At 67.7% G+C, this 57,671-nt stretch carries 43 protein-coding genes and 1 tRNA gene (2 of these 44 only partly in view); 22 read left to right on the forward strand and 22 right to left on the reverse strand.

Annotated features, from left to right (window positions below):
* On the forward strand, positions 1-611 hold the 3' portion of the coding sequence (locus tag EBL84_RS07380; RefSeq protein ID WP_123140226.1) for a transporter. Its footprint begins 352 nt before the window's first position; only the last 611 of its 963 coding nucleotides appear in the window; the start codon falls outside the window, past its left edge; its stop codon occupies positions 609-611.
* Between the two features lie 49 nt (positions 612-660).
* Here the strand turns inward: EBL84_RS07380 and EBL84_RS07385 are convergent, their stop codons facing one another.
* From EBL84_RS07385 to EBL84_RS07395, 3 genes are all read right to left on the reverse strand, one after another.
* Entirely contained in the window at positions 661-1,071 is a 411-nt protein-coding gene (locus EBL84_RS07385; protein ID WP_123140227.1) for a PilZ domain-containing protein, read from the reverse strand.
* Positions 1,072-1,165: 94 nt separating this feature from the next.
* Positions 1,166-2,002 (reverse strand): sirohydrochlorin chelatase, encoded by an 837-nt coding sequence (locus EBL84_RS07390; protein WP_123140228.1) that lies wholly within the window; start codon positions 2,000-2,002, stop codon positions 1,166-1,168.
* Between the two features lie 15 nt (positions 2,003-2,017).
* Entirely contained in the window at positions 2,018-2,533 is a 516-nt protein-coding gene (locus EBL84_RS07395; protein WP_123140229.1) for a YbaN family protein, read from the reverse strand.
* A gap of 155 nt (positions 2,534-2,688) precedes the next feature.
* Between EBL84_RS07395 and EBL84_RS07400 the strand changes: the two genes are divergently transcribed.
* On the forward strand, positions 2,689-3,099 hold the full coding sequence (locus EBL84_RS07400; RefSeq protein ID WP_123140230.1) for a YidH family protein: 411 nt from the start codon (positions 2,689-2,691) through the stop codon (positions 3,097-3,099).
* Here EBL84_RS07400 and EBL84_RS07405 read toward each other — a convergent pair whose 3' ends face one another.
* Positions 3,100-3,525 (reverse strand): hypothetical protein, encoded by a 426-nt coding sequence (locus tag EBL84_RS07405; protein ID WP_123140231.1) that lies wholly within the window; start codon positions 3,523-3,525, stop codon positions 3,100-3,102.
* 142 nt (positions 3,526-3,667) lie between these two features.
* Between EBL84_RS07405 and EBL84_RS07410 the strand changes: the two genes are divergently transcribed.
* The 5 genes from EBL84_RS07410 (at position 3,668) to EBL84_RS07430 (ending at position 11,411) form a co-directional block, all read left to right on the forward strand.
* Positions 3,668-4,750: an adenylate/guanylate cyclase domain-containing protein gene (locus EBL84_RS07410; RefSeq protein ID WP_123140232.1), complete on the forward strand. Its 1,083-nt coding sequence runs from the start codon at positions 3,668-3,670 to the stop codon at positions 4,748-4,750.
* Positions 4,751-4,892: 142 nt separating this feature from the next.
* Positions 4,893-5,204: a hypothetical protein gene (locus EBL84_RS07415; RefSeq protein WP_062276070.1), complete on the forward strand. Its 312-nt coding sequence runs from the start codon at positions 4,893-4,895 to the stop codon at positions 5,202-5,204.
* A 93-nt stretch (positions 5,205-5,297) separates the two neighbouring features.
* The gene (locus tag EBL84_RS07420) at positions 5,298-5,828 is read left to right on the forward strand and encodes a hypothetical protein (protein ID WP_123140299.1); all 531 of its coding nucleotides are present in this window, start codon (positions 5,298-5,300) and stop codon (positions 5,826-5,828) included.
* 115 nt (positions 5,829-5,943) lie between these two features.
* Positions 5,944-10,464: a PAS domain S-box protein gene (locus EBL84_RS07425; protein ID WP_123140233.1), complete on the forward strand. Its 4,521-nt coding sequence runs from the start codon at positions 5,944-5,946 to the stop codon at positions 10,462-10,464.
* Positions 10,461-11,411 carry a diguanylate cyclase gene (locus EBL84_RS07430; protein ID WP_190287903.1) on the forward strand — a complete coding sequence of 317 codons (951 nt, stop codon included), beginning with the start codon at positions 10,461-10,463 and terminating at the stop codon, positions 11,409-11,411. Before EBL84_RS07425 ends, EBL84_RS07430 begins: the two co-directional genes overlap by 4 nt.
* Positions 11,412-11,578: 167 nt before the next feature.
* Here EBL84_RS07430 and EBL84_RS07435 read toward each other — a convergent pair.
* From EBL84_RS07435 to EBL84_RS07455, 5 genes are all read right to left on the reverse strand, one after another.
* A tRNA-Val gene (locus EBL84_RS07435) sits at positions 11,579-11,653 on the reverse strand.
* Between the two features lie 160 nt (positions 11,654-11,813).
* Positions 11,814-12,704, reverse strand: coding sequence for an alpha/beta fold hydrolase (locus tag EBL84_RS07440; protein ID WP_123140234.1), 891 nt, complete (start codon positions 12,702-12,704; stop codon positions 11,814-11,816).
* Positions 12,701-13,312 (reverse strand): flavin reductase family protein, encoded by a 612-nt coding sequence (locus EBL84_RS07445; RefSeq protein ID WP_123140235.1) that lies wholly within the window; start codon positions 13,310-13,312, stop codon positions 12,701-12,703. Before EBL84_RS07445 ends, EBL84_RS07440 begins: the two co-directional genes overlap by 4 nt.
* 14 nt (positions 13,313-13,326) lie before the next feature.
* Entirely contained in the window at positions 13,327-13,710 is a 384-nt protein-coding gene (locus tag EBL84_RS07450) for a cupin domain-containing protein (RefSeq protein WP_123140236.1), read from the reverse strand.
* Positions 13,707-14,435 (reverse strand): transposase, encoded by a 729-nt coding sequence (locus EBL84_RS07455; RefSeq protein WP_123140237.1) that lies wholly within the window; start codon positions 14,433-14,435, stop codon positions 13,707-13,709. The genes EBL84_RS07450 and EBL84_RS07455 overlap by 4 nt, the downstream gene beginning before the upstream one ends.
* A 348-nt stretch (positions 14,436-14,783) precedes the next feature.
* Between EBL84_RS07455 and prfB the strand changes: the two genes are divergently transcribed.
* Both prfB and lysS read left to right on the forward strand, forming a co-directional pair.
* Positions 14,784-15,882 (forward strand): peptide chain release factor 2 gene (gene prfB / locus EBL84_RS07460; RefSeq protein WP_123140238.1). Its coding sequence is split into 2 segments (ribosomal slippage): positions 14,784-14,858 and positions 14,860-15,882, totalling 1,098 coding nucleotides; the frame shifts between segments, so codons are not numbered across the junction.
* A gap of 16 nt (positions 15,883-15,898) precedes the next feature.
* Positions 15,899-17,428, forward strand: coding sequence for a lysine--tRNA ligase (gene lysS / locus EBL84_RS07465; protein ID WP_123140239.1), 1,530 nt, complete (start codon positions 15,899-15,901; stop codon positions 17,426-17,428).
* A gap of 17 nt (positions 17,429-17,445) precedes the next feature.
* On the opposite strand, the gene EBL84_RS07470 is transcribed toward lysS, so the two are convergent.
* A complete protein-coding gene (locus EBL84_RS07470) occupies positions 17,446-18,489 on the reverse strand; it encodes a folate-binding protein YgfZ (protein WP_123140240.1) in 1,044 nt (347 codons plus the stop codon).
* Between the two features lie 217 nt (positions 18,490-18,706).
* On the opposite strand from EBL84_RS07470, the gene EBL84_RS07475 reads away from it, so the two are divergent.
* Complete coding sequence (locus EBL84_RS07475; RefSeq protein ID WP_123140241.1) at positions 18,707-20,539, forward strand: RNB domain-containing ribonuclease; 1,833 nt, start codon at positions 18,707-18,709, stop codon at positions 20,537-20,539.
* A gap of 130 nt (positions 20,540-20,669) precedes the next feature.
* Here EBL84_RS07475 and EBL84_RS07480 read toward each other — a convergent pair whose 3' ends face one another.
* On the reverse strand, positions 20,670-21,197 hold the full coding sequence (locus tag EBL84_RS07480; RefSeq protein WP_123140242.1) for a DUF882 domain-containing protein: 528 nt from the start codon (positions 21,195-21,197) through the stop codon (positions 20,670-20,672).
* Positions 21,198-21,941: 744 nt separating this feature from the next.
* On the opposite strand from EBL84_RS07480, the gene EBL84_RS07485 reads away from it, so the two are divergent.
* Positions 21,942-22,634, forward strand: a complete 693-nt coding sequence (locus EBL84_RS07485) for a lytic transglycosylase domain-containing protein (RefSeq protein ID WP_190287904.1) — start codon at positions 21,942-21,944, stop codon at positions 22,632-22,634.
* 24 nt (positions 22,635-22,658) lie between these two features.
* On the opposite strand, the gene EBL84_RS07490 is transcribed toward EBL84_RS07485, so the two are convergent.
* Both EBL84_RS07490 and EBL84_RS07495 read right to left on the reverse strand, forming a co-directional pair.
* Entirely contained in the window at positions 22,659-22,880 is a 222-nt protein-coding gene (locus tag EBL84_RS07490; RefSeq protein WP_062276091.1) for a hypothetical protein, read from the reverse strand.
* A gap of 108 nt (positions 22,881-22,988) precedes the next feature.
* Positions 22,989-23,843 (reverse strand): pentapeptide repeat-containing protein, encoded by an 855-nt coding sequence (locus tag EBL84_RS07495; protein ID WP_123140243.1) that lies wholly within the window; start codon positions 23,841-23,843, stop codon positions 22,989-22,991.
* A gap of 177 nt (positions 23,844-24,020) precedes the next feature.
* Here EBL84_RS07495 and EBL84_RS07500 point away from each other — a divergent pair, with 177 nt between their 5' ends.
* The 4 genes from EBL84_RS07500 (at position 24,021) to EBL84_RS07515 (ending at position 28,280) form a co-directional block, all read left to right on the forward strand.
* Positions 24,021-25,298: a bifunctional O-acetylhomoserine aminocarboxypropyltransferase/cysteine synthase gene (locus tag EBL84_RS07500; RefSeq protein ID WP_123140244.1), complete on the forward strand. Its 1,278-nt coding sequence runs from the start codon at positions 24,021-24,023 to the stop codon at positions 25,296-25,298.
* Positions 25,299-25,335: 37 nt separating this feature from the next.
* Positions 25,336-26,253: a bile acid:sodium symporter family protein gene (locus tag EBL84_RS07505; protein WP_123140245.1), complete on the forward strand. Its 918-nt coding sequence runs from the start codon at positions 25,336-25,338 to the stop codon at positions 26,251-26,253.
* Positions 26,254-26,694: 441 nt separating this feature from the next.
* Positions 26,695-27,621: a protein-methionine-sulfoxide reductase catalytic subunit MsrP gene (msrP, locus tag EBL84_RS07510; protein WP_123140246.1), complete on the forward strand. Its 927-nt coding sequence runs from the start codon at positions 26,695-26,697 to the stop codon at positions 27,619-27,621.
* Positions 27,621-28,280, forward strand: coding sequence for a sulfite oxidase heme-binding subunit YedZ (locus EBL84_RS07515; RefSeq protein WP_123140247.1), 660 nt, complete (start codon positions 27,621-27,623; stop codon positions 28,278-28,280). The genes msrP and EBL84_RS07515 overlap by 1 nt, the downstream gene beginning before the upstream one ends.
* On the opposite strand, the gene EBL84_RS07520 is transcribed toward EBL84_RS07515, so the two are convergent.
* On the reverse strand, positions 28,232-28,561 hold the full coding sequence (locus tag EBL84_RS07520; protein WP_123140248.1) for a hypothetical protein: 330 nt from the start codon (positions 28,559-28,561) through the stop codon (positions 28,232-28,234). The two genes, EBL84_RS07515 and EBL84_RS07520, sit on opposite strands and share 49 nt — an antisense overlap.
* A gap of 1,070 nt (positions 28,562-29,631) precedes the next feature.
* Here EBL84_RS07520 and EBL84_RS07525 point away from each other — a divergent pair.
* The gene (locus EBL84_RS07525) at positions 29,632-30,291 is read left to right on the forward strand and encodes a class I SAM-dependent methyltransferase (RefSeq protein WP_123140249.1); all 660 of its coding nucleotides are present in this window, start codon (positions 29,632-29,634) and stop codon (positions 30,289-30,291) included.
* A 266-nt stretch (positions 30,292-30,557) separates the two neighbouring features.
* On the opposite strand, the gene EBL84_RS07530 is transcribed toward EBL84_RS07525, so the two are convergent.
* Positions 30,558-31,079: a transposase gene (locus EBL84_RS07530; RefSeq protein WP_123140250.1), complete on the reverse strand. Its 522-nt coding sequence runs from the start codon at positions 31,077-31,079 to the stop codon at positions 30,558-30,560.
* A gap of 226 nt (positions 31,080-31,305) precedes the next feature.
* Positions 31,306-35,565 carry a CHAT domain-containing protein gene (locus EBL84_RS07535; protein ID WP_123140251.1) on the reverse strand — a complete coding sequence of 1,420 codons (4,260 nt, stop codon included), beginning with the start codon at positions 35,563-35,565 and terminating at the stop codon, positions 31,306-31,308.
* Between the two features lie 173 nt (positions 35,566-35,738).
* On the opposite strand from EBL84_RS07535, the gene EBL84_RS07540 reads away from it, so the two are divergent.
* A complete protein-coding gene (locus EBL84_RS07540) occupies positions 35,739-36,467 on the forward strand; it encodes a nuclease-related domain-containing protein (RefSeq protein ID WP_190287905.1) in 729 nt (242 codons plus the stop codon).
* A gap of 42 nt (positions 36,468-36,509) precedes the next feature.
* On the opposite strand, the gene EBL84_RS07545 is transcribed toward EBL84_RS07540, so the two are convergent.
* Entirely contained in the window at positions 36,510-39,596 is a 3,087-nt protein-coding gene (locus tag EBL84_RS07545) for an efflux RND transporter permease subunit (protein WP_062276108.1), read from the reverse strand.
* Complete coding sequence (locus EBL84_RS07550; RefSeq protein ID WP_123140253.1) at positions 39,593-40,699, reverse strand: efflux RND transporter periplasmic adaptor subunit; 1,107 nt, start codon at positions 40,697-40,699, stop codon at positions 39,593-39,595. Before EBL84_RS07550 ends, EBL84_RS07545 begins: the two co-directional genes overlap by 4 nt.
* 213 nt (positions 40,700-40,912) lie before the next feature.
* Between EBL84_RS07550 and EBL84_RS07555 the strand changes: the two genes are divergently transcribed.
* Positions 40,913-41,635 carry a class I SAM-dependent methyltransferase gene (locus EBL84_RS07555; protein ID WP_123140254.1) on the forward strand — a complete coding sequence of 241 codons (723 nt, stop codon included), beginning with the start codon at positions 40,913-40,915 and terminating at the stop codon, positions 41,633-41,635.
* Positions 41,636-41,648: 13 nt separating this feature from the next.
* Here the strand turns inward: EBL84_RS07555 and cysZ are convergent, their stop codons facing one another.
* Positions 41,649-42,869, reverse strand: a complete 1,221-nt coding sequence (gene cysZ / locus EBL84_RS07560; RefSeq protein WP_123140255.1) for a sulfate transporter CysZ — start codon at positions 42,867-42,869, stop codon at positions 41,649-41,651.
* Positions 42,870-43,061: 192 nt separating this feature from the next.
* Between cysZ and amrS the strand changes: the two genes are divergently transcribed.
* The 4 genes from amrS to EBL84_RS07580 all read left to right on the forward strand — a co-directional run bounded on the left by amrS (position 43,062) and on the right by EBL84_RS07580 (position 50,227).
* Entirely contained in the window at positions 43,062-44,135 is a 1,074-nt protein-coding gene (gene amrS / locus EBL84_RS07565; protein WP_123140256.1) for an AmmeMemoRadiSam system radical SAM enzyme, read from the forward strand.
* A gap of 92 nt (positions 44,136-44,227) precedes the next feature.
* A complete protein-coding gene (locus EBL84_RS07570) occupies positions 44,228-48,091 on the forward strand; it encodes a PAS domain S-box protein (RefSeq protein WP_190287906.1) in 3,864 nt (1,287 codons plus the stop codon).
* Positions 48,092-48,121: 30 nt separating this feature from the next.
* On the forward strand, positions 48,122-49,036 hold the full coding sequence (locus tag EBL84_RS07575) for a response regulator (RefSeq protein WP_123140258.1): 915 nt from the start codon (positions 48,122-48,124) through the stop codon (positions 49,034-49,036).
* 12 nt (positions 49,037-49,048) lie between these two features.
* Positions 49,049-50,227 carry a response regulator gene (locus EBL84_RS07580; protein ID WP_123140259.1) on the forward strand — a complete coding sequence of 393 codons (1,179 nt, stop codon included), beginning with the start codon at positions 49,049-49,051 and terminating at the stop codon, positions 50,225-50,227.
* 10 nt (positions 50,228-50,237) lie between these two features.
* Here the strand turns inward: EBL84_RS07580 and EBL84_RS07585 are convergent, their stop codons facing one another.
* The 3 genes in view from EBL84_RS07585 to recB are tightly spaced (each overlapping or abutting the next) and all read right to left on the reverse strand, a layout consistent with a single transcriptional unit that may run on beyond the window.
* On the reverse strand, positions 50,238-52,571 hold the full coding sequence (locus EBL84_RS07585) for a Lon protease family protein (RefSeq protein WP_123140260.1): 2,334 nt from the start codon (positions 52,569-52,571) through the stop codon (positions 50,238-50,240).
* Complete coding sequence (recD, locus tag EBL84_RS07590) at positions 52,568-54,607, reverse strand: exodeoxyribonuclease V subunit alpha (RefSeq protein ID WP_123140261.1); 2,040 nt, start codon at positions 54,605-54,607, stop codon at positions 52,568-52,570. Before recD ends, EBL84_RS07585 begins: the two co-directional genes overlap by 4 nt.
* A protein-coding gene (recB, locus tag EBL84_RS07595) for an exodeoxyribonuclease V subunit beta (protein ID WP_123140262.1) crosses the window boundary here: on the reverse strand, positions 54,604-57,671 show its 3' portion. It continues 649 nt past the right edge of the window; the window shows 3,068 of its 3,717 coding nt (coding positions 650-3,717); its start codon lies beyond the right edge, outside the window — the gene reads right to left on this strand; the stop codon is at positions 54,604-54,606. Before recB ends, recD begins: the two co-directional genes overlap by 4 nt.

The raw sequence follows: 57,671 nt of genomic DNA on the forward strand, positions 1-57,671 counted from the left end.
TCGACCCCGGCGATAACTTCGCGCTCTCGACCAATGGGGGTAATCTCGGCGATATCCTGGTCGGTCCCTTCCTGCAGTGGGATCCGATCATGGGGCCGAACGGGCCGCGCTTCATGCACCGCATCGAGCTGCAGATGCTGCTCCCGACCGGCAGCTACGACGCCGACGCCCCGATCAACGCCAGCAGCAACGTCTTCTCGTTCAACCCCTACTGGGCCGCGACCCTGTTCGTCAATCCGCGCTGGACCGTCTCGTGGCGTCTGCACTATCTGTGGAACGCCGAGAACAACGATCCCTTCAAGGGGCTCGGCGCCGAGGACACCCAGGCCGGACAGGCGATCCACATCAACTTCTCCACCGCCTACGAGGTGTTGCCCAACCGGCTGCGTCTGGGCATCAACGGTTACTATCTCGAACAGATCACCCGCTCCAAGATCGACGGCGAGTCGGTCGCCGACAGCGAGGAGCGGGTATTCGCCATCGGTCCCGGGGCGCTCTATCACCTCAGCCCCCACGATCATCTGTTCTTCAACGCCTTCTGGGAGACCGGCGCCGAGAACCGCCCCGAGGGCGCGCGGATGAACCTGCGCTACGTCCATCACTTCCATTGATCGTCTCCGCGCTGGCGGCATCGATGTCGGTTGTCGGTGTCGCCGTCGCTCAACCAGAGGGGAAGTCGGCGGCATGGCGCCGGATCCATTCCTCTGCGGCCTGTTCGCTGCTGAGTTCGCGTCCCTGGGTGATACGTACCCGGCGCCGGTAGTGCTCGATCCGACAGACCTGTTCGACCATCCTGAGCTGGTAGCTGGTCTCGTCGGTGGCGAAATGCACCCCCACCTCGAACAGACCGCGACGCGGTCTGCACCACACCACCACCCCCTCGGCGCGGAAGGGCGGCTGGGCGACCGGGATCTCGACCTGGATGGATTCGCCGACCGGTAGCCGTCTGCAGGAGAGGAAACAGAGTCCGCCCTGACCGATATTGCACAGCCGGTTGCGCCGCCGGCGGTTGCGGTTGGGCAGTCGGTAGTGGATGGGGATGTCCGAGGGGTGACGGAGAAAGCGGCGCATCTTGGCTCTGCGGCTGCACGAACAGAGGTCGTATCGGGCAAGGATGGGGGAGACCGAGGATCGCCTCAAGCGCCCTGCGAGTCGCGCTGCCCGGTCAGAGTCGGTGATGCGTCGCCCGTTGCCGTAGTCGCGCGGCGAGGATCTCGGGGAGCAGCGGGTGCTCCCCGACCAGCCCGGAGACATGGATGCGCAGCCCGGCATGGGCCTGTTCGGCCCGGGTACAGATCTCGGCGATGTCGCCGCCTGGGCCGGCATGGCGGCCGGGTGCGAGAAACAACATCGAGAGAAAGATCGGCGAGTCGCACTCGTTGCCCGCGAGCCGTTCGAGCTGCTGCTCGAGCAGTGGCCCGTTGAAGTCGTAGGCCGCTCCGGGGCGGCGCTCCATCACCGCCTGATCCAGCTCGACCACCTGACCAAGTCGCTCGGCCAGGCGTGCCGCCAACCAGGCGCGTACCGCGCTGACCTCGGGGTTGGGTGAGCCGTGATCGACCAGGATCACCCGTCGTGGCCGATCGCCGGTGGTCTCGGCAAGGCGTGCGAGTTGCTCGGCGAGGATCCGGGTGAGCAGGGGTTCGCCCGCCGGCAGCGGGCAGAGCTCGGGGGCGAGCCGCAGGGCGAAGTCGCCGTGGCGTGCGCGCAGTCGCGCAACGAGCGCGGGCACGGCCTCGGTGAGTGCGGCGCTGGGGCCGAAGAACAGTGGCAGGATCAGGAAATCGCGCGCGCCGGCGCTGAGACGCGCCTCGAGCAGGGGTTCGAGCAGCGTCGCGGGCCGACCGTCGAGGCGATCGGCGGGGATGCGATCGGCGTGGGCGAGCGAGACCGGCTCGATCGGCAGGCCGCAGCGGGCGCCGAGCGTCTCGGCCAGACGACGCAGGGCGTCGACCGCGTCTGCGCGGCGCGAGCCGTTGTCGAGCAGCAGGACCGACTCCATGATGGTCGAGAGGGATCAGCGCGAGACGCCGCGCGTCTCGGTGGCCGGCTCGGCCGAGGAGACCAGCTCGTCGAGTCCGACCCGAACCTGCGCTTGCTGCTGACGGGCTCGGCGGCGGTGGCGATTGTCGGGGCGGGTGGCGATCCAGGTGGCGACCAGGGCGAGGATGGTGGCCACGGTGAGCGCCGGCCACAGCCCGGGGCCGATCAGCGAGAACCAGATCAGATAGCTGCCGGCCATGCTGAGGATGGCGGCCTTCTTGCCGGTGGGGCAGATCTCGCCGTGTTCGAGGAAATCGCGGATCGACTCACCGAAGCGCGGATGATCGATCAGGAAGCGTACCCGCTCGGGACGACTGCGCAGCCACAGCCAGGCGGCGCAGATCCAGAACACCGTGGTCGGCATCAGCGGCACCAGCATGCCGACGAAACCGAGGCCGAAACAGCACCAGGCCAGGAGATTGAAGATCTGACGGCGATGCGATCCGAGGATCGCCTTCAGCTTGGCGGGGATGCGAGCGCTGACCTGCATTGGGAAACCCTGTCTGAACGAACGGTCGATGGCATGGGGACGGCGCAGGTCGAGGGGCCTGGGCGATCCGTGACTCGAGGGGCATAACTATAGTCGTTTACCACGCCCCTGTCCCGGTGACCGGGGCGGTGACACCAGCACCAGGAGGGGCGTCGATGTCCGCCTTGCAGGATCCCCGGGTACTCTTCGCCGCCGAGCGTACGCTGCTGGCCTGGACCCGAACCAGTCTGTCGCTGCAGGCCTTCGGGTTCGCCATCGATCGTCTCGGGATGGCGCTCGATCAGTTCGCGCCACTTGCCCGGCCGCCGCTGGCGCGGCCCCTCAGTCTGCTGCTCGGGGAGTGCTTCATTCTGCTCGGGGCCGGCTGCGCGCTGTACTCGGTGCGTCAGCACCGGCGGGTGTTGCGCACCCTGGCGCCGGAAGAGATTCCGGCAGGCTATCTGCTGGGCGGCGGGGTCGTGCTCAATCTGCTGCTGGTGCTGCTCGGCGGGCTGGTCGGCGGCTACCTGCTGCACGAGTACGCCTGGGGCGGGGCGGCCCCGCCCCAGCCCGCCGGCAGCGGTTGATCAGCGCGTGCCGACCTGGACCCCGTGATCGGCCAGCCACTGGGTGTCGAGCAGCCAGTCGACACGCTCGACCTGGGGCTGGGCGAGGATCAACCCTTGGGCGCGTTTCTGATGGTTGATCAATTCCTGTTGGGCAGCAATCATCTTGGGATCATCCTGCGCCTTGTTGGCGAGGTTGGGATGGATGATCTCCAGGAAGCGGATCGCCGGGATGTCGAACGAGCGCGGCGTGGAGATGGTGGCGACACCATCGCTGAAGGCGCGGACACGGAACTGGTAGGGATAGGACGAGAGCATCGAGTCCTCGACCAGGATCTCGTCGAGTTCCCAGACCGCCGGCTGCCAGGCCGACTTGAGCCACAGCCCCATCAGGCCGATGGCGATGAGGCCGAGCACGATGCTGTAGATCCGTGTAAAACGATCCATGAATGCTTGTCTCCGGTTCGGATGGGGGAGAGGCGATGCTGCGACACTGCCTGAATTCTGAGGATGAATCAGCTTCGCCGATCGAGGGATCGAACCCCATGAAGATTGTCAATTTCTGACGCGGTGGAGTTCGTCCGGTCTCATGCAACATCAAGATAAACAACTGCTGTTCGCGCGAATCCTCGCTGCGATCGAGGGAACCGGCAACGCCCCCTCGGCAGCGGTCGAGATCGAGGCGCTGCGAGCACGGTTGAGCGACCAACTCGACGACTTCCTGCTCGAGTCCCAGCCGATCGTCGCCACCGAAGCGACCGTGGTGATCGCCGATATCCGAGGCTTCACCGCACTGGTCGAGTCACAGCCGGTCGAGGTGATGGTGCGGTTGCTCAACCGCTTCTTCACCCGCATGGTCGAGCTGGTCACCCGCTACGGCGGGGTGGTCGACAAGTTCATGGGGGACTCGGTGATGGCCGTCTTCGGCGTCCCCGAGCGGCGTGACGACGACCTGCTGCGCGCGCTCGCCTGCGCCGTGGAGATGCAGCGGGCGATGGTTGCGCTCAACCGCGACCATCGCGCCTGGAACGAGCCGAGCCTCTATGCCGGGGTCGCGGTCAGCAGTGGTCGCTTGATGGCCGGGAGCTTCGGTTCGCCGCTCCACAACGAATACACCGTCATCGGTGATCCGGTGAACCTGGCCGCGCGGATCGAGAACTACAGCCTGCGCGGGCAGGTCCTGCTCAGCGAATCGGCCCAGGCCGGCGCCGGCTCGCATATCGAGATCGGTGCGGTCAACCAGGTCACCGTCAAGGGCAAGACCGGTCCGGTCACGCTCTATGAACTCAAGGCCGTCGACTGGCCGCAGCGCCTCGAGGTCCCCGAGGTCGAGCCGCGCAAGGCGCCGCGGATCTCGGTCGACTTTCCGGTGGAGTTCCGTCAGGTGGTGGCCAAGCGCATCCTCTCCGAGTCCTTCGTCGGCAAGGTGCACGACCTCAGCTATTATGGGATGAGCGCCGACCTGCCTATGGTGCTGCCGCCCTGCACCGAGATCCTGCTCTCGCTCGCCCCCGAGATCGGCTCCGGCAAGGCGATGGAGGTCTATGCGCGGGTGCTGCGCTCCAGGCGCGACAAGGGGAGTTATCGTACCAGCCTGGAGTTCACCGCCATCGATACCCCCAGTCACCGCCGGGTCAAGCGTTATGTCGATCACATGCTCTGGGGACACTGATGCGTGTCAGGTCGTTGATTTTCAGTCCGTATCGGCAATAATGCCGACACCCGTCCGGCCTGACGGGCGAGGCGCCCGATACCGGGTGTGACCGCGCCCTGCTGATGCCTCGCCGCGACCGACGCCCGAACCGACAGCGCTCATGCAAATCTCCAACGCCTCGCTGCATCCGCTCTATCCGCTGCCGCTCGATCAGCAGCGCGAGCGCGATCCCCAGGCGACCCCAGAGCAGCTGCAGCCGCGTGCCGATCAGGCCGAGCGCATCGCCCGGCCGGTGGCCGAGGTCGAACGCGCTGAGCGCCTGCAGGCGCGCAAGGAATCTCGCGACCTGCTCGTCGCCAACAGCGGGACCGACCCGCGCACCCGCCGTGCCCTCGACGCCTACGAGTCCGTCCAGCAGCACCAGGAGCGGGCCTATGTCGAAGAGGTGCTGGGCGTCGACGTCTACGCCTGATCCCGTCATTCGAGGACTCCGCCCTTCCGAGCCTTCCGAAACCCGTGCCGCTGGGGCAGACTGACGAGAAACGAGCAGCCCCGGGAGACCATGATGCGCCATGCAGCAGAGGGTGAGTCGGCAGCGACCGTGTCGAGCGCGGGTGACGACCTATGGCCGGGCGCCGACTATCAGCGCCAGGTCGAGCGGTTGCGGCACGCCGTCGGTGAGACCATCTATCTCGTCGAGTTGATCGAGGGCGTCGGCCAGCTCGGCGCCCATCTCAGCGATCGTCCCTGCGAGCTGCTCGCGGTGCTCGACTTCCCGCGTCCCGATCCGGCGCGCGGGCTGGCGCCGCACCTGGTGTTGCTCGACGATGGTCGTGGGCTGAACCTGGGGCGCGTTGCGCGGATCAGCCGCCGCCCCTTCGCGCCGGGCGCGACGGATCTGCTCTATCTGGATGCTGTCGCCGAACGCCGGGTGCTGTTCGCCGAGCGCCGGCTGTCGCCCACGTTCATCACCGAGCGCGCCCACCGGGTGCTCGGACAGACGCTCGGGTGCGCACCCGTCACCGATCGCAAGACCCTCCGCGCCTCGACCGACACCGCGCTCGAATCGCCGGGGCCGGCGCCGGCGGGCGAGTAGCGGCCGGTCTCGTGCCCGGAGCGCTTCGTCGGCAATCGACGGGCCGGGGGGTTTAAAGGCGCCGCCGCGCGCCGATTATATCCATGCAGTGATACTTTCCGCGGAGGCAGGGAGCATGAGCTGGAGGGCATTGCAGGCAGCTCAGCTGGTCTGGCTGATGGTTGCGGCCCTGGCCTCCCTGGTCGGTGTCGGTTTCGCCGCCTGGGCGGCGACCCAGCAGGTGACGGCGCGGCTCTTCATCGAGAGCGAGCAGGCGGCGCTGCACGACACGGAGACCCTGCAACGGATGTTGGGCGAGGTCGGTCGTGACCTGCGCTATCTGACCCAGGGTCGGGCGCTGAACGCCTGTGCCGATGAACTGGGGGCGAGCCAGTCGGCGCTGCAGCGCGACTGGGGGGCCTTCATGACGGCCAAGCCGCAGTACGACCAGGTGCGCTGGATCGACGAGACCGGCATGGAGCGCGTGCGTATCGATCAGTCGCCGAAGGGGCCGCGCGCGACCGCGCCGATCGCGTTGCAGGACAAGTCGGCGCGCTATTACTTCACCGCGACCATGGCGTTGGCGCTCGGTGAGATCTATGTCTCGCCGCTCGATCTCAATGTCGAGTACGGCGGGGTCGAGCAACCCTTCAAGCCGGTGCTGCGCCTGGCCGCGCGCGTGGCCGATCGCAGCGGACGCGACTGCGGCATCATCGTCATCAACTATCTGGGCGTGCGTCTGCTCGATGCGCTGGGTGGCGTGCGTCAGACCAGCACCTGGCTGCTCAATCACGAGGGCTACTGGCTGCGGGCGACACGCCCCGAGGATGCCTGGGGGTTCATGCGCGGGCGTCCCGAGCTGAACCTCGCGGTACGTCACCCCGCCGCCTGGTCACGGATCTCCGGCGCGATGCGTGGCCAGTTCGAGGACGATGACGGTCTGTGGAGCTTCGACACCCTGGTGCCAGCGCAGGTGGTGGCGCGTGATCCGGCGCGGTTCGAGGATGCCGCCGCCGGCGCGTGGAAGGTGGTCGATCATGTGCCGCGCGGGGTCTATCGCGCCGAGCTCATCGCCGTCTGGTTGCGCTATGCCACCATCCTCACCGGGCTGCTCACCGTCATCCTCGGCGCGGGTTGGGCGCTGCAGCGCAGCCAGCGCCGGGTCGAGCGGATGCGCGAGGCGGCGCTGCGTCTCGAGGCGCAGCGAGGCCTGTTCAGCTTCATCGACCAGGGGCTCGCGGGGATGATGGTGATGTCCCCGCAGGGAGAGTTGCAGCAGGTCAACGCGCGTTTCTGCGAGATCGTCGGTCGCGATCGTGATGACCTGATCGGCCGGCGCTGGTCGGATCTCGCCACCTCCGAGGATCCGCAGGCCGATGCGCGGATGTTCGAGACCGTCCTGCAGCAGGGGCGTTCGTGCATGCTCGACAAGCGCTGCCATCGTGCCGATGGCGAGGGCATCTGGGTGACGGTGGCCGTTGCGCCGGTACGTGATGGTGGCGGGGTGGTGACCGACATCGTCGCCCTGGTGCTCGACATCACCGAGCAGAAGCAGGCCAAGGAGCGGTTGCGCCACAGCGAGGAGCGGTTGCGACTGGCCGTCGATGCCGCCGAGGCCGGGGTCTGGACCTGGGACATCGGTGATGACGTCCTCTTCTTCAGTGATCGCTGCAAGGCGCAGTTCGGCCTCTCGGCCGATACCGAGGTCAGCTATCGACGCTTCTTCGAGGCGCTGCACCCGGCCGATCGTGAACGGGTCGACGCCCTGGTGCAGCGCTCGGTGCACACCGGAGAGGACTATGTCACCGAGTACCGGACGCTGTGGCCGGATGGCTCCGAGCACTGGATCAGTGCTCGCGGTCGACTCTATCCCATCGCCGGGCGCGAGCGCGGCCAACTCGGTGGCATCACCCTGGACGTCACCCGACGCCGCCGCATCGAGGCACGGCTGCAGGCGATGACGGCGCGTCTCGAGGCGCTGCTCGAGGCACTGCCGGTCGGGGTCGGCTTCACCAATACGCTCGACTGTCGTCGCGTCAGCGGCAATGCCGCGCTGCGACGTCTGTTCGGGCTCGGCGACGATGACAACCTCTCAGCTTCTTCGATAGATCCTGACGCCTTTGGTTCAAAGGTCCGCTACTGTCTTGATGGCCGCCAGCTGACAACCGATGAGCTGCCGCTGCAGCGTGCGGTACGCGAGGCGCGATCGATCCCCGCCTCGGAGCTGGAGGTGTCTCTCCCCGATGGTCGTCAGTGGACGGCCGAGGTTGCCGCCGCCCCGCTGTTCGACGAGGACGGTCAGTTGATCGGCGGCCTGATCGTGGTCAGTGATGTCAGCGCGCGCAAGCAGGCCGAGCGTGATCTGCAGGCACTCAATCTCGACCTGGAGCGTCGGGTGGAGGAGCGCACCGCCGAGGCGCGCGCGGCCAGTGCCGCCAAGAGTGACTTCGTGGCGAACATGAGCCACGAGGTGCGCACGCCGATGAACGCCGTGCTCGGCTTCCTCGAGATCCTGCTCGATACCCCGCTGCAGCCGGAACAGCGTGAGCTGGTGGGCAAGGTCAAGCGCTCGGCCCGGGCGCTGCTGGGGTTGCTCAACGACATCCTCGATTACTCCAAGCTCGACGCCGACAAGGTCGAGCTGGAGACGGCCCCCTTCGTGCTCGATGAGCTGTTGCGTGAGAGCGCCGAGCTGTTCGCCGTCACTGCCGCGGAGAAGGACGTGGAGCTGCTGATCGACGCGCCTCGTTCACTGAGCGGTTGCTATCGTGGCGATGCGCTGCGTCTGGGGCAGGTGCTCAACAACCTGCTCGGCAACGCCATCAAGTTCACCGATCAGGGACATGTCGTCCTCGCGGTGCGGGGCGAGGGGGAGGAGGGCGGCCGGCGGTGGCTGCGCTTCGAGGTGCGCGATACCGGTATCGGGATCAGCAGCGAGCAGGTCGTGCGGTTGTTCCAGCCCTTCAGCCAGGCCGATCTCTCGACCACGCGCCGCTTCGGCGGAACCGGGTTGGGGCTGACCATCTGTGATCGACTGGTCCGGCTGATGGGCGGTGATATCGGTGTCGACAGCCGCGAGGGCGAGGGCAGTCTCTTCTGGTTCTCGCTGCCGCTCGAGATCGCTGATGGCGAGGTTGTTTCGAATCATGTCGAGGCGCTCACGCCCGGGCGGGTGCTGGTGGTCGATAGCCACGCCGAGGCGCGCGAGATCCTCGCGCGTTATCTCGGTAGCTGGCGCCTGGCGGTCGACAGTGTCGCCGACACCGACGATGCGCTCGGACGGATCCTGCAGGCCGATCAGCGGGGCGAGCCCTTCTCGCTGGTGCTGGCCGATTGGCGAATGCTGCGTCATGACGGGCTGTGGCTGCTCGATCAGATGCATGGCGCCGCCGCGCTCGGTCATCCGCCGGCTACCGTGGTGATGGTCTCGGCCTATGAGCACCAGGCGCTGTTGCGAGCGGTTGTCGAGGCGCCGGTGAAGCCCGAGAAGGTGTTGAAGAAACCCTTTACCCAGTCATCCCTGTTCGATGCCATCATCGGGCTGCAACAACATGGGCAGGTGGGCCTGCCCGAGCCCCGTCCCTTCGAGGCCAGTCCCTATGCGGGTGCCGAGCGCATCCGTGGCGCGCGGGTGTTGTTGGTGGAGGACAATCACACCAACCAGGAGATCGCACTGGCGATGCTCGGCAAGATGGGGCTGGAGGTGAGCATGGCCGACAACGGTCGCGAGGCGCTGGCGCGCTTTGCCGAACAGCCGCCAGACCTGGTGCTGATGGACCTGCAGATGCCGGAGATGGATGGTTTCGAGGCCACTGCCGCGCTCCGTGCCACCGCGCGGGGGCGTGAGGTGCCGATCGTGGCGATGACGGCGGCGGCATTCGAGAGCGATCGCGAGCGGGTGAGTGCCGCGGGGATGAACGACTTCATCGCCAAGCCCGTCGATCCGCGGCAGCTCGTCTCGGTGTTGCTGCGCTGGTTGCTCGATGGCGCCGAGTCCGAGGGCGAGACGGCGGCGGTGGATGTCGCCGCAGGGGCCGCACCGAGCGAGGAGCTCGACCTGGCCTCGGTGCGCGAGCGACTCGACAACGACGACGCCTTGCTGCGGGTCGTCCTCGATGGTTTCCTGCGCGATGTCGCCGACTGGCCCGCGCAGTTCGCCGCCGCCCGCAGCGGCGGCGATGGGCCGGGCGCGCTGCGTCTGGCGCATACCCTCAAGGGGGCGGCGGGCAATGTCGGCGCGGTACGGGTGCAGCATGCGGCGCAGGCATTGGAGCGTGCGCTGGCCTCGACGACGGTCGACGCCGAGACCATCGACGGGCTGGAGGCCGAGTGTCTGGCCGCGCTCGACTCGGGCATCGTCGCGCTACGCACTGCGCTGGCCACCGACCTTGCCGCCGAGGGAGATATTGCCGCGAGCGAGATCGATGACGGCGGGCAGGATCTGGATGCCGCGCAGACGCTGATCGCGGAGCTGGAGTCGCTGTTGCAGGGGCACCGCATGGTGCCGGATGAGCTGTTGCGGCAACTGCGCGCGCGCCTGGGCGGACATGAGGCCGCTGAACGGCTCGATACCCTGCTGGCGCAGGTCGATGGGTTCGCCTATCCACAGGCCCTGCAGACCCTGCAGATCATGAGAGAGAGGCTGGCATCATCATGAGTGCGCCGATCGTCGATGTCCGCGACCCCTATGATGGCCTGATCGGGCCGGAGCGGCCGCGTCTGCTGGTGGTTGAGGACGACCCTACCAGTCTGCGCCTGATCGCCAGGATCCTTGGCGAGACCTACACCCTGATCATTGCCACCAACGGCAAGGATGCGCTGCGTCTGGCCGCCGACGCCCCCGAGCTCATCCTGCTCGACTACCATCTGCCCGACATCGACGGGCTGGACGTATGTCGGCAATTGCACGCCAACCCGCTCACCGCGGAGATCCCGGTGATCTATGTCACTGCCGATCAGGACCCCCGCCTCGAGGCCGAGGGGCTGCAGGCCGGGGCGGTGGATTTCGTCACCAAGCCCTACTCGGCGGCGGTGCTGCGGGCGCGGATCAACACCCATGTGCAACTCAAGCGCAAGAGCGATCTGCTCGCGCTGCTTGCCGAGCGCGATGGCCTGACCGGAGTGGCCAATCGGCGCGTCTTCGATCAGCAGTTCGAGCGCGAGTGGCGGCGCGGGCGGCGGCGCCAGACACCGCTCTCGGTGGTCATGGTCGATGCCGACCACTTCAAGTCCGTCAACGATACCTGGGGGCATCTGGTCGGGGATGAATGTCTGCGTGGTATTGCCCGCTGTGCCGCTGTGCACCTGAAACGCCCGGCCGATCTGTTGGCGCGTTATGGGGGGGAGGAGTTCGTGCTGCTGCTGCCCGAGACCGATGCCGGGAGCGCCTGTGCCCTTGCCGAGATGATCCGCGAGGAGATCCGGACCCGCTTTGCCCAGGCCTCGGCCGAGCGCGGCGAAGGCCCCTGTCTGACCGCGAGCTTCGGCTGCGCCACCATCATTCCCGATGAGCAGGCATCGCCCGAGACGCTGCTGCGGGTTGCCGATCGCAATCTCTATCTGGCCAAGACCGGCGGGCGCAATCGTGTCGAGCCTGCGCTGTGAGCGGTAGGTGCCAAGCGCCGAGATTGATCGGTATCAGGTCGTCGGGTGAGTTGATCGACGGTTGGGGAGAGGCGTGGGCGCAGGTGCACCCGGGGACCGATGCGTACGGTCGGTGTGATCGGCGGACATAAAAAAAGCCGGCTTGAAGCCGGCTTTTTTGCGGAATTTGGTGGGCGCAGGTGGGATCGAACCACCGACCCCTGCCGTGTGAAGGCAGTGCTCTCCCGCTGAGCTATGCGCCCCGAAGAGGCTGCAAATATTAATGCCGCCCCCGGGGTTCGTCAACCCCCGGTCACGATTTTTTTCTTCTTTCAGGTCTGGCCCTGCTGGTCGAGGTCGCCGGGGGTGGGATCTGTGTGCGTCGTTGCGCTGTGCTGGCGCGGATGCTCGACTGCTGTCGTGTCAGTCATGGACTGTGATCAGCCCCTTGAGGATGCCGTGGCCGTGACGGACCGGTAGCGAATAATGCCCCTCGCCGTGGAGGATGCGTGCGCGACAGTCGGGGAGGTGGCGCGCGTACCAATGGGCATGGGCGACCGGGACGGTGTTGTCGGTATCGCCGTGCCAGAGGGTGATCGCCCGGTCGATGCGATCTGGCTCGAAGCCCCAGGGACGCGGGTAGAGGTGGAGGTCGCGCCGGGCGCCGTGAGCGCCATCGCGCATCGCGTCGACGATGGTGCGATCGAGCGCGGCGGTGACCTCGGGGCGGTCGAGCACGGCGCGATCGGGGGCGGCTGCGTTGCGATAGCGCAGCCGTGCGACCACCTCGGGACGGGCGGCGAGCAGCGCCGGGATGGGGCCGGTGTAGAAGCGGTTGGTCAGGCGCGGGAGACGGCGTGCGAGCGACAGGCTGGCGCGCACGCCCGGGGCCATGGTGCGACGGACCGGCGCGAGATAGATCGGCCCGAGCGGGCAGATCAGCGTACAGCGTCCGATCCGCGCGGGCAGGGCGGCGAGGCAGGCCAGCGCATAGGGACCGCCGCCGGAGACGCCGATCAGATCGAAGCGGTCGATACCGAGCCGCTCGGTCAGCTCGGCAAGATCGGCCGGCCAGTCGTGGATCTGGCGTCCCGGCCGATCGCTGGAGAGCCCGTAGCCGGGGCGGTCGGGGGCGATCAGACGAATGCCCTCGATGCGCGCGGCCTGGTGTAGCAACCCCGCCTCCTGGCGTGAACTGGGGAATCCGTGACAGTAGCAGACCGGGTGACCGTCCGGCACACCGTATTCGGTATAACCGAGCTGACGCCCGTCGCCCAGCCTCAGGCGGCGATCATGCGGTGCGGGGATGGTCATGCCGGTGGGGTGTCTCTGTCGGTGTGGGCTCGGGCGCGCCAAGCACGGATGGCCTCGGCGTCGGTGGCGCGGTCGGCGGCATAGCGTCGATCGAGCTCGGCCAGCCGTGCATCCGGTGCGCGGCCCAGCCCGGAGACCGTCAACGCCGGCGCCGCCGTGCCGGCGTGTCCGGCATCGTGCGCGGCAAGCAGGTAGACACTGCGATCGCCGATCTCCAGACGCTGCTCGACCTCGGTGTCGAGCCAGGCGAGGGCGGCACCATAACGCGGCGTACCGCTTGGGGTGCGCGCGACCTCGAGTCCGGCGAACTTGTCGTGATGGTGCCCGCTCGCCAGAGCGAAGCGCCACACCGCCTCGAGATCGTCGGCGTGCAGCAGGTGCAGCACGGCTCGACCGCTGCGTTCGATCAACCCCCAGGTGTGATGATGACGGGCGACGGTGAGCAGGAGTCGGGGCGCCTCATGGACGATCGAGGCGCGGGTCACCGAGCTGGCGATGAAGCCACCTCGGTGCGTGCCATCGCTGGCGGTGACCAGCCACAGCGGTGGGTCGTAGAGACCGAACACCTCGGCGATGGTTGCGGCGGACTGGGGCGAGGGCGCTCGCATACGAATCTCCGGGGTCAGTCGCGCGGTGCCGGGTCGATGTCCTGATAGACCTCGGGGCGGAAGCGCGGGGTACAGATGGCGAGGAAGACCAGATCATCGGTGCCGGTGTTGGCGATGCGCTGGGGGGTGGCGGCAGGGATGCGGACCAGGTCGCCGGGTCCGACATCCCGGTCGGTGCCGTCGTCGAGCGCGATGCGTCCGCTGCCGCGGAGGATCAGATAGCGCTCGGTGGTGGCCGCGAGCCGATGCAGACGGGTGGCGGTGCCGGGTGCGACCCGGGCGCGCGCGATCGAGACCTCGGGGTCATCGGCCCGGTTCCAGGTCTCGAGAATGAAGCAGCCTTCCTCGAAGAAGTACTCCGCCCCGGGGTCGGGGCGGTGGATCTCGATGGTGCTCATTGCGTTGCGGCCGCAGCGGCCGCGCGTCGCCGATAGGCCGCCGAGCGCCGATCGCCGCCCCGGGGTCGGGGCTGCGGGCGACGGTTGAGGGCGCTGGCGATGCGTGTGCAGAAGGCGTCGTCGCCGAGTACCCAGGCCTTGTTGGTGGAGTCGCGGATGCGCCCGAGCAGTGGCTCGCCGACGGGGGTCTCGGCCAGTCGCGCATAGTGCTCGCGTCTGGCCTTCATGCTGCGTCCGAGCCGGTTGTATTCGGTGTGCGGAGTGGTCAGCGGATCGTCCTCGCCGAGCGCGTTGGCGCCGTGGCTCGACCAGCCGTAATCGGCCGGGTGATCGACCAGACCGGCGCGCACCGCGTTCGACTCGATATAGAGCGAGACGGGGAGCAGATAATCCTTGGGGTCGAGCAGGGTGGCGCGATAGCGACCCTCCCAGAGGGTGCCGGTACGTTCGTAACGGGCGTTGAAGTATTGGACGTAATAGCGCCCGACATACTGCATGAGCTTGCCGATGCCGTTTTCCTGGTGTGGGGTCAGCAACAGATGAAAGTGGTTCGGCATCAGCACATAGGCGTGGATCGAGCACTGGAACTTCTCGGTCGCCGCCTTGAGCTTCTCCCAGATGAACCAGTAGTCATCTTCCTCGAAGAGGATACGCTGACGGTTGTTGCCGCGCTGGATGACGTGCTGCGGGTAACCGGGCAGGACGAATCTTGGTAGACGTGCCATGGCTAGGGTCGGATCCGGTTGATTGCCTTACCTTGCAGTATAGCCAGCTGGCGCTGGATTGCAGGCTGATGACAGGACCGATCTCGGGGTCTGAGTGGCGCGAAGACTGCATGTTGGCGAGCGGCTCTAGATGACCCCGGAGATCGATGCCGGAGAGCGTCGCCCGGGTGCCGTTCCATGAGGGGCGGGGCGATGCGACCGCTGTGCGCCGCGGCCGCTGTCGGTGTGTGTACGTTGGTGGTCGATCGCGGCCTGCGGTGTCGGCGCTCGCCGGGCAGGCCGGTTCCGGGGTGGCGTTGGCTGGCGCTGAGGAATTATCATTAGACGTTTTACCCGCTGGAGCGCCGCATGCTCGATATCAATCCGATCGCCTCGCAGATCAATGACCTGAAGGGACGCCTGCAGTCCCTTAGGGGGTATCTTTGACTACGATGGCCGTCAAGAACGCCTGACCGAGGTCCTGCGCGAACTCGAGGACCCCGACGTCTGGAACGAGCCCGATCGCGCTCAGGCACTCGGTCGCGAGCGCGCCACCCTGGAGGCGGTGGTGGTGACCATCGATGAACTCACCTCGGGGCTGGCCGACGCCGATGACCTGCTGGCGATGGCCGTCGAGGAGGAGGACGCCGACACCGTCGCCGCGCTCGAGGCCGATCTCGCCGGTTACGAGGCCCGGGTCGCCGAACTCGAGTTCCGTCGCATGTTCTCGGGCGAGATGGATGCCAACAACGCCTTCGTCGACATCCAGGCCGGATCCGGCGGCACCGAGGCCCAGGACTGGTCGGAGATGCTGTTGCGGATGTATCTGCGCTGGGGCGAGCGTCGTGGCTTCAAGACCGAGCTGATGGAGGCATCGGCCGGCGAGGTCGCGGGCATCAAGTCTGCCACCATCAAGTTCGAGGGCGAGTATGCCTTCGGCTGGCTGCGCACCGAGACCGGCGTGCACCGCCTGGTGCGCAAGTCGCCGTTCGACTCGGGCAACCGCCGTCACACCTCGTTCGCCTCGGTGTTCGTCTCCCCCGAGATCGACGACACCGTCGACATCGAGATCAATCCGGCGGATCTGCGCATCGACGTCTATCGCGCCAGCGGCGCCGGCGGTCAGCACGTCAACCGGACCGAGTCGGCGGTGCGTATCACCCATAACCCGACCGGCATCGTCACCCAGTGCCAGAACGACCGTTCGCAGCACAAGAACAAGGATCAGGCGATGAAGCAGCTGCGCGCCAAGCTCTACGAGCTGGAGATGCAGAAGCGTCAGGCCAGTCAGCAGGCGCTGGAGGACAGCAAGTCCGACATCGGCTGGGGCAGCCAGATCCGCTCCTACGTGCTCGACCAGTCGCGGATCAAGGATCTGCGCACCGGCGTCGAGATCGGCAACACCCAGTCGGTCCTCGACGGTAACCTCGACCCCTTCATCGAGGCCAGCCTCAAGAGCGGCCTGTGACGACCCGGAGACCCAGATGACCGAACAGGCACAACAGCCCGCCGTCGACGCCGACGAGAACAAGCTGATCGCGCAGCGGCGCGAGAAGCTCGCCGCGCTGCGCGAGGCGGGGGTGGCCTTCCCCAACGACTTCCGTCGCGACGCCCTCGCCGCCGACCTGCTCGAGCGTTATGCCGAGGTCGACGGCGAGGCGCTCGAGGCGCAGCCGGTGCGCGTGCGCCTCGGTGGCCGACTGATGAGCCGCCGGGTGATGGGCAAGGCAAGCTTTGCCCACATCCAGGACATGAGCGGACGCATCCAGCTGTTCGTGCAGCGCGACCAGCTCGGTACCGACGCCTATCAGGCGTTCAAGCGCGACCTCGACCTCGGCGACATCCTCGGCGTCGAGGGCGTGCTCTTCCGCACCCGCACCGGCGAGCTGTCGGTCAAGTGCGACAGCGTGCGCCTGCTGACCAAGTCGCTGCGTCCGCTGCCGGAGAAGTTCCACGGCCTCACCGACATGGAGAGCCGTTACCGCCAGCGCTATCTCGACCTGATCATGAACGCCACCACCCGCGAGACCTTCCGGGTGCGTACCGCGATCGTGCAATTCATCCGCGAGTATCTCAACGCCCGCGGCTATCTCGAGGTCGAGACCCCGATGATGCAGGTGATCCCGGGCGGCGCCGTGGCGCGTCCCTTCATCACCCATCACAACGCGCTCGACATGGACCTGTTTCTGCGCATCGCCCCCGAGCTGTTCCTCAAGCGACTGGTGGTCGGCGGTTTCGAGAAGGTCTACGAGATCAACCGCAACTTCCGCAACGAGGGGCTCTCGACCCGGCACAACCCCGAGTTCACCATGCTCGAGTTCTATCAGGCCTATGCCGACTATCGCGACCTGATGGATCTCACCGAGGCGATGCTGCGGGCGATGGCCGAGCGCGTGCTCGGGCGTACCACCATCGACTACCAGGGCGCGAGCTACGACTTCGGCAAGCCGTTCGCGCGGATGACGGTGCGCGAGGCGATCCTCCACTTCAACCCCGAGCTCGGCGCCGCCGACATCGATGATCTCGATGCCGCGCGTCGCGTCGCCGAGGGGATGGGTCTCGCGGTCAAGCCGGGCTGGGGCCTGGGCAAGGTGCAGATCGAGCTGTTCGAGCACACTGCCGAACACCAACTGATGGACCCGACCTTCATCACCGAGTACCCGACCGAGGTCTCGCCGCTGGCGCGGCGCAACGACGCCAACCCCTTCGTTACCGACCGTTTCGAGTTCTTCGTCGGCGGGCGCGAGCTGGCCAATGGCTTCTCCGAGCTCAACGACGCCGAGGACCAGGCCGAGCGCTTCCGCAAGCAGGTCGAGGAGAAGGAGGCCGGGGATCTCGAGGCGATGTACTACGACGCCGACTATGTGCGTGCGCTCGAGCACGGCATGCCGCCGACCGCGGGCGAGGGCATCGGCATCGACCGGCTGGTGATGCTGTTCACCGACGCCCCGTCGATCCGCGACGTGCTGCTGTTCCCGCACATGCGTCCCGAGGGGCGCGGTTCGGCGGCCTGAGCTACCGAACCGCCTCCTCAGGCCGCGGGTTCGAGGGCATAGGGCAGGGGCTGAACCTTCAGCACCGGCCCGTGCTCGCCGAGCCGCGCCTCGCCATGCTCGGCGATCGCGATCTCGAGGACCACCAGCAGTTCGTAGCGCCCGGCGCCATGTGGCGCGGCGTCGACCACCCGACCGCTGGCCTGACCCGAGCTGCTCGCCGCCGCGAACAGGACGTCGCCCGGCTGCGGCGCCGGCGCCTCGGCCGGCTCGAGGGTGAGGGTGGCGCGATACATGCGGCGCTTGAGTTTGCCCAGGTGATGCATCCGGGCGACGACCTCCTGTCCGGTGTAGCACCCCTTGTTGAAGCTCACCCCGTCGATCAGTTGCAGATTGAGCATCTGCGGGATGAAGGCCTCGGCGGTCCCGGCATGGACGCTGGGCAGCCCGGCGCGGATGTCGAGCCGTCGCCAGATCGCGCCGTCGCTCGGTGTGGCGTGCGCGGCCAGCGCCTCCCACAGCCCGCGCGCACGTTCGAGCTCGGCGAGCAGCAGATAGCGTGGTGTGGCGTCGGGCAGGGCGATGACCGCAACCCCGTCGCGCTGCGCGAGTCCGTTGGCGTGCGCCGGCACCGCCAGCTCGAGCCGTTCGAGCAGCGCCGGCGCCTCGGTGCCGGCCAGGCCGAGCACGACCAACTGGTCGCCGGCGGCCTCGAGCCGCACGCGGCTACGCAGCACATAGCGCCGCAGATGGGCAAGCGTCGTCTCGATGCGCTCGGCGGGCAGCAGCAGCGCCCGGATCTCGTCGAGCGCGATCAGCCGGCCGCAGGCCAGTACGCGCCCCTTCTGGGTACAGAGCGCGGTGAGCTGGGTGTGCTCGGCGGAGAGTTCGCGTACATCGTTGGTGAGTTGCCCCTGGAGGAAGTCCGCGGCATCCTCGCCCCGGGCCAGCAGGACATCGAACTGGGTGAGCGCGAACAGTCGGCATGCCTCGCCGGTCGGGTGTTCGGGAAAGTGCGCCTGACCGAGATCGTCGAACCGGGCGCCGTGTGCGTCGAGAAAGTCTCGCCATTGCGTCATCATCAACCCCTGCCTTGGGAACCTTCGGTTGCTGATTGGGAACTTGCCAATCCTTATGCGACCGAAGCGTGCCCGAGACAACCCCGGCGGCTTGCATGCCGCCCGGGAGACGGTCGCGCCGGGCGACCGTCTTCGCCATCGTCGGCATCCACAACCCGAAGCCAGCAGGGAGCCTGCGCGCTCGTTCGTGCGGCCCCGTCCATATGGAGAGATCAGCCCCTTGTCGAGATATCAAGCGACCCCGCCCGTAGACAGTCTGGTGCTCTACAAGACCCATCCGGCCCGCGTCCTCGGCGTCGGCGACAAGATCGAGATCCAGCTCGACGGCGGCAGTACCAAGCGCGTGCGTCCCAAGGACATCGTGCTGCTGCATCCGGGGCCGTTGCGTTCGCTCGGTGAACTCGAGACGCGCCCCGAGGGCGCGGTGGAGGACGCCTGGGAGCTGCTCGAGGGCGAGCAGACCACGCTCGAGGATCTCGCCGAGCTGGCCTTCGCCGAGTTCACCCCGGTGACGGCCTGGGCGAGCTGGCTGCTGGTTGCCGAGGGGCTGCGTTTCTGCGGCACCCCCGAGTCGATCACGGTGCGCTCGCGTGCCGAGGTCGAGCGCGATCGCGCCGAGCGCGAGGCCAAGGCCGCCGCCGAGCGTGACTGGAAGGCCTTTCTCGAGCGCATGCGTGCGGCCACCCCGTCCGCGGAGGATCGCGGACGACTCGCCGAGGTCGAGCGGCTGGCGCTGGGGCAGACCGAACGCAGTCGTATCCTCGAGGCGCTCGGTTATCCGCAGACCCCGGAGCACGCCCATCGCGCGCTGGTCGAGGTCGCCTACTGGCCGGCCAACCACAATCCCTATCCGGCACGCCGCGGCGTGCCCGGGGAGGACGCCGCGCTCGCGGTGCCGGCGCTGGACGAGGACGAGCCGCGGCTCGATCTCACCCATCTCGAGGCCTTCGCCATCGACGACGAGGGCAACGAGGACCCGGACGACGCCCTGAGTCTCGATGGCGAGCGGGTCTGGGTCCACGTGGCCGATGTCGGTGCCCTGGTCGCGCCGGACGGTCCGCTCGATCTCGAGGCGCGCAGTCGGGGTGCCAACCTCTATCTGCCCGAGGGCATGGTCAAGATGCTCCCGCCCGAGACCACCACCCAGCTCGGGCTCGGGTTGCAGCCGGTCTCGCCGGCGCTCTCCTTCGCCATGCGTTGCGACGAGCAGGGCGAGCTGCACGACATCGAGGTCCATCGCAGCTGGGTCAGGGTGCAGCGCCTGACCTATACCGAGGTCGAGCGACGCCTCGATGAGGCGCCCTTTGCCGCGTTGCGCGCCACGATTGCGCGTTTTCATGCCCGTCGCCAGACCAATGGTGCCACCCGACTGGCGTTGCCCGAGGTCAGTGTGCGTGTCGAGAACGGCGAGGTGCGGATCCGCTCACTGCCGCGGCTCGAGAGTCGCGAGCTGGTCACCGATGCCATGCTGATGGCCGGCGAGGCCGCCGCGCGGCTCTGTCTCGAGCACGGCCTGGCGATCCCCTTCGCCACCCAGGCCGCACCGGATCCGGCCGAGGAGGCCAGCGACCTGGCGAGCATGTATGCGCGCCGGCGCTGCTTCAAGCCGACCCGCTTGCTGTGTGAGCCCGATCTTCACGCCGGCTTGGGGCTGGCGCTCTATACCCGCGCCACCAGCCCGCTGCGTCGTTATTCCGACCTGCTGGTCCATCAGCAGCTGCGGGCCTGGCTCGCCGGCGCGACGCCGCTCGATCGCGAGCAGGTGGTCGAGCGGGTCGCGCAGGCGGAGCTGGCCGCCGCTGCGGTGCGCCGCGGCGAGCGACTCTCCAATCAGCACTGGAAGCTGGTCTATCTGCGTGACAACCCCGGATGGCGGGGCGAGGGCGTGGTGGTCGGTCTGGAGGAGCGCAGGGCGGTGGTGCTGGTGCCCGAGCTGGCGCTGGAGGCGCGGATACGGACCCGTGAGCGGCTGGCGCTCAACGACACCCTCAAGCTGGCGCTCGCCGATGTCGATCTGCCCGAGCTGAACGTGAGTTTCCGCGTGCTCGGTTGAGCTGTCGCGGCTTCGGGTATACCCTTGCGAACTTTGTGGCTTACTGCCGGGGCGTGGAGCGCCCCCGGCGGGCGGTCTGCCGGCGGCGCCCATCCCCCTCGGGGGCGAGCGCCGTCCGGGCTTCGATGCCTCAGGCGCCCCAGCGGCGCACCGTGCCGGTGTCGAGATGGACGAAGTTCGAGCGCGGGTAGTAACCGACACCGCCACGACCGAGCGCGACGGCGGTATCGCGCAGATGGCGGATGGAGAGGTCGGGGAAGCGGACGTCGACGGCCTGTCCGGTCATGTGCAGGCTCTTCTTGGCGACGCCGCGCGAGGTGCGGCGCAGCATCGCATTGGTGCGGGGCGAGCGGTAGGCGCTGAGGATCTGGTAGGTGGCGTCGGGGTCGCCGAGACGCAGCTTGACGTCGTAGAGGATGTCGAAGAGTTGCGGGTCGATGGCGACGATGTCGTCGGTGCGGAAGTCGCGGAAGAAGTGATTGAGCTTGTTCAGCGCTGCGCGTTGGTAGCGATCCCCGATGCGATAGGTGACGGCGATCTTCTCGTCCGTGTGCATGTGGTGCAGGGATAGCACCCGCGGGCGCTCGCTCGGCGACTTGGCCAGTACGGGCGCAGCTGCGGTCGATAGGGCGAGCCCCAGGAAATGGCGTCTGTTCATGTTCCCCCCCGGTACATGATGTTCAACGGATTGTATGGCGAAGATTTTTCCCTAATGCATCCGGCGTGAACGCATGACGTGTAAATGACGGCATTGCGTTCGACAGTGGTGCAGCTGGGAGCGGGCGAGCAGCCCGAAGTGACGTCGACATCCTGTGCATGTGCCCGCTCCATGGGGTTTTCATTATATCCATGCGGCCGATTGAGTCAAATGGAGATTGCCAAATAATGATTATTTGGAAACCTGAGAATTAACATTAGGTGTTATTGGTAAGGTCTTGTTGTTGTTTTTTTCTGTTTTTGGGTTTTAATAAATGAAGTGATTTGTTAATTCAGGCGCTCAAATCTACTAGAAGTCCTGTTGCTCGTCATTTTTGAAGCTTTTTTGAGTTTCGCTTTGTTGTCTCAAGTTGCTGTTTTTGATGGTTTTGAGGAATTGCTTTAACAGCTTTTTGAGTTGATGCTGCTTCTCTCATTCTGCATGATTTATTTTTTGTTTTTCTGACAGGTTTTTCGAAGAATATTTTTTTTGCGCTTTGCTGTTTTTTATTCGCTGGAGAAGTCGTGGTTGAATGGCGGTGAAGATTGTTGTTTCATGACTGAAACGCGCAGAGATCCCTGCCATCCGGCTCGGGGACTGAACGTCAACCCAGGTGTGGCGACGATGGTCGTCGGACTCACTTCAGGGAGGCGCATGATGTCGGCGCAACGCATTGATAAATCAGCGCGCGTGAAGGTGTGGCAGATGCTGTTTGGTGCCTTCGGCGGGGGTGTTTGGCTGCTGTGCTGGGGGAGCGTGCCGATCGCGATGGCCGACGTCTACAAATATGCCGACGCACACGGCAACGTCTATTTCACCGATGTGCCGCTCAAGGGTGGACAGTACCGCTTGCAGTGGCACCGTGAGTCCGGTCAGCTCGCCGAGGAGAACCGCGCCAGGTTCTCGCAGCTGCAGATCGAGCGCTCGCCCAGGGGCGAGTCCAAGCCGCTCAGCCGCTCATTGCGGGCCCGGCGCGCGCGCTACGAGGCGTTGGTCTCGGCCAACGCGCGCCGTCACGGACTCTCGCCGGCGTTGCTGCACGCGGTGATCCGCGCCGAGTCGGCCTATGATCCGCGCGCCGTCTCATCGGCAGGCGCCCAGGGGCTGATGCAGTTGATGCCGGCCACGGCGGCGCGCTACGGCGTCGCCGACAGCTTCGATCCGGCCGACAACGTCAGCGGCGGCGCGGCCTATCTGCGCGATCTGCTGGATCTCTTCGACAACGACCTGCGTCTCGCCCTGGCCGGCTACAACGCCGGCGAGGGTGCGGTGCTCAAGCACGGGCGCAAGATCCCGCCCTATGCCGAGACCCAGGCCTATGTGCGCAAGGTATTGCAGTATCTGTGGGCCGAGCGCCCGGTGCACGTGACCATCTCGAGCGTACCGGGTGAGGACTGAGGTGGACGGCCAGCGGCGCTGTGCTCAGTCCTCGCCGATGACGCGCTCGTCGCGCGGGGTCGAGAGCAGTCGCTCGGCCTCGGCCTGTTGGGCGGCGAAGATCAGCCGGTAGTCGACGCCCGGAGGGGCCTCTGCGGCCTGGCGGCGGCTGCGCACCAGGGCGCGGGCGTCCTGGTAGTGCTCGAAGGTGTCGAGGTGTTCGAGCTTGAGCGGCTGCTGGGTGATGCTGTAGACGAAATACGGCATGCGGGCACTCCTGATACCGCCATCGGGCGGCTCGATCCCTGTGGGGTGGCGTTCGAGTGTATCGCAAAGTCGGGCGCCGGTGGATCGCCGCCGGCGCCCGTATCGGGCTCAGCGCAGGTTCTTCTTGTAGGAGGGCACCTGGGCGTTGCGCGCCTTGGAGACGTTGGCGAATTCCAGGGTGACGCTCGCCAGCTCCACCCGGGTGAAGTCGGCGCCGGTGAGATCGGCACGATGGAGGATGGCGCCGCCGAGCACCGCATCGGTGAGATCGGCGTCGGTGAGATCGGCGTAGCGGAAGTTGGCGTCCTGCGCCGAGGCATGACAGAGCCGCGCGCCGCGCAGATCGGCGCCTTCGAGATTGGCGAGATTGAGCACGGTGAAGCCGTCGCTGAAGGCGCTGCCGAGATCGGCCTCGCAGAGCCGGGCGCGGGTGAGGTTGGCGTCGTTGAGATGACTGTCGCGCAGATCGGCGCCGCTGAGATCGGCCTCGGCGAGGTTGGCCTTGATCAGGAGCGCGCGATGGGCGCGCACCCCGACCAGGTTGGCGCCCTGGAAGTCGGCGCCGCGCAGGTCGGCATGGGCGAGGGTGGCCCCGGCGAGATCGGCCTGGCGCAGCTCGACGTTGCGCAGGTCGGCGCCGCTGAGATCGGCCCCGGCCAGTCGTGCGGCGTTGAGCATCGCCGCGCGCGACGGGCGCTCGGCACCGAGCCGGGCGCGCGTCAGGTTGGCCTCGGCGAGATCGGCTGCGCGCAGCTGCGCGCCGACCAGGATCGCCTCGCGCAGGCAGGTCCCGTGCAGCCGGGCGCCGACCAGATCGCTGGCGCTGAGGTCGGCGCCGCTGAGATCGAGCCCCGAGAGATCGGCGCCGTCGAGCCGCATGTCGCGCAGGTCGGCGCCGACGAGACTGTCGCGCTCGATTTCCGCCAGCACCTCGCCACTGTCGCGGTGTCTGATTTCGATCATGCCGGGATCTCCTCCTGGTCCTTGTCGTTGTTGGGTGGGGCCGGGGTCGTTGACGCCTCCCGCGCCGACCCGGGCCGATCGACAGCCTGTCGATCACGCGGATAAGATTCTCGGTTCGGCGACCGATGGCGGCCGTCGCTCGTGGGCGATTCACGAGACCATTCAACAGGAAGCGCCATGAAACTCGAAACTCTTGCCATTCATGCCGGGTTCGAACCCGATCCCACCACCAAGTCGGTGGTGACCCCGATCTACCAGACCACCAGCTACGCCTTCGACGACACCCAGCACGGCGCCGATCTGTTCGACCTCAAGGTCCCGGGGAATATCTACACCCGGATCATGAATCCCACCACCGACGTGCTCGAGCGTCGGGTCACGGCGATGGAGGGTGGGGTCGGTGCGCTGGCCTTCGCCTCCGGCATGTCGGCGGTGACCAACGCCATCTTCACCCTGGCGCAGGCCGGCGACAACATCGTCGCCGTCTCGCGGCTCTACGGCGGCAGCTACAACCTGTTCGCCCACACCCTGCCGCGGCTCGGCATCGAGGTGCGCTTCGCCGAGCCCAACGACATCGCCGCCATGGATGCCCTGGTCGATGCCAAGACCAAGGCGGTGTTCTGCGAGTCGATCGGCAATCCCGCCGGCAACGTCGCCGACGTCCAGGCGATGGCCGACATGGCCCATGCCCACGGTGTGCCGCTGATCGTCGACAATACCGTGCCCTCGCCCTATCTGCACCGTCCCTTCGAGCACGGCGCCGATATCGTGGTCCACGCCCTGACCAAGTACATGGCCGGTCACGGTACCACCATCGCCGGGATGATCGTCGACTCCGGCAAGTTCCCCTGGGCCGAGCACGCCGAGCGCTTCCCGATGCTCAACCAGCCCGATCCGTCCTATCACGGCGTGGTCTACACCCAGGACATGGGCGAGGCGGCCTTCATCACCCGCGCCCGGGTGGTGCCGCTGCGTAACATGGGGGCGGCGCTCGCGCCCTTTAACAGCTTCCTGGTGCTGCAGGGCATCGAGACCCTGGCGGTGCGCATGGACCGTCACTGCGAGAACGCCCTGGCCGTCGCCCAGTATCTCAAGGACCACCCGCGCGTGGCCTGGGTGCGCTATGCCGGTCTGCCCGACAGCCCGGACTATCCGCTGATCCAGCGCTACATGGATGGCGGCAAGGCCAGCGCCATCCTCTCGTTCGGCATCAAGGGCGGTCGCGATGCCGGTGCGCGCTTCATCGACGCGCTCAAGCTCACCGTGCGGCTGGTCAACATCGGCGACTCCAAGACGCTCGCCTGCCACCCGGCCACCACCACCCACCGCCAGCTCTCGCCCGAAGAGATGGCGCGCGCCGGGGTCAGCGAGGACCTGATCCGACTCTCGGTCGGCATCGAGCACATCGACGACATCATCGCCGATCTCGATCAGGCCCTGGCCGCCTCGGCCTGATCCGTTCGGCCCCGCGCCCGGCGCGGGGCCCCCCGTCATGGATCGAATCACCACGCTGTTTCCGCTCTGGGCGCTGGCCGCAAGCCTGCTGGCGCTCACCTTTCCAGACCCCTTGGCCGCGCTCAAGCCCGGTATCGTGCCGCTGCTCGGGGTGGTGATGTTCGGCATGGGCGCGACCCTGAGTCCGGGCCAGTTCACCGCGGTGTTGCGTCGCCCCGGGGTCATCGGCCTGGGCGTGGTCCTGCAATACCTGCTGATGCCGTTTGCGGCCTGGGCGATCGGACTCGCCCTCGGTCTGCCGCCGCAACTCCTCGCCGGGCTGGTACTGGTCGGCGCCGCCCCCGGTGGCACCGCCTCCAACGTCATCTGTTATCTGGCGCGCGGCGATCTCGCGCTCTCGATCACCCTGACCACGGTCTCGACCCTGCTCGCGGTGGTGCTCACCCCCGTGCTCACCCTGCTCTATGTCGGCGAGCGGGTTGCGGTCCCCGCCCTCGACATGTTCTGGTCGATCCTGCGCATCGTGCTGGTGCCGGTCGCACTCGGGGTGCTGGTCAACCGGCTGCTGGGGGCGCGGCTGGCGATGTTCGAGCGGGTCTTCCCGCTGATCTCGGTGGCGGCCATCGTGTTCATCATCGCGGTGATCGTGGCGCTCAATCACGATCAGCTCGTCACCCTCGGGCCGCTGGTCGCGCTCGCCGTGGTGCTGCACAACCTCACCGGATTGAGTCTGGGGTATACGCTGGCGCGCCTGCTGGGGCAGGGCGAGGCGCGGGCGCGGACCCTGGCGATCGAGGTCGGGATGCAGAACTCGGGGCTCGCCGTGGCGCTCGCGATCAAGTCCTTCTCCGCCGCCGCGGCACTGCCCGGTGCGCTGTTCTCGATCTGGCACAACCTCTCCGGCGCGCTGCTCGCCGCCTGGTGGTCGCGGCGGCCGCCGCCGTCTGGGGCTTGAACCGCGAAGAGACAAAATCTTCAACCACGAAGACACCAAGGGCGCAAAGGGGTTTTAAGCCTCCGGCCTCCAGTCGTCAGCCGCCAGTGGGAGCTGTACTCGACGGTAGCGCGATCTTCAATAGGCACGCTGCGCCTTGCGCCAGTGGTTGAGGACAGACCGCCACTGGCGGCTGGAGGCTGATCGCTGGAAGCTCTTTCCCCCTTCGCGTCCTTTGTGTCTTTGCGGTTTGTTGATTATCAACGGCTTGTAAATGTTTGATGATCCTCGATCGAGGATGAGGGCTTGCGCGGAGGCGGTGCCTGCCCCACCTCGTGGGAATCCTTCCATCGGTTGCCGGATCGCTCGAAACCACTGCTCTATGGGTGTCTAACCCCTTGGCGGGGTGGGCGTGGCGGGGGCGTCGGCGGCGGGTGGGTGACGACCCGAGGAGTCTCCGTCATGCTGATTCGCAAGCCTGCCGATATCCCGTCCTCCGAGATCACCCCACCGGAGGTGTGGCGTGCGCGTCGTACCTTCATCCAGGGCGCCGCCCTGGGCGTGGGCGCTGCGGCGCTGGCGCCGCTCGGTGCCGTCGCTGCGGCCTATCCGCGTCCCGGCGAGGACGAACCCCTGACCCCGCGTGAGTTCGTCACCGGTTACAACAACTTCTACGAGTTCGGGACCGACAAGGGGGATCCGGCGGCGCATGCCCATCGGCTGCGCACCCGGCCCTGGTCGGTGGTGGTCGACGGCGAGTGCGCGCGTCCCGGCGAGATCGGCATCGAGGACATCCTCAGCGGGTTCGATCAGCAGGAGCGCATCTATCGGCTGCGTTGTGTCGAGGCCTGGGCGATGGTGATCCCCTGGGTCGGCTTCCCGCTCGGTGAGCTGCTGGCGCGTTTCGAGCCGACCTCGCGGGCGCGCTATGTCGCCTTCGAGACCCTGTTCGACCCCGAGCAGATGCCCGGTCAGCGCCGTCGGGTGCTCGACTGGCCCTATCGCGAGGGGCTGCGTATCGACGAGGCGATGCACCCGCTGACGCTGCTCGCCACCGGGCTCTATGGCGAGACCCTGCCGAACCAGAACGGCGCGCCGCTACGGCTGGTGGTGCCCTGGAAGTACGGCTTCAAGAGCATCAAGTCGATCGTGCGCATCCGCTTCACCGCCGAGCAGCCGCCGGCGACCTGGAACAGGATGCAACCCGACGAGTACGGCTTCTATGCCAACGTCAATCCCGCCGTCGACCATCCGCGCTGGAGCCAGAAGAGCCATCGCATGATCGGTGGCGGCTGGCTGGCGAAGCGGCGCGAGACCCTGCCGTTCAACGGCTATGCCGAGGAGGTCGCCGGGCTCTATGCCGGCATGGACCTGAGGCGCTTTTACTGATGACCGGGCGCGACTGGGTGGTCTGGGCCAAGCCCGGGGTCTTTCTGCTCTGTTTGCTGCCGCTGGCGCTGACCCTGGCGCAGGGGCTCGGTGGTGGGCTGGCGCTGGGGGCCAATCCGGTCGAGGCGCTGCTCCATCGCAGCGGGCTGTGGACCCTGCGGATGCTGCTGCTCACCCTCGCGCTGACCCCGCTCAGTCGCGCCCTCGGGCGGCCCTGGCCGATCCGGCTGCGGCGCATGCTGGGGCTGTTCGCCTTCTTCTACGGCATGCTCCATCTGCTGGTCTATCTGTGGCTCGACCGCGCGCTCGACTGGCCGGTGATCGTCGAGGACCTGACCGAGCGGCCCTACATCATCGTCGGCATGGTGGCGCTGGTGCTGATGAGCGTGCTGGCGCTGACCTCGACCCGTGGCTGGCAGCGTCGGCTGCGGCGCAACTGGAAGCGGTTGCACCGCGTCGTCTACCTGATCGCGGTGCTCGGGGTGTTGCACTTCCTCTGGCTGGTCAAGGCCGATCTGCGCGAGCCGCTGATCTATGCCGTCATCCTCGGCGTGCTGCTGGCGCTGCGGCTGCCCTGGGGGCGTTGGCGGCGCGCCTCGGCTCAGTCGGTTCAGTCGGCTCCGGCGGTGGCGCGGCGCTCGGCAAGTTCGTCGCGATAATCGAGGAAGTCGAGCAGGTGTGCGCCCAGCCGGGCGTCGATCTCGCCGGCTTCGGGTTCGTGCTCGGGCTGGTCGCGATGCCGATAGGCCAGATCCGGGGCCACCATCTCCAGGGTGATGTAGGCGAACAGGCTCTCGGCGACCAGGGTCGCGGCCCGGCAGCGCCATTCCGGCTGGTCGCGATCGAGTCGAGCGAGCCGTTCGGGTTCGATGGTGCCGGTCTGCAACCGGGTCCAGTCCTCGATCAGTTGGCGGGTGGGGGCGTCGGTGGTGTCGTGCATGGCGTCTGGCTCCGGGAACTGAATCGGCCAGTCTAGGGATGCCTCCGGGGAGGGTAAACCCCGGACCCCGTCCGGGGTGGAGGCCGATGTCCGAGGCGAGGTGTTCCCGCGTGGCTGTGAATGGTCTTCTGATCCAGCCTCTCAGGGGCCGAGGCGCTCTTGTGTTCGCGCTCTTTACGTGTTCCGCGCCGATCTTTCCATGCGCGTGACTTTTTCGGTTTCGAATCTTTTTGATTGTTTTTTATCAGGGTCTTATGGCCATTTTGCGGGGGTTCTTGAGAAGTCTTTGCTTGTGTCGCTTCGTTTTATCGGTATCATAAAAAACACAAATCAGCTTCACGGTGCCATGCTCTCACCAAGTCGGTGGGTGTTGCGGGGATGCCTGTTTCGACCCCTGTGATGGCGTGACAGGACAGGGTGATCGCGGCCAGTCCCCGCGCACCATCTACGCCGGAATCGGACATGCGCCGGTTGATCGGATCGCCCAGGTCACTGGCGTGAAGCTGTACCGTCTTTTCGTTCAACCGAGGACGCACGCGGGAGCGCCATCGCGCTTCCGCTGATGATCCGGCGGCTCGGTCATCGCCGATGATCGCCGGGACGTCCCGTCTCCATTCGCGCAGCAGTGCGCGTATCCGCCGCGTGGCGTGTCTGCCCGACTCAGGTCTCGGGTCCATGCCTCGCGATCCGCCGACAGGTCGCCGCGCCGCCCAGTGGCGTGGCCCTCGGCCCCCGACGCCGCCGCATGCGGCGTCTCGCGCGAATCTCGCGCCTCGTGCCCACCCGCGAATCGGGTGGCCAGCCAATGTCAATCGTCGCTCGGCGTCAGCGCGTGGTCTTCGGTCCACGCCATGGAAGCGCGCGTGTCCAACGGACCGCGCGATGCGGCTGCGCGCGCCGTCGCGATGTGTCGACCGTTGCAATGTGTTGGGGAGAGCCCCCTGACGAAATGAAGTGAGGCCCGTCATCCGCGATGCTCAGGACGTGGGTACGCATTGCTCCTCACCCGTGCGAGGCAATCACCACGGCGAGTGCGCTTCTCGTGCTTGCCACAACACCACGGAGAGACCATGACCGACTCCAAGTCCATGAATCAGGCCGATCGTGATGTCAGCAAGCTGATCGGTGTGACCGCCGCCAAGCTCGACGAGCTCGAGCAGTACTACGACAGCTGGTCCGAGACCTACGAGGACGACCTGACGTCGATGGGCTACGAGGCCCCGCGCCTCGCCGCCGAGGCGATCAAGTCGCACCAGATCGACCCCGCGCAGCCGATCCTCGACGCCGGTTGCGGCGTGGGCCTGACCGGGCTGCACCTGGGCAAGCTCGGCTACACCGCGATCACCGGTGTCGACTACTCCCCCAAGTCGCTGGAGAAAGCCGAGGCGCGCAATTGCTACGCCGAGCTGGCGCGCGTCGATCTCAACAAGCCGCTGGACTTCGCCGAGAACCACTTCGCCGCCGCCCAGTGCATCGGCACCCTGACCTATATCGACAACATGGCCGGGCTGATGCGCGAGTTCCATCGCGTGGTCAAGCCCGGCGGTATCGTCCAGCTCAGCCACCGTGTCGACCTCTACGACGACGCCTACAGACAGGCCCTCGGCGCGCTCACCGACCAAGGCCACTGGACCCATGTCCATCACTCCGAGCCCCAGCCCTACATCCCCGGCCACCAGGACTTCGGTGACGACCAGGCGATCATCTTCGACATCTTCCAGGTGAAGTAAGCGTCCCAGGCAATTGATTCGCAAAGGCCCGTGGCCGATGTCCGGCATCGGTCACAGGCCGCCGCATCGCGTTCGCGATCGGCGTGTGCCGGTCTTGCCGCTGCTCCTTGATTGCTGGCGCGTACAGGGTGGGCACGTTGCACTTTGCCCACCCGGCGAACGATGGTGCGTGGACCCTTGTAGGCCGGGCAACGCGCAGCATGCCCGGCGTCCCGAACCTTCATGTGTCGCGGTAACGGATCAGCCTGCACCGGGCCCGACCGACGCTAGGAATCCCAACCAAGATCCTCCGGCGCCTCACCACCCCAGTCCGGGCCGTATAACCCGGCCCTCACGCAGCGCCGAAAGGAGCTATACGGCCAATCGCGCGGCGCGGCGCAGTAGCCGTGCTTGACGGGGTTGCCATGCACATAGTCCATATGTCGCCGCCAGTCCCGCTCATCACGGATGAGATGCTCCCAGAAACGACGTTGCCATACCCCTGTCTCACGACATCGTTGCCGCGATGGCGAGGTCGGCTGGGAGTCGAGGGCGGTGGAGAAACAACGCTTGATATGCATCCAGCGCGTCGAAAAGTCCGCGTCCCCCTCGGGCAGCCGCCAGATGGTGTGCAGATGATCCGGCAACACCACCAATGCATCGATTTGGAAGGGACGTCGCGCCATCCCCATGCGCAAGGCCCGGCGCAAGGCATCGATGTGCGCGACCAGCAACGGGCGTCGTCCCTCGGTCACCACGGTGAAGAAATAACAGCCCCCGGGTTGGAAACAGCGGCGGTAGTCGGCCATCCGAATGCTCCGAACCTCTATGACATCTTGGCTCGTCCCGTAAGGTTACCCCGTAGGCTGGGCAAAGCGTAGCGTGCCCAGCAAGGTGAAAGCGTCATGTGTCCGGTGCTCTGATCGCCTCGATCGGCGTTCATTCGTCCCCTGCGGGGCCTCGATCGCTGGCGCGTACAGGGTGGGCACGCTGGCACGCTGCGCTTTGCCCACCCTACGGTGTAGCGAGCGGGGGTTAGGAGGGCGTGGTCAGGTGTTGGCGAAGTTGGCGGGCTTGTTCGGCGGCGGTTGTGTTTCCCAGTTTCTCGAAGGCCGCTTGTGCCTGGTCCAGGATCTCCAAGGCTTTGTCCGGATGTCCGCCCATTGCCAATACCTGTGCCAGGAGCATCCCGACGGCACCGATGCCATCCGGACGTTGCAGCTGACGCAGGATGACGAAGGCTTGAGCCAGGTCGTCATGGATGTCCTGCAAGCCTTGGTTCTGGTGATCTCCTCGCTGTAGACGGATGCCTGCCATGGCGAATCGGGCATGCGCGATGCCGGCGATATCCTGTAGGTCTTCATAGACCGAAAGCCTTGTTTCATGTAGCGCGAGCGCCTCATCGAGGTTTCCGCGGGCCTGAAGGATGTCAGCGATCTTGCCCTGTGTGACGGCCTTCTCGCGGACGTCGCCGAGTCTTTCGTAGACGGGGAGTTGTTCTTCTGTGCGGATGCGCAGCGCCTCATCGAGGTTTCCGCGGGCCTGAAGGATGTCAGCGATCTTGCCCTGTGTGACGGCCTTGGAGCGGACGTCGCCGAGTCTTTCGTAGACGGGTATTTCTTCTTCTGTGCGGATGCGCAGCGCCTCATCGAGGTTTCCGCGGGCCTGAAGGATGTCAGCGATCTGGCCCTGGGTGACGGCCTTCTCGCGGACGTCGCCGAGTCTTTCGTAGACGGGTATTTCTTCTTCTGTGCGGATGCGCAGCGCCTCATCGAGGTTTCCGCGGGCCTGAAGGATGTCAGCGATCTTGCCCTGTGTGACGGCCTTGGAGCGGACGTCGCCGAGTCTTTCGTAGACGGGTATTTCTTCTTCTGTGCGGATGCGCAGCGCCTCATCGAGGTTTCCGCGGGCCTGAAGGATGTCAGCGATCTTGCCCTGTGTGACGGCCTTCTCGCGGACGTCGCCGAGTCTTTCGTAGACGGGGAGTTGTTCTTCTGTGCGGATGCGCAGCGCCTCATCGAGGTTTCCGCGGGCCTGAAGGATGTCAGCGATCTTGCCCTGTGTGACGGCCTTGGAGCGGACGTCGCCGAGTCTTTCGTAGACGGGGAGTTGTTCTTCTGTGCGGATGCGCAGCGCCTCATCGAGGTTTCCGCGGGCCTGAAGGATGTCAGCGATCTGGCCCTGGGTGACGGCCTTCTCGCGGACGTCGCCGAGTCTTTCGTAGACGGGTATTTCTTCTTCTGTGCGGATGCGCAGCGCCTCATCGAGGTTTCCGCGGGCCTGAAGGATGTCAGCGATCTTGCCCTGTGTGACGGCCTTGGAGCGGACGTCGCCGAGTCTTTCGTAGACGGGTATTTCTTCTTCTGTGCGGATGCGCAGCGCCTCATCGAGGTTTCCGCGGGCCTGAAGGATGTCAGCGATCTGGCCCTGGGTGACGGCCTTGGAGCGGACGTCGCCGAGTCTTTCGTAGACGGGTATTTCTTCTTCTGTGCGGATGCGCAGCGCCTCATCGAGGTTTCCGCGGGCCTGAAGGATATCGGCGGTCTGGCCTTTGGCTATCGTCGCCTCCCGCTCTTGACCGGCGGCTTCGAAATCTTTCGCGGCAAGCTTGAAACAAGCCAATGCCTCATCATGAGTGCCCTTGGTCTGAGCGCGGCGCCCGAGGTGGACCTGGATGCATGCCGCATCGACGCCTGTGTAGCGATCGGCAAAGCGCTCTAGGGTTTGGTCGAGCCAATCTCCCTCACTCAAGCGGATGGCGTAATCGAGCGCGATGGTCATCAATCCGATCGATGGGGTGAATTGTGCGTCCTCGAGTCGCTTTAGTGCGGGTTGCAGGAGGTCGGAGAAGACCGACTTGGGTGTCTCTTGTGCGGTGGCGAGGAGCCAGCGCGCCGCGGCCTCGGCGATCGGGTCCAGACGCTCGGGTGGGGTGTCCGGGGTGAGTCGTGCGAGCCGTGCGAGTTCGAGCGCCCGAGGGCCGGGTGAGACCCTGCCCCGGCGATCGCTCCAGCACGGGAACAGGGCATCGAGCGCGGCGGCGGCGAGATCGGGGCGGATCTCGTCGCTGGGTGTCTGGACCAGGGGGCGGGCGAGGGGATCGACGGCACCCTGCGTGGCCCCGTCGATGTGGCTCCAGTCGCTGATCAGCCCGAGGTTGCACAGCCGGGTGAAGGCCTGCTCGGGCTCGCTGATGCCTGCGGCCTTGCCCACCGCGATGAATGCCGACAGCGGGATCGGCAGGCGCAGGTCGGCGTCGAACAGGGTGGCGGCGCTGAGCATGTGCGCCTGCTCTTCACTCAGAGCCTCGCGATATGTCTCGAAGGCCATGCGACGGAAGAAGGCGAGGAGTGCGTTTTCGTCCTCGTCCTCCGGTCGCTCGCCGGTGCGGTGATAGTGCGCGATGGCGTTGAGTGCGGCCTCTGCGACGGCGGTTTCGCCGGCGAGAAGCGGGCGTAGCAGGTCGGCGAGTAGACCGGGATTCCCCTGGGCGAGGGTCTCGGCGCGCTGTTGGTGGGGTTGTGTCTGCTCCAATCTCTTGTGGTCGAGCGTGCTATGGCGGGCGAGCGCCGCTCGCTGTTTGTGGGTCTGGGCGCTGTCGAAGGGCTGGAGTGCGATGCGTTCCAGCCTTTCCGCAAGATTACGCCCTCGGTCGTCGGGCAGGGTGAAGTGGTAACGGCTGGTCAGCAGGAGTCGTGAGGCGGTGCGGGCGCGCGCGAAGGCACCGAGGACGGCGCCGAGCATGGCGCGATGATCGGCGCTGACCGGGGTGAGTGGTTGTTCGGGCGAGGGAGCGTCGAGGATACGTTCGAGGTCGTCGATGATCAGCAGCACCGGCTGGGTATCGAGCGGGCCTTCGAGGAGAGCTTCCAGGGCATCGCCGAGGATCTCGGGTTGCTCGGTGACGGCAGAGCGCCACTGTGTGCGCAATGCCTGACGATCGACGGGAGGTGTCTTTTCGATCAGTCGGTCGAAGACGGTCAGTGCATCGTAATGCTTGAAGATCACGCAGGTGGTCAGCTCGGTCATGCGGTTGGCGATGCGCGCGGCCAGACTCGATTTGCCGAGACAGCCCATGCCGTGAATCAGCAGACCCGCCGATTCTCCCTCGCGCAGGTGTCGCAGACCTTTTTGAAGCTGGCGGCGGCGACCAACGAAGAGACCGCGACCCGCGACCGGGATCTGTTCACGCTCTGGGTCGAGGAAGGCCCTGTCGTCGGCTTGGATGCGGGGATGCGCCGAGCCGGTCTTGTCGATCAGCGCGGTGCCGCCGGTTGCCCCCAGATAGACCCGTGCCAAGTGCCAGTGTCGCCCGTTGTGGGCGCCCGAGTCTTGCGCTGCGATTAGCTCGGCCCGGGCGTGGGCCGCCGCCTGGACGACGGAGCCGTAGTTGGCGAGCTGGGCGTAGAAGGCGCGGGCGAAGCGGATGGCGTCCTGGTCGTTGACCGAGCCGTCCCAGCCGAGGACGTTGGCGACGCCGGCACGGATGAATGCCTGGATCAGCGGATCGTGCTCGGTTGGCCGACGGGCGCTGAGACAGGCCGAGAGAAAGATCAACGGGATGCGCTCGGCACCCCCCAGCGCCTGGATCAGTGTGCCGGCGGGGGTGAGGGCGAGTCCTCCCACCTCGTCCTCGAGCGCGAGGAGTGGCCGTTGTTGTTGATCGATGGTGCCGTGACAGGAGAGATGGAGGACCTCGTAGTCGCCCTCGCGCCGCATGCGTTGGCCGAGCTCCTGGGCGGTGCCGGTCTCTTCCACCAGCAGGTGGACCTGCAGTTTGTCGGTCGCCTTGAGGATGGCGGCTTCCTCGCCCTCGTAGTCGAGCGACTGCGCGCCTTCGGGGTCGGCGGCCATGAACATCATTCGAAGGTTGGAATGGCGTGGCGCGGGCGGTGCCGTGGCGGCGCGCCCGAGCCGCCGGGCGAGGTCGTAGCGTTGATTCTGGTCGCCGGCGAGATGGCTGCCGTCCGGGCCGGCCAGTAGCTCCCAGGGGGCGGCGAGCAGGGCCTTGCCGAGTGCCGTGTCGGCATCCTCGACCTGGATCTCCAGCGCCCGTGGTCCTTGACCGCGTGCCCAGGCCGAGGCCCAGCCGTTGGCATCGAGCCAGTCGAAGAGTTCTCGACCGATCGTGAGCAGGGAGGCGTCGTCACCCTGCTCGACCGCGCGGGCATAGCGCGCGGCCCAGTCGTTGAGTCGGGTCTCGGCCTCGCCGCCGTCGCGGCGAAGTTCTTCGGGGCTGCTGCCGGGTGCGCGGCAGAAGAGTTCGCGACCGATGATCTGGATGGATGCCTGCATGGCGGGCCTGCTCCTTGCCGGGGGACGGCACTGCGGGTGTCCGGTCGGTCGAGCATAACGCAACCGCGCGGGTTGGCGTAGCCCGTCGACCGCCCTCCACCCGCTTGCGCTATCATGGGCCTCGATCCCGTTCGTGTGCCGCTGTCGTCCGCTCCCCCTCTGCCGTGTCTTCCTTGTCCTCCGATCCCTTGGCGCTGGTGTTCCAGGCGCTGGTTCTGCCGTTGTTGTGGTGTCTGCCGCCGTTGCTGGTGTTGCTCGGCGCGCGATTGCTGTTGCCGCGTTGGCGGGGTTGGCAGGGCGAGCGCATGGTCGGGCGGCGGCTCGAGGCGCTGTTCCCCGAGGTCCTGCACGGGGTGGTGTTGCCCGACGGGCGCGGCGGGCTGACCCAGATCGATCATCTGGCGCTGACCCCGCGCGGGTTGCTGGTGGTCGAGACCAAGCACTATCGCGGCGCCATCCAGGGCGCGGCTGAGGCGACGCACTGGGTGCAGCTGATCGGTCGGCGGCGCTATCCCTTCGTCAATCCGCTGCATCAGAACCGTCGTCATGTCCGCGCGGTGGAGGCGCTGGGGCTGGGCCAGCCGGTCCATGCGCGAGTGGTGTTCACCGATGGGGCGCGGTTTGTCGACGCGGTTCCGGCCGGGGTGTCGCGCTGCGCGACCCTGGCGCGCGATCTGGGCACCTTGCGTGGTGGCCGGGTGGGGCGTGCGAAGCAGGCGGCCTGGACACGGTTGCGGGGGCAGGTCCGACGCGGCTGGCTCGCGCGCTGGCGGCACCGGCGTCAGGTGGAGCGCCGCCACGGGCGCGACGACCGCACCCGGCTGGGCAAGGCGTTGCTCGGGGCGGCGGGCGCGTTGGCGGGGCTGTTGTGGTGGCGGGTGTGGGGGTCGGTCGGGCTGTGAGCCGGGCGGGGCGCCCGTGGACGGGTCCACGGGCGCCGGGGCTCAGCCGGCCTGGGGCGCGGTGTTCTCTTCGTCTTCGTCGGTCAGCGGGCCGCTGTGCTCCTTGGGCGAGAGCAACAGATAGAAGGCCGGGACCACGAACAGGGTGAACAGGGTGCCGATCCCCAGTCCGGTGACGATCACCAGACCGATGTCGAAGCGGCTGACCGCACCCGGACCGCCGGCGGTGAGCAGCGGGATCATCGCCACCAGCATCGCCACCGTGGTCATCAGGATCGGACGCAGCCGGATCGTCGAGGCCTCCTCGATCGCCGCGCGCTTGTCGAGCCCGTCGCGCTCGCGCAGCTGGTTGGCGAACTCGACGATGAGGATGCCGTTCTTGGCGATCAGCCCGATCAGGGTGATCAGTCCCACCTGGGTGTAGATGTTGACGCTGGCGAAGCCGAGGAAGAGGAAGGCCATGGCCCCGGCGATCGACAGCGGCACCGACATCAGGATGACGAAGGGATCGCGCCAGCTCTCGAACTGGGCGGCGAGCACCAGATAGATCACCACCAGCGAGAGGAAGAAGGTGACCTCGAGCGCGCTGCCCTCGGTCTTGTACTGACGCGACTCGCCCTTGTAGTCCCAGCTCACGCCGCGCGGGAACTGCTCGCCGGCGATCTCCTCGAGCGCGCCGAGCGCCTCGCCGAGGGTCACGCCCGGCATCGCCACGCCGGAGACGGTGATGGCGTTGAGCTGCTGGAACTGGATGCGCTTGGAGGGCTCGACCTGGTTGCGGACGGTCACCAGGGCGTCGAGCGGGATCAGCTCGCCGTCGCCGTTGCGCACATAGTAGTCGCCGAACTCCTCGACGCTGTCGCGGAAGGCGCGCTCGACCTGGGGGATGACCTGATAGCTGCGCCCCTCCAGGCTGAACCAGTTGACGTAGTCCTCGTTGAGCATCACCCCGAGACTGGTGCCGAGATCGGCCATGCTGATGCCGAGATCGCCGGCGAGATCGCGATCGACCTCGAGCACGGTACGCGGGCGCTCGTATTTCACGTCCTTGGTGAGGAACATGAACTTGCCGCTGCCCATCGCCTGACCGAGCAGGGCGTCGGCGATGCCGGTGAGCTCCTTGTGCGAGCGATCCGAGAGGATGACGAACTCCACCGGCAGGCCGTCGCCCGGGGTGGGCAGGCTGGGGCGCGGGAAGACCACCGTCTGCATCCCGGTGATCTGCGAGACGGCGCCCTGGAGCTGCGGCTCGATCTCCATCTGCGAGCGCTCGCGCTCGTCGGTCGCGGGCATCTTGAAGCCGCCGAAGGTGGTGCTCTGGTCGCCACCCATGCCGATGATGATGAAGCTCTCCTTGTACTCGGGGAAGGACTCGAAGATCGGCAGCAGCTCCGTGTCGACATAGTGCTTGTCGTAGTCGATGGTCGCCGTCTGCGGTGCGGTGGCCATGAAGAAGAGGATGCTCTGGTCCTCGGTGGGGGCCAGCTCCTTCTCGGTCATGGTGTACATCACATAGATGCTGCCGAGCAGCGCCACGGCCACCAGCAGGGTCACCGAGGGGTAGCGCAGCCAGCGCACCAACAGACCGCGATAGCTGTTGGAGAGCCAGCCGAAGAAGCGCTCGACACCCTGCTCGAAGCGGCTCTGCTCGCTGCTGGCGTGCAACACCCGCCCGGCGAGCATCGGCGAGAGGGTGAGCGCGACCACGCCCGAGACCAGCACCGCGCCGGCGAGGGTGAAGGCGAACTCGGTGAACAGCGAGCCGACCAGCCCGCCCATGAAGCCGATCGGGGCGTAGACGGCGATCAGCGTGGTGGTCATGGCGATGATCGGCAACGCCAGTTCGCGCGCGCCGTCGAGCGCGGCGCGCAGCCCGCTCTTGCCCATCTCGAGATGGCGGTGGACGTTCTCGACGACGATGATCGCATCGTCGACCACCAGACCGATGGCCAGCACCATCGCCAGCAGGGTGAGCAGGTTGATCGAGAAGCCGAACAGCAGCATCAGGAAGCCGGCGCCGATGATCGACAGCGGGACGGCCACCGAGGGCACCAGCGCGGCGCGGATCGAGCCGAGCGAGAGGAAGATCACCAGCAGCACGATCAGCACCGCCTCGCCGAGGGTGGCGAAGACCTCGTCGATCGAGGACTGGATGAACGCGCTGCCGTCATAGGCCTCGAATCCCTGCAGCCCCTCGGGGAACTGGGCGCGCAGCTCCGGCAGCAGCGCCTTGACCCGCGAGGCGACCTGCAGCGGGTTGGCCCCGGGCGTCGGCTCGATGCCGATGAAGATCGACGGCTTGCCGTTGTGCAGGCTGCTCGAATCGTAGCTCTTGGCGCCGAGCTCGACCCGGGCGATGTCGTCGAGCCGGATCAGGGTGTCGTCCTGATCGCGGATCACCAGGCGGCGGAAGTCCTCGACCTGGCTGACGTCGGTGGTCGCCGAGAGGTCGACCTGCACCATGTTGCCCTTGACCTTGCCGATACCGGCGAGGTGGTTGTTGTTGGCGAGCACCTGGGCGACCTCGTCGCCGCTGATCCCGAGCGAGGCCATCCGCGCCGGGTCGAGCCAGACGCGCATGGCATAGGTCTGGTCGCCGAAGATCTCGGCCTTGGCCACGCCGTCGATCGCCTGGAGCTGGGGCTGGACCACGCGCAGCAGATAGTCGGTGATCTGCGGCAGGGTCATCTGCTCGCTGGTGAAGGCGAGATACATGAGCGCGGTGGAGTCGCCGGTGGAGGAGTCGATCACCGGGTTCTGCGCCGCCTCGGGGAGCACGTTGGTGCGGCTGGCTACCTTGGCCTGGATCTCGGCGACCGCGGCGTTGGGGTCGTAGTTGAGCTTCATGTGCGCCTCGATCATCGAGGTGCCGGCGCTGCTGGTGCCGAGGATGAAGTCGATGCCGTTGGCCTCGGCGATGGCCTGTTGCAGCGGGGTGGTGATGAAGCCCTGCACCAGGTCGCTGCTGGCGCCCGGGTAGGCGGTGGTGACGGTGACCACCGTGTTGTTGGTCTCCGGGTACTGACGGATCTCGAGATCGAGGAAGGAGCGCAGACCGAGGATCAGGATCAGCAGGCTGACGACGCTCGCCAGCACCGGACGGCGGATGAAGATATCGGTGAATCTCATTCGGCCTCACCCTCGGCGTCGGTCGACGTCTGTGCTGGCTTGTCGACCACGCGCACCGGCTGGCCGTTGGTGAGCTTGACCTGACCGCCGAGCACCACCCGGTCGCCGGCGACGAGTCCGTCGAGGATGACGATCTCCTCGCCGCGCACCGCGCCGGTGGTGACCTGGCGGCGCTCGACCAGGGTCTGGCCGTCGCGCTCGACGACGCGATAGACCGAGTCGCCATAGGTGTTGAAGGTGATCGCCTCGCGCGGCAGGGTCAGCACCGCGTCCTGGGTCGGCAGCAGGGTCTCGACGCGGGTGAACATGCCCGGTCGCAGCGCCAGATCGGGGTTGTCGAAGCGGGCGCGGATCCTGACGTTGCGCGTGCCCTGGTCGATGCCCGGATCGATCGCCTGGATCCTGCCCTCGAAGACGCGCTCGGGATAGGCCGCCACCCGGACCCGAACCTGCTGACCGGCGTGGAGCTGGGCGAGATGGCGCTCGGGCAGGGCGTAGTCGACATAAACCGGATCGAGTGCCTGGAGCGAGACGATGGCGGTGCCGGCGGCGAGGAACTGGCCGAGATCGACCTGACGGATGCCGAGCTGACCGGCGAAGGGCGCGCGGATGGTCTTCTTGCGGATGTTGGCCTCGATGGCCTTGACCTCGGCGCGGGCCTGATCGAGCTGGGCGGCGCGCTCGTCGACGTCGCCCTGGGCGACGGCGCGATCGCGCAGCAGGGTGCGGTTGCGTCGCAGCTGGATCTCGGCGAGCTGCTCGGCGGCCTTGAGGCCCTCGAGGGTGGCGCGGTCCACATCGTCCTCGAGGCGCAGTAGAATCTGCCCCGCCTCGACCATGGCGCCGGACTCGAACAGGATCTCGCGGACCTGTCCGTCGACCTCGCTGTTGACCTCCACGCCCTGGACCGCCTGGACCGTGCCGACCCCGGAGAGGGTGGGACGCCAGTTGGTGGTGTCGACGCTGACGGCGGCGACGGCGGTGGCCGGGCGGGGCTGGGAGAAGGCGGCCATCTCCTGGGCGATCTGGCCGTACTTGAAGAAGGCGAGTGCGCCGATCAGCGCGGCGAGCGCCACCAGCACGGTGAGGATTCGGGCGATCATGCGTGCTACGAGCCTCTTGCGGTCGATGTCGTTGATGGTGGTGTCGTTGGGGTAGCGGGTGGAGGCTGCGCTCGTGCCGAACGCCGGGTGCTCCGGTCCGTCGAGTTACCTGGCGACGTGGTCGCCAATTATAGGGGCGTGAGGATGCGGGCGTCTCGTCGAGACGCCGCCGTTCGTGTCCAAGCGACCCGGATCGATATGGAGAGTTCCCCTTTGGTTCAACAGATGCGTCTCAACGACCCCAGTGCCTATCGCCTCGATCGCGAGCCCGAGGTGCTCGCCGGGCTGCTCGACCCGGCAGGTCAGGAGGTGCTCGAACTCGGTTGCGGCGCGGCCTGGATGACGCGGCTGCTGGTCGAGCGCTTCGGCGCCGCGCGGGTGGTTGCCACCGAGGTCGATCGCGCGCAGCTGGCGCGCAACCGTGCGCTCGATCTGCCCCCTGCGATCGAGTTGCGCGAGGGCGGTGCCGAGGCCATCGCCGATCGCGACGGACGCTATGCGCAGGTGTTCATGTTCAAGTCGCTGCACCACGTGCCGCCGGCGCTGATGACGCGCGCGCTGCACGAGATCCACCGGGTGCTGGCGCCGGGCGGCGCGCTCTATGTCTCCGAGCCGGTCTACTGGGGCCCCTTCGCCGAGCTGACCGGGCTGATCCACGACGAGCGCGCGGTGCGTGCGGCGGCCTTCGCCGCGCTCCAGGGCGCGGTCGAGGCCGGGCTCTTCGACTGCGAGCACGAGGTCTTCTACCAGGCCGAGGGCAGCTATCCGGACTGGGCGCACTTCGCCGCGCGCTTCATCGATGTCAGCCATCGCGCCGAGCCTTTGCCCGAGGCGCGCCGTGCCGAGGTCCGCGCGGCCTTCGATCGACACCTGACCCCGAGCGGCGCGCACTTTCTCAAGCCGCACCGCGTCGACCTGCTGCGCAAGCCGGGGTAGTCGGGTTTCCGGCTCAGGCCGCCTCACCGACACGCGTGAGCACGCGCTTGGCCTCGTTGATCTTGGCGGCGAGATAGGCCGAGCCGCCGCGATCCGGGTGCATGCGCTGGATCAGCCGGCGATGGGCGGCGCGGATCGCGTCGTTGTCGGCGTTGGTCGCCACCCCGAGGATGGCGCGCGCCTCGTCGTCGCCCATTCGCGTATCGCTCGGGCGCGGCGGCGCGCTGCGCGGCTCCTGTTCCTGACGGGCGCGGGCGCGCTCGGCGAAGCGCTGTCCGCGCTCGCGCGAGAGATAGACCTCGAGCGCCTCGGCCGAGGCGGCATCGCTGGCGCAGCCGCCGGCGAGCAGATCGAGCAGGGCCTCGGTGGCGATCGACTCGAGCCGCTGTCCCTGCAGTGGGCCGAGCAGGATCTCGCCGCCGATGCGCCCGGAGAGGTGGTCGATCTCGAGTCGCACCCAGCGCGTGGTCATGCGCGATTCGTAAGGGCCCTGATAGCGGGCGCGGGCGTGCTCGCGATTGAACTCGCGCACCCACATCGCGGTGGCGCCGGCCACCGCGCTCGGCATCAGGATGAAGTTGACCACCGGCACCATCCCGAGCCCGGCGGCCGCCGCGCCGAAGCCGAGGCTGAGTCCGCGCTCGCCGCGCAGCCGCGCGCGCATCTCGCGGAACTTCAGCCCGTGGTTGCCCATCGGGTAGTCGCTGTACTGCACCGCGAGGATCCAGGCGGTGTAGAGGAACCACAGCAGCGGGCCGACCACCGGGACGAACAGCAGCACCAGGAAGGGGATGGCCAGGGCCAAGGCGTAGACCACCTTCACCAGCTCGTCGAGCAGGGTCGGGAGCAGCTCCTTGAGGAGCTTGCCGACGCTGCCGCTGTCCTGCAGCGGTCGGCCGGTGAGCAGCAGCTCGACCTTCTCGGCGAGCAGGTTGTTGAACGGCGAGGCGATCAGGTTGGCGACCAGGTTGAAGGTGTAGAACACCACCACCAGCAGCAGCAGCGCGAACACCGGCCAGAGGATCCACTCGAGCCAGCCGAGCCAGCTCGGGATCTGGGCCTCGACGAGGTCGAGGAAGGCGGCGAACTCGCGGGCGCCGAGATAGATCGCCAGCGAGAAGACGAGGATATTGACCGCCAGCGGGATCAGCACGAAGCGTCTGAGTCCGGGGCGGGTGATGAGCCGGACGCCTTGCAACAGGTATCCGGCACCGAGCATGGGTTTGGCGACCATAAGCGGCATCTGACGTCGTTGTCGAGGGGCTGGACACGATGGTCCTGACCCTGGGGTTAAGGGCGATCCTGTGGATCGAGGAGAGTCTCGGGATACGGGGGCGTTGCGGTCGGGACGCGGCGGCCCGCATCGGCAGCAGTATACTCAGCACGAGACCTCGATGCAGTGCACAAAACGCACGGGAGGTGGACGATGTCGATCGCGCGCCGCGCGCGTCACTGGCGAGCGCTTGCCGATGGTCGGGTGTGCTGTGAGCTCTGTCCGCGGCGTTGCCGGCTCGCCGAGGGACAGCGGGGGCTGTGTTTCGTGCGCGCCTGCCGCGATGGGGCGCTGGTGCTCACCGAGGCGGCCCGCCCGCTCGGTTGCCATCCCGACCCGATCGAGAAGAAGCCGCTCTACCACTTCCTGCCGGGGTCGCTGACCTATTCCTTCGGCACCGCCGGTTGCAACCTCGCCTGTCGCTACTGCCAGAACTGGGAGATGAGCCGGGCGCGTGTCGCCGCCACGGGTGGCGGCGCGCCGACCGATCCGGCGCGGATCGTCGCCGCGGCGAGGACGAGCGGCTGTCGCTCGCTGGCCTTCACCTACAACGATCCGGTGGTGTTCCACGAGTACGCGCTCGATTGCGCCGCGGCGGCGCACGCCGCGGGGCTGTATACGGTGGCGGTGAGCGCCGGTTATGTGCAGCCTGCGCCGCGCGCCGAGTTCTATGCCGCGATCGATGCGGCCAACATCGACCTCAAGGCCTTCGACGACCGCTTCTATCGTCGGCTCTGTGGCGCCCGGCTGGCGCCGGTGCTCGAGACCCTGGAGTCTCTGGTGCACGAGACCGCCGTCTGGGTCGAGATCACCACCCTGGTGATCCCCGGCGAGAACGACGATCCGCGTCGATTGCACGCGCTGAGTGCCTGGATCGCCGGGCATCTCGGCTGCGAGGTCCCGCTGCACCTCAGCGCCTTCCATCCCGCCCACCGCATGCGTGACCACGCCGCCACCCCGATCGCGACCCTGATGCGTGCCCGCGAGATCGCTCGCGCCAACGGGCTGCGTCACGTCTATCTCGGCAACCTGGGAGCGGAAATCGGCGGGGAGACGCGGTGCGTGAGCTGCGGGGCACGGTTGATCGCGCGCGTCGGCTACCGGGTGGTGGCGCGCGCGCTGGACGAGACCGGACGCTGTCTGGTCTGTGGCGCCCGCTGTCACGGTGTGTTCACGACGACTGCCCGCGACACCGCCTTGGATCATCCCGCTCGCGGGCCTACCTAGTCAGTTGCGCCGGCGTTGTCCCCATGGTCGGTGTGTCGATATCCTTACCTCTTGGGAGACGCGGGCCCCGAGGCCCCACGGCGGATGAACCCATGGAGCAGCCCCGTTTGCACATCCTCCTGCTGGAGGATGCCTCCAGTGCGCCACTTGCGCTCGATGCCATGCTCGATGGCGCGGCACATGTGCTCGAGCGTCATCGTCTCGACCAACCCGGTCTGGCTGAGCTGATCGCCAGCCGTGTCGACGACTGGGATCTGGTTCTCTGCGATGGTCGCGCCGCGAGTGCCGACCTGGAGTGGGTGCTGACGGGGAGCGGCGCGTTGCCGGTGCTGCTGCTCTCGCCGCTCGACGATGGCGGCGCAGGTGCCTGTCGCGTCTGGGAGGCCCTGTCAGGCCCCCTCGTCGAGCATCTTGCCAGGCTGGCCGTGCCGCGTTCGGCGGGGGTGGGTGACGATGACTCGATCCGGCTGGAACGGATCGTCGCCAGTGTACCCGGCATGATCTACGCCTATCGGCTCGATGCCGAGGGTGCACCGCAGCTCCAGTTCATCACCTCGACGGTCGAGCCGATCCTCGGGATCCGTGCGAAGGAGCTGTTCAGCGACAGTCATCGCTTCATCGCCAACATCCACCCCCAGGACCTGCCGCGCGTGCTCGCGCATCATCGTCAGTGCGAGCGCGAACTCTGCCATCGTCACGATCAGTATCGCTATCTCCATCCCGGACGGGGTGAGCGCTGGCTGGAGGCCTGGTCGGTGCCGGGGCGTGAGCGCGACGGCACCATCCTCTGGTACGGCTATCTGCACGACATCACCGAACGCAAGCACGCGGAGATCGCGCTCGAGGAGGAGCGTCGCCGACTGAGCACGCTGATCGAGACCATCCCCGATCAGATCTGGCTGAAGGATCCCAGGGGACAGTATCTCGCCTGTAACCTGTCGTTCGCCCGCTGTATCGGGCTCGACAAGCGACGCATCCTCGGGCGCAATGACCGCGAGATCTTCCCCGAGACGCTCGCCGAGCGGGTGGAACGGCGTGATCGCGAGGCGGTCGAGCACGGCGGCGCGATCCGCTACGAGGTGTGGTTCGACTGCGCCGACGGTAAGCGGATTCGGATGCAGACGATCAACACCCCGATGTTCGATGCCGCTGGGGCGCTGGTCGGGGTGCTCGGCGTGGGGCGCGACATCACCGTCGCGCACGAGGCCCAGCGGGCTCGGTTCGAGAGCGAGAAGCGCTATCGCGATCTGATCGAGCACGCCAACAGCGCCATCATCCGGCTCGGGCGTGATGCGCGGATCGAGTTCGTCAACCCCTATGCCGAGCGCTTCTTCGGTTACCGCGCCGCCGAGTTGATCGGGATGCCCTTCACGGTGCTGCTGGCGTCTGCCTCGTGCGCCGCGCAGACCCTGCTGCCGGGGTTGATCGGGGATGCCGACGGCCACTCCAGCCGGGTCGAGCGCAATCGGTGTCGCGATGGGCGCGAGATGTGGATGAACTGGACCAACAAGCCGGTGTTCGATGCCGCCGGCGAGTTGGTCGAGGTGCTCGCCATCGGCAACGACATCACCGAACTCAAGCGTACCGAGTCGGCGTTGCGCGAGAGCGAGGAGCGCTTCCGCGCCCTGTTCGAGAACATGCACGTCGGTTTCGCGCTGCACGAGGTCGTCACCGATGCCCAGGGGCATGCGATCGACTACCGCTTCCTGGCCGTCAACCCCGCCTACACCCGGATGACCGGCCTCGCCCAAGAGCAGGTCATTGGTCGTCGTGTCGGGGAGGTGATCCCCGGCATCGAGGACGATCCGGTCGACTGGATCGGGCGTTACGGGCGGGTGGCGCTCTCCGGTGAACCGATCCGCTTCGAGGCCTATGCGGCCTATTTCGAGCGCTGGTTCAATCTGCTCGCCTATTCGCCTGCGCCCGGACAGTTCGCGGTGCTGGTCGAGGATATCAGCGAGCGCAAGCGGATCGAGACCGAACTCGAGAGCCGGCGGCGCGATCTCGAGGCGCAGGTGCGCGCGCGCACCGCCGAGCTGGAGACGGCCAAGCGCGCCGCCGAATCGGCCAGCGAGGCCAAGAGCCTGTTTCTGGCCAACATGAGCCATGAGATCCGTACCCCGATGAACGCCATCATCGGATTGACCGAGCTGCTGCGCCGCGAGCAGACCGATCCGGGTCTGACCGAACGGGTCGAGCGCATCAACGAGGCGGCCCATCATCTGATGGGGTTGATCGACGACATCCTCGACCTGTCGCGGATCGAGGCGGGCAAGCTGGTGATCAACCGCGAACCCTTCGCCATGGCCGATCTCTTCGATCAGTCGATCGCCCTGCTCGAGAACCGCGCCGAGGAGAAGGGATTGAGGGTTCGGCGCGAGATCGCGTCGGACATCCCGGCGGTGCTGGTCGGTGACGTGTTGCGTCTGCGCCAGATCCTGCTCAACTTCCTCGGTAACGCGGTGAAGTTCACCGAGCAGGGCGAGGTGGTGGTCTCGGCCGGGCTGATCGAGCGCGATGCTGCACGGGTGCGGCTGCGCATCGCGGTGCGCGACACCGGCATCGGTCTCGACACCACCCAGCAGGAGCGTATCTTCGAGCTGTTCGAGCAGGTCGACGGCTCGCCCACCCGGCGCTATGGCGGTGTCGGTCTGGGGTTGGCGATCAGTCGTCGACTGAGTCTGCTGCTCGGTGGCGAGATCGGTGTCGAGAGCCGTCTCGGGGTCGGCAGTACCTTCTGGGTGGAGCTGCCCTTCGAGATCGCCGAAGAGGGCCAGCACGCGCCAGTCGCGCAACCCTTGCAACGCCCCGCGACCGAGCGTCTGCGCGGGGCGAGGGTGTTGCTGGTGGAGGACAACCGGGTCAACCAGGACGTGGCGCGCGAGATCCTCGAGTGGGTCGGGGTGCGGGTCGAGGTCGCCGGAGATGGCGCAGAGGCGCTGGCGCGGGCCCGCGAGTCGGTGTTCGATCTGGTGTTGATGGACATCCAGATGCCGGTGCTCGACGGTTTCGAGGCGACCCGGCGCTTGCGCCGGCTGCCCGGCTATGCCGAGACCCCGATCCTGGCGATGACCGCGAACGTCTTCGAGGAGGTCGAGCGTCGTTGTCTGGCGGCGGGCATGAACGGTCATCTCGCCAAGCCGATCGATCCCGAGCGGCTCTACGGGGTCATCGCCGACTGGCTGCAGCGCTCATCGGCACCGATGGCGCGCGATCAGGGTTTCGAGGAGCGGATGCGTGCGCTCTCCGGGGTGGACCTCGAGCAGGGGATGATCAGGGCCGGGGGACGCGTCGAGAGCCTGGCGCTGCTGCTCGCGCACTTCATCGAGGCGCATGGCGCCGATCCCGCGCGGTTGCGCGCGCTGCTCGCTACCGGGCGACCCGACGATCTTGAGCTGGTGGTGCGCCGTGCCCACGAGCTCGGGGAGGGGGCCGGCGCGCTGGGACTGACAGGCGTGATGGCAGGCGCCGCCGGGTTCGAGCAGGCGGTGCGCGAGGGGACCGGTCACCGGGCGGCCTTGGCGCTGCTCGAGCTGGCGCTGACCGAGACCTGTGACGGTGTGCGTCGGGCCCTGGCCGCAGTCGCTCGCCCTGACGCCTCGCCGCGACAGGACTCGGGCGAGGAGGAGACGTTGATCGACTGGAAGGCGCTGCGCGACAAGTTCGGTGGTCGGGATGCGTTTATCCAGCGTCTGCTCGCCTCCATGTGTGATTCACATACAGGGACTCCGGCACTGCTGCGTGCAGCTGCCGAGAGTGAGGATCATCAACGGATCGCCTCCATGGCGCACACCCTGGCCGGCAGCGCGGGGAATCTCGAGGTCCCGTCGGTGGCGCGCCTGGCGCGCGAGGTCGAGCGTGCGGCGCGCGACCGCGATGCGCAGGCTGGCGCATTGGCCGGTCGGCTGGCCGACAGACTCGTGCGCCTGCTCGAGGAGATCGCCCGCACGCGCTGATGCTGGAGGATTTCTCGTGGAGAAGGACAGATGACAGAGTTGCTGGTGGTCGATGACGAACCCTTGAATCTGGAGATCATCGCCGACTTCCTCCAGGCGCCCGAACGGATCTTCACCTTCGCGCAGGATGGCCAGGAGGCCTGGGACAGGCTGCAGGACGAGCCCTCGCGCTTCGACCTGCTGATCCTCGATCGACGGATGCCGCGGATGGACGGCATCGAGCTGCTCGAGCGGGTGGTCAGGGATCCGCGCTTCGAGGATCTGCCGGTGATCATGCAGACGGTGGCCAGCTCGCCCGAGGAGGTCGCTCAGGGGTTATCGGCGGGTGCCTGGTACTACCTGGCCAAACCCTACCAGGCCGAGGCGTTGCAACGGATCGTCAACGCTGCGCTGCTCGATCGGCGCAACCGTCATGCCTTGCGCCAGCTCCAGCGCGAGATCTCCAGTACCTGGGGACTCCTCCAGGAGGGGCGCTTCCGTTTCCGCGAGCCGCGCCATGCCTCGCTGCTGGCGGTACAGCTCGCCGATCTCTGTCCGCGCGCCTCGCTGGTGGCCATGGGGCTCTCCGAGCTGATGATCAACGCCATCGAGCACGGTCTGCTCGGGATCGGCTATGAGGAGAAGGGGCGGTTGCTGGCGCAGGATGCCCTGACCGACGAGATCGAGCGCCGCCTGGCCCGCCCCGAACAGGCCTCGCGCTGGGCCGAGCTGTGGCTGCGGCGCGAGGCCGAGCGGATCTGTTTCACCGTCTGCGATCATGGTCCCGGTTTCGACTGGGCGCCCTATCTGGAGCTGGCGCCGGAACGCGCCTTCCATCATCACGGTCGCGGGATCGCCATGGCCCGTCAGCTCGCCTTCAGTGCGCTCGACTATCAAGGACGGGGGAACGTCGTGCAGGCGTGGGTGAGCCTGAACGAGTCGACGCCGGAGTCCAACGATGACTGAGTCGAGGCCTGCATGCGTCGGGCATTGATCGTCGAGGACGACCAGTCCATCGGCCCCTTGCTGGTCCAGCTGGTACGCCGCCTCTGGCCCCAGGCCGCGGTCGAGCACTGTGTCGACGGGCGCTCGGCGCTCGATGCCTGGCAACGTCACGGCGGGGCCGATCTGGTGCTGCTCGACTGGGGCCTGCCGGATACCACCGGGACGGCGCTGTTGAAGACGATTCGCGCCACCGGCCACAAGGTGGTGTGCGTGATGGTCTCGGGACATGCCGATCGTGATCGCATCATCGAGGCGCGGCGTTTCCAGGCCGATGCCTATATCGTCAAACCCTTCCGTGCCGCCGAGGTGATGGCGCGATTGCGCGAGGTCGTCGAGGAATCGGGCGCGGTGACGGCGGCGAACGACGATCTCGACGCCCTGCCCGAGTTCGTGACGCGGATGCTCGAGCACGAGTCGCTGGGGGTACCGCTCGATCCGGCGCTGGCCGAGGCGCTGGAGGGGATGGCCGATCTCGATGCCGAGGCCCGTCTCAAGCTGATGCGTCGCTGCCAGTTCGAACCGGCGTTGGTCGGTCCCTTGCTGGGGCTGGCCAACAGCAGCCCCTACAATGACGGCTCGGTGCTGATCGAGACCCCGGCGAGGGCGCTCGAACGGGTCGGTTCGGCGGTGCTGGTCAATATCGCGGTGACCGCTGCGCTCCATTCCGGCAGCGCGCTCGTCGCCGAGGCGCTGGTGGCGCACGAACGCCGTCTGCGCCAGGAGGCGCTGGCGCTGATGCGGCTGCTCAATGTCCTCGGACGCGTGCTGCGCGTGGATGTCGCCGGGTGCCGTGCCGCGGCCATGCTCACGCGTCTCGGCGAGCTGGCGCTGCTGGTGCTCCAGCAACGCTGGGTCGATCTGGGCGGACGACTCGACCCGAGCGCATGCGAGCGACTGCTTGCCGCACGCGCCGCCGAGACCGGTCATCAGCTCAAGGTGCAATGGGGAATACCGACCGCGCTCCAGATGCGGATCGGCGCGGTCTATCAGCTACCGAGTGGAACCGTCCATCGCGATGCCATCCTGATGCGGATCGCCGGTCTGGTGCATGGCGAGCGTGACGGTGATGAGCTCAACCGGCTGCTCTCGCGGCTCGGTATCGAGCAGTCGCCGCAATGGTTGCGCGCACAGGCGGCTGAACTCGGCGACTGAGGTCGAGGCTTCAGCCGCCTCGGGCGGCTGCGATCGCCCGAGCATGCTCGATCAATGTCTGCTCGACACGCTGGTTGACGCTGCCCTCGGGGTAGCGACCGGCGCCGTCGCGCTCCCCGGCAGGGGTCGCGGTGAGCAGGGCGATGGCCTCGTCGATGTCCGCGACGGCGTGGATGTGGAACTCGCCGGCGGCGACCGCCGCGACCAGCTCGTTCGAGAGCATCAGCGTCCTGACGTTGGCCGTCGGGATCAACACCCCCTGCTCGCCGTCGAGCCCTCGCGCCCGGCAGAGCGCGAAGAAGCCCTCGATCTTCTCGTTCATCCCGCCGATGGCCTGGATGGCGCCGTGCTGATCGATTGCGCCGGTGATCGCCAGCGACTGACGCAGTGGCAGCCCGGAGAGCGCCGAGAGCAGGGCGCAGAGTTCGGCGGCCGAGGCGCTGTCGCCGTCGATCGGGCCGTGGGACTGCTCGAACACCAGGCTGGCGGCGAGCGAGAGCGGCTGGTGGCGGGCATAGCGCCCGGCGATGAAGCCCGAGAGGATCAGCACGCCCTTGGAGTGGAGCGGCCCGCCGAGCGCGACCTCGCGCTCGATGTCGATCAGTTCGCCCTCGCCGGCGCGCGCGCTGGCGCTGATCCGCACCGGGTGGCCGAAGCCGCTGGCGCCGAGTTCGACCACCGCCAGGCCGTTGACCTGGCCCGGCAGGTGCCCGGTGGTGGCGATGCGCAGGGTGTCCTCGAGGATCGCCTCCTGGATGCGGCGGCTGATGCGGTCGCAGCGGCGCCGGCGCGCAGCGAGCGCCCGATCGACGTCTTCGGCCTCGACCAGCTCGGTGCCGCGGACCCCGGCATGATGGTCGGCCTCGTGGACCAGATCGGCGAGCGCGCGCATCTGGCCGCTGAGATGCGTGCGCTCGCCGGCGAGCCGGGCGCTGTGCTCGATCACCCGGGCGACGGCGGTACGCGAGAAGTGACGTAGCCGCGAATCCCGGACCCAGCTGGCGACCAGTCGCGCCAGGGCGTGTTCGTGCTCGGGGTCGCGCGGCAGCCGCTCCTCGAACTCGGCGCTGACCTTGAACAACTCCTCGAACTCCGGGTCGGCCTCGGCGAGCAGGGCATAGAGCATGTGCTCGCCGAGCAACACCACCTTGACCCGGAGCGGGATCGGTTCGGGTTCCAGCGAGACGGTGGTCAGCGGGCCGTTGCCGCCCTCGGGCGAGTCGAAGCGGATCTCGTCGTTGTGCAGCGCGCGTTTGAGCGTCTCCCAGGCGAGGGGTTGGGCGAGCAGCTTGCGTGCCTCGATCACCAGATAGCCGCCGTTGGCGCGATGCAGCGCGCCGGGACGGATCATGGTGAAGTCGGTCTCGAGCGCGCCGAGCACGGCGCGGTGCTCGATGCGCCCGACCAGCTCGCGGGGGCTGGGCAGGTCGCATTGCACCACCGGCGCGCCGCCATCGTCCTGGTGCGAGAGCAGCGGATTGACCCGGTAGCGATGCATCCAGGGGGTGCCGTCCTGGGGGTTTTGCGGTTCCTCGTCGGTGACGAGGAACTGGTCGAAGTGCGCGATCACGTCGTCCTCGACCGCATGCAGATAGGCCAGGGTGTCGGGTTGGCCGTGGTGACGGCGCTCGATCTCCTCGAAGAGATGACGCACCGCGCCGCGCGCCTGATCGCTGTTGAGCCGGTCGATCTCCTCCTCGCAATGGCGCTTCCAGCGCGCCACCTGATCCATCACCGCGTGCAACGCCTCGCGCAGCTGCTCGATCTCGGTCTCGATGCTTGCGCGCTGCTCGGGTTCGAGCGCGGCGAAGGCCTCGGGCGCCATCGCCTTGCCCTCTTGCAGTGGCGCCAGACTCAGGCCCTCCTGGGTACGCAGCAGTGCCACACCCCGCTCCCGACGTTGTTCGAGACCGTGTTCGATGGCGCGGGCGCGGTTGCGGTAGTCGTCGCTCTCGAAGGCGCGTCGCAGTGCCCGTTGCAGGTCCCTCACCAGCCGCTCCATGTCGCGGGCCAGTCCGGGGCCCTGACCCGGCGACAGGCGTAGCGCCCTGGGGTGGTGTGGATGGCTGAAGTCGTGCACATAACACCAGTCGTCCGGGAGCGGGTCGCGTCGAGCGCGCCGTCGCAGCGCGTCGAGCACCAGCGCCGACTTGCCGCTGCCGGCGGGACCGATGGCAAAGAGGTTGTAGCCGCGATGACGGATGTCGATGGCCAGGCCGATCGCCTCGAGCGCGCGATCCTGACCGATGAAGCCCGTCAGCGGCTGCAGCTCGGCGGTGGTGGTGAAGGCCAGTCGCTCGGGGTCGCAGCAGAGCCGCAGCGCAGAGGCAGGCAGGGCGGTCATGATCTCTGCTCCTCGTCTTCGGCGCCCAGCCGTAGCCCGCTGACGCGCCTGACGCGGCGCCGCAGCGCGGCCTCGAGCACCCGTGGGCTCTGATGGACCAGGGTGAAACGCTCGCGGGCACGGGTGATGCCGGTATAGATCAGCTCGCGGGTGAGCACCGGGGTGGGGTGGTCGGGCAGGGCGAGGGCGGTATGGGTGAACTCCGAGCCCTGGGACTTGTGCACCGTCATCGCGAACACCGTCTCCACCGCCTGCAACCGGCTCGGCAGCACCCAGCGGATGGCGTCGCCGCCGTCGGGGTGCGGGAAGGCGACACGCAGCACCCGCCGCTGTCCACCGTCGGCGTCGCGCAGCGGCGTCTCCAGAGCGATACCGATGTCGCCGTTCATCAGCCGCAGCCCGTAGTCGTTGCGGGTGATCAGCACCGGTCGCCCGGCGAACCAGGCGTGATCGGTGCCGTCGAGCAGCCCGGCGCGGGTGAGCCAGTCAGCGATCCTGGCGTTGAGTCCGGCCACGCCCCAGGGGCCGTGGCGCAGCGCGGCGAGGAGCTGGAACTCGCCGTGGGCGGCGAGCACGGCGCGTGCCCAGTCGTCGATCTCGGTGTTGTCGGCCTCCGCGGCGGGGGCCTGCGCTCGCATCAGGCGGAGATAGCCGTGGTAGCCGGAGACCACCAGGTCGATCAGCGCGGGATCGTCGGGGGTCCGGACCGTCAGTTCGGCGATCACCCCGAGCGCCTCTTGCTGGGGGGCGGTGAAGAGCGCCTGGATCTCGGTGCGGGTGGGCGCGGGCTCGGTGTTGATGCGCTGGGCCAGCGCGCCGATCCCGCCCTCGGCGCGGAAGCGATAGCTGTGCCTGAGCATGGCGATGGCCTGGTCGAGCGGTGTGCCGGCATCGTCGAGGGTCTCGGGCGGGAGTGACTGACCACAGGCGGCGCCGACCCAGGCGGCGGTCGCCTCGGTGTAGTGTCCGGCGCTGGCGCGGCGGCAGAGATCGCCGAGCACCGCCCCGGCCTCGACCGAGGCGAGCTGGTCCTTGTCGCCGAGCAGCACCAGCGCGGTCTCGGGGCGCAGCGCCTCGATCAGCGCGGCCATCAGCTCGACATCGACCATCGAGGCCTCGTCGACCACCACCAGGTCGGCGTCGAGCGGGTTGCGGGCGTGGTGGCGGAAGGCGCGACTGTCGGGGATCGGGCCGAGCAGCCGATGCAGGGTCGAGACCGCGGTGGGGATGGTCGCGCGCAGCGACTCGGCCACCGGCAGGTCGGCTACCCGAGGGGCGATCGAGGCGTTGAGCCGGGCGGCGGCCTTGCCGGTGGGGGCGGCCAGACGGATGCGCAGCGGCGCCCGGTCGGCGGCGAGCGCGAGCCCCTGGAGCAGCGCGAGCAGACGCACCACGGTGGTGGTCTTGCCGGTGCCGGGACCGCCGGTGATCACCGCGAAGGGACTGCGCGCGGCGAGCACGCAGGCGATCCGCTGCCAGGGATCGCCATGCTCGGCGGGGAAGAGATCGGCGAGCAGCGGGCGCAGCCGTGCCGGGTCGAGAGGCTGAGGGCGCGTCAGACGCTGCGCGATGCCCTGTTCGATGATCCGCTCGTAGCGCCAGTAGCGGCGCAGATAGAGCAGCGGGCGTCGGGGCGTGCCGGCGAGCACCAGCGGCGCGCAGCCGTCGTCGTCGCTGCCGGCGAGATCGCAGACGGCGCTGCTGGCGCCGAGTCGCGCCGCCCAGGCGGCGGGGTCGAGCCCGGCGAGTCGGGCGGTGAGCGCGTCGTGGATGCCGGGCTCGGGCGGGCGCTCGGTGTCGCTGGCGAGCAGGGTCTCGGGGTGGGCGAGCGCATCGCCGAGGTCGAGACAGACGTGACCGTGACCATTGCGCTCGCTGACCAGGGCGACGGCGAGCAGCACCGCCGGGTCCTGCTCGCCCGCTTCGCGCTGGACGAAGCGGGCGAGCGCGAGATCGAGTGCGCGCAGTACACCCTGTTCGACCCACAGGGCCAGCTCGTCGAAGAGCGTCCGGGCCGTCTCGTTCATGTCGTTCATGCCGCCGCCTCCCGTTCGCCGGCGAAGAGCCGGTCGAGCGCCTCGATGAAGGCCACCGGCGGGCGGTCGAGATGGAGTCCCTGGGAGCTTGCCGCGGCGCCGCGCAGGAAGGCGTAGATGGCGCCGCCGAGGTGACGCTCGGGGTCATAGTCGGGCAGGCGTGCGCGCAACAGACGATGGAGCGCGAGCAGATAGAGCGCGTACTGCAGGTCGTAGCGCGCGGCGAGCACCGCCTCGCGCATCGCCGTCTGAGCGTAGGCGGCATCGTCCGGGCCGAGCCAGTTGGACTTCCAGTCGAGCAGGTAGAAGCGTCCCTGGTGCTCGAAGACCAGGTCGATGAAGCCCTTGAGCATGCCCTCGAGGCGCTGGCGCTCGAGCGCCGGGCGCGCCGCGCCGGGGGCGATGTGGCGGCGCACCAGGGCATCGAGCGCGGCGGTGTCGACGGCGCGGGTCTGGATCCAGAACTCGAGCTCGACCTGGAGGCGCTCGGGGTCGAGTGCGGCGAGCCGGAGATCGGCGCCGTCGATCGCGGCGAGCGACCAGGTGCGCGTCAGATAGCCGGCGAGCCACTGATCGAGTGTGTCGATCCAGTCGGTCAGCCCGCGTCTGTTGCAGCGGCGCGCGATGGTCTCGCGGCGCAGCGCGGTGGCGGCGAGCGCGGCGCGGTAGCCGCGCAGGGTCTCGCCCTCGGGGGCGCGCCATTCGAGGGTCGCGGCCCATTCGAGCAGGCCGTGGAGGAAGGTGCCGTAGCGACTGCCGCGCGGGAAGGCGTGCAGCCCGGTGAGGCGCGTCGGCTCGACCGGTCTCGCCCTCGGGGCCTCGGCCAGCGCCTCCTCGAAAGCGGTCTCCTGGGCGGCGGTCTCGCGCTCGCCCGGCGTGTCGTCGGGCTCCTCGCTGGCGCTGTGGCGGGCGAGCGCCGAGTAACTGGTGATCCACCAGGGGCGTGGTGGCCGGTGTGGTGGTGGCCGGGCGCTGTCGAGCGAGACCTCTGCCGCGGTCTGCGCGAGCGGCGTGGTCGCTCTCGGCTCGTCGAGCGTGGTGAGTGCCGGCCAGTGCGCGAGTCTCTCTCGGAGCGCAGAGGGTTCGTCGATCCCGAGCAGATGACCGAGCGCGGTGACCGGCAGCTCCTTGGTGGCGCCGAGTCCGAGCCAGAGTGCGTCGCGCGCCCGGGTGAGGGCGACATAGAGCTTGCGCAGGTCCTCGCCGAGGCGCTCGCCTTCGGCCTGCTCGACCAGCGTCGGCGCGGCATGGAGATGGAGCCGCAGTCGGCCCTCGGCATCATGGGTCTTGAGCGGGAGGTCGTCGCTGCGTACCTGACGGGTGGTGGCGACGAAGGGGACGAATACCAACGGATACTCCAGCCCCTTGGATTTGTGGATGGTGATCACCTGCACCAGGTCGGCGTCGCTCTCCAGTCGCAGCTGCTGGGTCTCGGCATCTTCGCCGCTCTCGCCCTGGATACGCGCCTCGAGCGCGCGCACCAGGGCCTGCTCGCCGTCGAGTTGCTGGCTGGCGCGGGCGAGCAGCTCGCCGAGATGGAGCAGGTCGGTGAGCGCACGCTCACCATCGGTGCGGGCGAGCAGCCGGGGTGCGATGGCGAAGTCGGCGATGACGCGATAGAGCAGCGGCAACACCCCCTGGGTGCGCCACAGCTGGTGATAGCGCCTGAGCCGTTCGCCGCAGTCGTCCCAGTAGAGTTCGTCGTGGTTGAGCCGGTCGAGCTGGTCGAGCGGCAGGCCGATGAGGTCGCAGGCCAGCGCCTGACGCATCAGCCGCTCGTCGAAGGGATCGGCGACGGCGCGCAGCAGCAGGAGCAGGTCGTGGGCCTGGCGGCTCTGATAGACGCTGTTGCGCTCGGAGAGATAGACGCTCGCCACGCCGAGCTGGTGCAGTTCGGCGCGGACCTGTGCGGCCTCCTGATGGCGATTGACCAGGACCGCGATGTCGCCGGCGCGCAACGGGCGGTGTCCGCCCCGTCCATCGGGGAGGGTGGCACGCCCGCTGGCACCCTGTTCGAGCAGCGAGACGATGGTACGCGCGGTGCAGGCGGCCATCCGCTGGGCATAGTCCCCCTTGCCGAGCGGTTTGCCCTCATCGCCGTCGAGCACCCAGGCCTGGAGCACCGGGGCGGGTTCGCCGTCGATCCTGAGGCGGTCGTCCTCGGCGCGGCTCGGATTGGGCGAGACGGCGAGGAAGGGGACCGGGTCGGCGGTCTGGTCGCGGAACAGGAAGGCGCCGCCGGGGCGTTGCTCGGCCTGGGCGAAGAGCGCGTTGATGCCCTCGATCAGCGCCGGGCAGGAGCGATAGTTGGTGTCGAGGCTGTAGTGCCGGGGCGCGGTGGCGGCGCGGGCGCGCAGATAGGTGTGGATGTCGGCGCCGCGGAAGGCATAGATCGACTGCTTGGGGTCGCCGATCATGAACAGTCCGGTCTCGGGGGCGTTCTCCTCGGGGCGGTAGACGGTGGCGAAGATGCGGTACTGCAGCGGGTCGGTGTCCTGGAACTCGTCGACCAGGGCGAAGGGGAACTGACGGCGGATGGTGGCCGCCAGGCGCGCGCCCTGCGGACCCTGCAGCGCTTGGTCGAGTCGTTCAAGCAGATCGTGCTGGGTGAGCAGGGCGCGCGCGCGCTTCTCCTCCTCGATGCGTTCGGCAACCCGGTGCAGGGCGTGGGCGAGCAGCGGCGGTTGGAGTTCCGGGAGGTCGGCGAGCTGCTCGAAGAGCGTCTCGAGCGCACGGCAGGCGGGATGATCGACGGGTGGGGCGTCATCCTTCCAGATCTCTGCGACGGCCCGTGATGACATGCGCTGCCAGGAGCGGCTGTCGGCCTTCAGTGCGGGGTGTTCGGCCTCGGGGTCGAGGATCCAGGCACGCAGTTGCGTGATGACATCGGCGCGATGCTTGCTGTTGAGCTGGCGCTGGTTGAATGCCTTGCGCGCGGCGGCCTCCTCGAAGAGGGTCTCGAGCTGGCCGCACCAATCCTGCTCCGACCACGCCTGTTTGAGCGTCTCGATCCGTCGGCGACGCGTCTCGAGCACGTCGGCGATGATCGTCTCGGGCGGTTGTT

This window comes from Marichromatium sp. AB31, assembly GCF_003718685.1.
Classification (GTDB): domain Bacteria; phylum Pseudomonadota; class Gammaproteobacteria; order Chromatiales; family Chromatiaceae; genus Marichromatium; species Marichromatium gracile.

Bases quoted from the DNA above. Each gene is read 5' to 3' on its own strand.
- EBL84_RS07570 (WP_190287906.1), top strand. From the start codon at position 44,228: ATGGAGCAGCCCCGTTTGCACATCCTCCTGCTGGAGGATGCCTCCAGT.
- lysS (WP_123140239.1), top strand. From the start codon at position 15,899: ATGACCGAACAGGCACAACAGCCCGCCGTCGACGCCGACGAGAACAAG.
- EBL84_RS07505 (WP_123140245.1), top strand. From the start codon at position 25,336: ATGGATCGAATCACCACGCTGTTTCCGCTCTGGGCGCTGGCCGCAAGC.
- EBL84_RS07585 (WP_123140260.1), bottom strand. From the start codon at position 52,571: ATGACCGCCCTGCCTGCCTCTGCGCTGCGGCTCTGCTGCGACCCCGAG.
- EBL84_RS07500 (WP_123140244.1), top strand. From the start codon at position 24,021: ATGAAACTCGAAACTCTTGCCATTCATGCCGGGTTCGAACCCGATCCC.
- EBL84_RS07530 (WP_123140250.1), bottom strand. From the start codon at position 31,079: ATGGCCGACTACCGCCGCTGTTTCCAACCCGGGGGCTGTTATTTCTTC.
- EBL84_RS07575 (WP_123140258.1), top strand. From the start codon at position 48,122: ATGACAGAGTTGCTGGTGGTCGATGACGAACCCTTGAATCTGGAGATC.
- recD (WP_123140261.1), bottom strand. From the start codon at position 54,607: ATGAACGACATGAACGAGACGGCCCGGACGCTCTTCGACGAGCTGGCC.
- EBL84_RS07400 (WP_123140230.1), top strand. From the start codon at position 2,689: ATGTCCGCCTTGCAGGATCCCCGGGTACTCTTCGCCGCCGAGCGTACG.
- EBL84_RS07425 (WP_123140233.1), top strand. From the start codon at position 5,944: ATGAGCTGGAGGGCATTGCAGGCAGCTCAGCTGGTCTGGCTGATGGTT.
- EBL84_RS07495 (WP_123140243.1), bottom strand. From the start codon at position 23,843: ATGATCGAAATCAGACACCGCGACAGTGGCGAGGTGCTGGCGGAAATC.
- EBL84_RS07550 (WP_123140253.1), bottom strand. From the start codon at position 40,699: ATGATCGCCCGAATCCTCACCGTGCTGGTGGCGCTCGCCGCGCTGATC.
- EBL84_RS07520 (WP_123140248.1), bottom strand. From the start codon at position 28,561: ATGCACGACACCACCGACGCCCCCACCCGCCAACTGATCGAGGACTGG.
- EBL84_RS07415 (WP_062276070.1), top strand. From the start codon at position 4,893: ATGCAAATCTCCAACGCCTCGCTGCATCCGCTCTATCCGCTGCCGCTC.
- EBL84_RS07405 (WP_123140231.1), bottom strand. From the start codon at position 3,525: ATGGATCGTTTTACACGGATCTACAGCATCGTGCTCGGCCTCATCGCC.
- amrS (WP_123140256.1), top strand. From the start codon at position 43,062: ATGTCGATCGCGCGCCGCGCGCGTCACTGGCGAGCGCTTGCCGATGGT.
- EBL84_RS07455 (WP_123140237.1), bottom strand. From the start codon at position 14,435: ATGGCACGTCTACCAAGATTCGTCCTGCCCGGTTACCCGCAGCACGTC.
- EBL84_RS07480 (WP_123140242.1), bottom strand. From the start codon at position 21,197: ATGAACAGACGCCATTTCCTGGGGCTCGCCCTATCGACCGCAGCTGCG.
- EBL84_RS07545 (WP_062276108.1), bottom strand. From the start codon at position 39,596: ATGAGATTCACCGATATCTTCATCCGCCGTCCGGTGCTGGCGAGCGTC.
- EBL84_RS07390 (WP_123140228.1), bottom strand. From the start codon at position 2,002: ATGGAGTCGGTCCTGCTGCTCGACAACGGCTCGCGCCGCGCAGACGCG.
- EBL84_RS07395 (WP_123140229.1), bottom strand. From the start codon at position 2,533: ATGCAGGTCAGCGCTCGCATCCCCGCCAAGCTGAAGGCGATCCTCGGA.
- EBL84_RS07430 (WP_190287903.1), top strand. From the start codon at position 10,461: ATGAGTGCGCCGATCGTCGATGTCCGCGACCCCTATGATGGCCTGATC.
- EBL84_RS07470 (WP_123140240.1), bottom strand. From the start codon at position 18,489: ATGATGACGCAATGGCGAGACTTTCTCGACGCACACGGCGCCCGGTTC.
- EBL84_RS07450 (WP_123140236.1), bottom strand. From the start codon at position 13,710: ATGAGCACCATCGAGATCCACCGCCCCGACCCCGGGGCGGAGTACTTC.
- EBL84_RS07485 (WP_190287904.1), top strand. From the start codon at position 21,942: ATGCTGTTTGGTGCCTTCGGCGGGGGTGTTTGGCTGCTGTGCTGGGGG.
- EBL84_RS07420 (WP_123140299.1), top strand. From the start codon at position 5,298: ATGCGCCATGCAGCAGAGGGTGAGTCGGCAGCGACCGTGTCGAGCGCG.
- EBL84_RS07440 (WP_123140234.1), bottom strand. From the start codon at position 12,704: ATGACCATCCCCGCACCGCATGATCGCCGCCTGAGGCTGGGCGACGGG.
- EBL84_RS07490 (WP_062276091.1), bottom strand. From the start codon at position 22,880: ATGCCGTATTTCGTCTACAGCATCACCCAGCAGCCGCTCAAGCTCGAA.
- EBL84_RS07410 (WP_123140232.1), top strand. From the start codon at position 3,668: ATGCAACATCAAGATAAACAACTGCTGTTCGCGCGAATCCTCGCTGCG.
- EBL84_RS07580 (WP_123140259.1), top strand. From the start codon at position 49,049: ATGCGTCGGGCATTGATCGTCGAGGACGACCAGTCCATCGGCCCCTTG.
- cysZ (WP_123140255.1), bottom strand. From the start codon at position 42,869: ATGGTCGCCAAACCCATGCTCGGTGCCGGATACCTGTTGCAAGGCGTC.
- EBL84_RS07535 (WP_123140251.1), bottom strand. From the start codon at position 35,565: ATGCAGGCATCCATCCAGATCATCGGTCGCGAACTCTTCTGCCGCGCA.
- EBL84_RS07515 (WP_123140247.1), top strand. From the start codon at position 27,621: ATGACCGGGCGCGACTGGGTGGTCTGGGCCAAGCCCGGGGTCTTTCTG.
- EBL84_RS07445 (WP_123140235.1), bottom strand. From the start codon at position 13,312: ATGCGAGCGCCCTCGCCCCAGTCCGCCGCAACCATCGCCGAGGTGTTC.
- msrP (WP_123140246.1), top strand. From the start codon at position 26,695: ATGCTGATTCGCAAGCCTGCCGATATCCCGTCCTCCGAGATCACCCCA.
- EBL84_RS07385 (WP_123140227.1), bottom strand. From the start codon at position 1,071: ATGCGCCGCTTTCTCCGTCACCCCTCGGACATCCCCATCCACTACCGA.
- EBL84_RS07525 (WP_123140249.1), top strand. From the start codon at position 29,632: ATGACCGACTCCAAGTCCATGAATCAGGCCGATCGTGATGTCAGCAAG.